Consider the following 54592-nt stretch of genomic DNA (forward strand, 5'->3'; position numbering starts at 1 on the left):
TAGATATTAATACTGATCAAGATTTAGGACATGGAAGAATTGAAACTAGAACTTGTAGTGTTATTACTGATTTTAAGTTTATTGAAAATCAAAATCCTTGGAAAAACTTAACGAGCATCATAAGAATAGAAAGTATTAGGGAATTTAAAAATAGTGAGAAAGCAACAGAGAAAGCAACACGTTATTACATCTCAAATTTAAAGGATAGCGCAAGCATATTTCAAACTTCAATCCGTTCTCATTGGGCTATTGAGAATAAGTTACATTGGACTCTTGATGTTGCTTTCTCTGAAGATGCTTCTAGAAAAAGAAATAAAAATGCAGCACAAAATTATTCCGTATTGCTAAAAATAGCCTTGAACCTCCTGAAAAATGAACAAACTAAAAAACTGTCGGTTAAAAGCAAAAGACTCAAAGCGGCTTGGGATGAAGACTATTTATTAAGGATATTGAAAATAAAAGTGTGAGTTTGCCCTGTTGCTGTCCAAATAAGATAAATACTTCATTGAATAATTGTTATATTAACTCATTTTATTAAAAAAAATTTGAAAAATAATTTCTTTAAAAAAATGATTTTCAGATTGATTCATCACTTTTAAATTTATTAAAATTGACATCTATTTTACTAAATTGTATTTAAAAAAAGTAGTACTTTAGAGTAAAATATAACAGAAAGTTGAAAAAGATTTCAACAATATATAATTGTTTATTTAGAACATATTTTTTGATTAAATTTTTTGAAAAATCAATTCATAAAATGAGAAACTTTATAGGTTTGATTTTCTTGATTTTAGGTTTGCTAAATTCAAAACAATCATTATTTGCACAACACTCAAATCCTAGTAAAATAAAGGCTATAAAAATTAAAGGAACCATAAAATTTGATGGAGAGCTGAATGAAGCTATCTGGCAAAAAGCACCTCATATTAGTAATTTTACGCAAAGAGAACTTAATTTTGGATTTTTAGCAACTGAAAAAACAGAAACCGCCATAGTTTATAATCAACATACGCTTTATGTCGGTGTTTGGTGTTACCAAAAAGATGTCAGTAAAATTGTGGCTAAAAATATGAGTACCGATTTTGATTACCAAACGGATGATAACTTTCAGATAATGATAAGTCCTTTTGATGATAATAGAAATGGTTATTTATTTGTTATAAATCCTAATGGTGCAAGGGCAGATATTCAAATTTTTGGAGGTGGAGATGGTAATGAAGATTGGAACGGGGTTTGGGATGTTAAAACTACAGTTACAGACAAAGGATGGTTTGCCGAAGTGGAAATACCATTTAGTACGCTTCAGTTTAAAAAAGGAAGTATTTTAAATTGGGCGGTTAATTTTGAACGAGATATTGTTTCAAAAAACGAACAGGATTTGTGGCAAGGTTGGTCTAGAGATAACTCTATATATGCAGTGGTAAAAGCGGGAAAACTTACAGGTATTTCAGATATTTCATACGCTAAAAAATTTGAATTTAAACCTTATGGTTTAATAGGCTGGCAAAAAAATGGGAATGACAAAAAAAATTTACATAAAATAGGAGGAGATTTAAATGTAAGTATTTCTCCTACACTAAAATTTAATTTAACAACTTCTACTGATTTTGCACAGGTTGAATCAGATAAAATCCCTGTTAATTTATCACGATTTAATGTTTTTTATCCTGAGAAAAGACAATTTTTTTTAGAAGGTTTTAATTATTATAGTTACTATTTAGGAGATCGTAATAATGCTTTTTATTCTAGAACATTAGGTGCTAAAAATGGAAAACAAGTTGACATTATAGCCGGAGCAAGATTGTTTGGTAAAATAGGAAAAAATAATATTGGATTTTTAAATATTCAAGAATCAAAAATTGATTCAATACCAACAACAAATAATACGGTTTTAAGATATAAAAGAGATCTTGGAACGCAATCATATATTGGCGGAATTTTAACCAATGTAATTAATGGCAAACACTCAAATCAGGTAATTGGTTTAGATGCCTTATATCAAACTTCAAAATTTTTAAAGAATAAAAATCTATCAATTTCAGGTAAAATTACTACAAGTTTAGAAAATTTTAATAACCAAAATGATGCACTTACTTATCGAATAGCTATAGATTACCCAAATGACTTAATTGATAATTTTATGGCTATTGGTAGTATGCAACCAAATTTTAATCCTGAGTTAGGCTATATTAGAAGGACAAATTATAATTCATATACTTGGAATTTAAGAATATCACCAAGGTGGTTCTCAAACCTAGGCGTAAAACGAATGTTATTTAAACCTTGGGGGCTTACCATGTATAAAACCTTTACTACAGGAGAACTGGAAAGCTTATCAAATGAAACCAGACCGCTTGGAGCTGTATTTAAGTCTGGTGAGCGTTTTGAGATTAACTTTATTCAAAATTATGATCGGTTAGATAATAATTTTAATTTAACGGATGCCATTAGCATTCCAATAGGTAAATACTGGATGTATAATTATGAATTTCAGTTTGAAACCTATAAATCTCGTAAAATTTGGATTTCATTACTCTACAATTTTGGAGATTTTTATACTGGAAAAATTAAAACTTTTGAAATTGAATTTGGTTTAAACTTTAATAAACATTTAAATTTAAATACTAGCTATTCAATAAATAAGGTAGATTTACCACAAGGAGAAGTTATTACAAATGAAATAGATTCCTATATAAATTATTCCTTTACAACTAAACTAAACTTTTCTTTATTTGGTCAATATAATAGTTTAGACGAGGTTATGATTTATAATACCAGACTGCATTGGATACCAAAAGTAGGATCTGATTTTTATTTCGCTTATAATATTGGATACAATGAACCTATTAAAAAAATAAATTATTTAAAACCAGAAACTAGTAGTGCTGTTGTTAAGTTAGTTTATAGAATAACTTTTTAGAAGTGATTTAAAATAAAAAAGAAGAGAACTCAAGGTTCTCTTCTTTTTTTTACTACTAACTAAAAAAATCAAAAACATTACTTAAACGTGTTAAGTAAGTAATTATACAGCAAATTTAAGAAGTTCTAACCACTCAAACACTGACTTTTATCATTAAATGGGAAAATAAATAAAAAATAAATAAATTATCCTAACCAACCTTCTCTATCTAAGCTTCTATATTGGATTGCTTCAGAAATATGATTTGATGATATAGTTGCAGAACCTTCTAAATCTGCTATGGTACGTGATACTTTTAAAATTCTATCATAAGCTCTAGCAGATAAATTTAAACGCTCCATCGCATTTTTAAGTAAGTTTTTACTTTCATCACTTAATTTACAATACTTTTTAATTTGTTTAACATTCATTTGGGCATTATAATGAATGTTTTTATAATCTGTAAATCGTTCTGATTGAATGTCTCTTGCTTTGGTAACTCTTTCTCTGATTGTTGAACTTGATTCGCTTGGTCGGTCTTCAGATAATTTTTCAAAAGGAACAGGGTTTACTTCAATATGAATATCAATTCTATCTAATAGCGGTCCCGAAATTTTACTTAAATAGCGTTGCATTTCTGATGGGGAGGAAGTAACTGGTGCATCAGGATCGTTAAAATAACCACTTGGACTAGGATTCATACTAGCCACCAACATAAAACTGCTTGGGTAGGTAACGGTGAATTTCGCTCTTGAAATGGTAACTTCTCTATCTTCTAAAGGCTGCCTCATCACTTCTAAAACGGTTCGCTTAAATTCGGGTAATTCATCTAAAAATAAAACACCATTATGAGCTAAAGATATTTCCCCTGGCTGAGGATATTGTCCACCACCTACTAAAGCAACATCAGATATAGTATGATGTGGAGACCTAAAAGGACGTTGTCCCATTAAGCCTGCTTCCTTAACTTTTCCTACTACAGAATGTATTTTTGTGGTTTCTAGTGCTTCTTGTAAAGTCATTGGTGGTAAAATGGAAGGCAATCGTTTGCTTAACATGGTTTTTCCACTTCCTGGAGGTCCAATTAATATGATGTTATGCCCGCCGGCTGCAGCAATTTCCATAGATCTTTTTACCGATTCTTGTCCTTTTACATCTGAAAAATCAAATTCTGGATGTTCTAAGTTGTTATAAAATTCTTTTCGAGTATCAACAATGGTTTTTTCCAGAATTTTTTTCCCATCAAAAAATTGGGTTACTTCGGTAATATTTTCAACGCCATAAACATCTAAAGTATCAACAATACCAGCTTCTTTTGCATTTTGTTTTGGCAATATAAATCCTTTAAAACCTTCTTCACGTGCTTTAATTGCAATAGGTAATGCCCCTCTAATGGGTTGTAAACTTCCATCTAAAGATAATTCACCCATAATTAAATAATCACCAATTTTAGTGGATTTAATTTGGTTTGAAGCTGCCAATATTCCAATGGCTAAAGTTAAATCGTATGCTGAACCTTCTTTACGTAAATCAGCAGGTGCCATATTTATGGTAATTTTTTTACCGGGTAATTTATAACCATTATTATTTAAAGCTGCGGAAATTCGATAACTACTTTCTTTAATAGCATTGTCAGGCAAGCCAACTAGGTGATAACCAATACCTTTATCAATATTTACTTCAACAGTAATAGTGGTGGCTTCCACGCCGAAAACGGCGCTTCCATAAATTTTCACTAGCATATTTTTTATTTTAAAATTTAGAACTTTATATACAATTTTTTTGTTGAATCTCTTTCAATTAACTCTGTTCTTATAATTTCGGTGCGTATATCATCAAAATCTATTTTATCTTCTAATTTGTTTATTAATCTAATTGCTGCTTGTTCTCCAATTTTTACTCCAAATTGATTTACAGTAGTTAATGGAATTACGCTATGTTTTGATAAAATTCCGTTAGTAAAGCCAATAATAGAAATATCATCAGGAACTTTTATATTTCGGGCATTTAAAACTTGAGCGGCTATGGCTGCTGAAGTTTCGTCTATTGTAAAAATGCCATCTACTTTATGGTTATCTATCATTTTTTCAATACGTTCTTTTACTTGGTCATTGTTTTCTAGCCTAATTATTAAGTCTTTATTTGGTACAATACCATATTTAGTGAGTGCTTTCTCATATCCTTTTGCTCTGAATTTGCCAACGTTTAGTCCATCAATTGTAGAAATTAAAGCAATGTTTTGGCAGTTGGAACGCATTAAAAATCGTGTTGCTTTATAGGCGGTTTTTACATTATCAATAACTATTTTATCACAAACAATATCTTTGTGTACTCTATCGTATAAAACAATAGGAGTTCCTTCTGCAATTACATTATTAAAGTGATCAAATTTTCCAAGTTTTAAGGTTTCTTCAGAAATACAAGCTATAAATCCGTCAATTGTTCCGTTGGATAATGTTTCAATAGTATGTTTTTCTTTTTCATAAGATTCGTTGGTGATGCAGGTGATAATATTATAACCTTGTTTGGTTGCTACGGTTTCAATACCACTTAAAACTTTTGCAAAAAAGTGACTTAATATGTTTGGTATAATAATACCAATTGTTTTGGTTTTTTTATTTTGTAAACTAAGAGCTAGCGTATTTGGTTTGTAATGATGAAGTTTAGCATATTCTTTAATTTTTTTCTTAGTTTCATCACTAATTTCATAACTATCGTTAAGTGCTTTTGAAACGGTAGAAATAGAAACGCTTAACGCTTTTGCAATTTGTTTTATGGTGATTCTTTTATTCATTTTTTTGGTGAAAAAGTTAGTTTAGTAGCTACTGAAATAATTTCTTTTTTATTCATTTTCATTTTACGAAATTTTCCTTGATTATACATTAGGGCTTGATCTTTATAATGCTTACTTAAAAAATTACCAGACTCACCTGTTGGCGAAATACTTATGCTGTTTTCAACATCCGAAAAATCTATTATTCTTCTGGTGGAAGGCCCTGCAAATACATCATATAAACCAGAATCAGTATAATCAAAATCTCTATTATTGATTACAGCTTTAGCTCCATTTATTGGAAAAGGACCTACATTAAAATATTTTCTTAAATAGGAAATGGTTCCTAATGGGTGCTTATGCTCTAAAGTTTGAACATCTCCCCAATGCCATTCGTTTAAATTATCTCCTAATTGTTTTTTTAAGGTTAGGATAGCTTCTTTAAATGATTTTAAAAGGATATTTTCTTTAGTTTCAATGTTATTTTTAGTGGTAACATCATCCCACCAAACAGATTTGTCTTTATTAATTTGAGAAGCGATGGTTCTTTTGGATAAATGAGTTTTTAAAAATTGAGTAAACATTTTTGCTCCCATTTCATCTTTAAAAGTGTTTTTTAAATATTGATAAATAAATTTATTATAGATGGTTGGAGCAACCGATTTAATAGTGTTTGAACCATCCCATTTTTTAAGGATTGATAGTGCTTTTTGTTCGGTTTTAGACAGGGAATCATTTTGGATGCTGGTATATAATTCTTTAACAATGGTAGGTGAAACAGATGAAGTTACATCATTAATCATTTCTGCAAAATCTTGTTTTGACCAATCGTTTTTGGGTTTTAATAATTGTACAATACGTTTTGCTCGGTCTTCTGGAACGTAATACCCAGGATATAATATATTTGCAATGCTATCTGGTTGGTTATTAGCGGAATATACGTAGTTCCAAGATGGATTTTCAGCCATAGGATTTTCAGAAAAATCTAGGTATCTGGCAATATCATCTTTACCTGAAGCACCATCTAAAATGAATTTTCTACTAGCGTTTGATTTTAATTTATACAGTTTTGCCGATGCCCACCAAGCAATATTTCCTTTCGTATCACCATACATAATATTTAATCCAGGTGCGGTTATTAATGAAGCTCCTTTTTTTACATCACTCATTTTAGTTGCCCTTGAAATGGTGTAAAAAGCGTTTAATAATTCTATATCTAATTTTGTATAAACCCAACTCATAGCAATTGGACTATTTCCAGATAAATTATTATCAATAACAGCATTTATTATTAGACCATGACGTGTATTTTTAACTTCAATGGTAACATCTTTTGCGTTTTTTACTTTTATTGTTTTAGTAAAGGTTTTATAATCAGCATAGCCATTAGGAGTTTTATATTGATTTTTATTGGTAGGATTATTTTTTTCTTGATAAAAATCAAGATCATCATTTTCAAACATGGTAAGTCCGTATGCATAATTTCTATTGTGCCCTAACAATGGAAAAGGGATTCCGGCAATATAATAACCATACAATTTGAAATTGGGAGTTGAAATATGTGCTTCATACCAAACAGCCGGTTGTGAATATTTCATGTGTGGGTCGTTTGCAAATAATACCTTACCTGTACTCGTTTTTTTTGCAGAAACTACCCAACTATTGCTGCCAATAAAAGGAGAAACAAGAGTTTTCCCCATAATTTCATTAATGCCAGTAACCATTTCTTCATAGATTTTAATATCTTGTTTTGTAGTTTTAATTATTGTAGCATTTGGACTAGTATTAATCGGTAAATCTTTAATGTATTTTTCACCTAATTTTTCTTTTAAAACCGTTAATAATGGATCTGTTTTTTGAGCCATTGCAAAACTAAATGCCATAAAACCTGCAATATTGTAGATATCTTTAAGTGTATATTGCTCCTTTTCAATTCCAATTAAAGAAAATTCTATTGGAGTTGGTCCATTTTTAATATATTGATTTACGCCATTTAAATATGCAATACAAAGTTTATAGCTTTCGCTATTTTTATCAATATTTTTTACTGTTTTTTCGGATGTTTGTTCTATGCCTAAGCTGATAAAAAATTTATCATTTTTAAGCATTTTATCTCCAAATATTTCAGAAAGCCGTCCTGGAGCAATCCTTCTAATAAGTTCCATTTGAAATAAACGATCTTGTGCATGCACATAACCTAAAGCCGTCATTGCATCTTCTTGATTTTGTGCATAAATATGAGGTATGCCGTAATCATCAAAATAAACAGTAGTTTCATTTTGAATTCCACTTAAAGACAAATTGCCTTCATAGGTTGGTTTTAAGCTGTTTAAATACCACCAAATCCCTATAAAAAGAATGAAAATAACGAGTACTAAAGCAATAAAAATCTTTTTGAATAAACGCATTTGAAATAGTTGATTATTTAGCTACTTCAAATATAATTATTTTAAATGGGATTAAAACTAATTGTAAAAAATATTTGTCTAAAAGTAAAAAATACTTTACATTTAAAAAATAAAACTCGTTGTGTATTTTGATTCTCTAAACTTACTGGTTATGTCAGTTCGAGCCTGCCTGACGGCAAGGCAGGTAATTTTTGATAAAAAATTGTATTGAGAACGGCTGTTTTTAAATAAAAAACTATTCTCGATACTAATTTTAAGCCTAAAAAGGCTAAAATTCACTCGAATTGACGAAATTTTATCATAATGCACAATGGGTAAATAAAAATATAATTTATGAAATCAAAATATTTATTTTCGCATAAGCTTAAACCTTTTGGTTGGATTTTATTTAGTGTTGGAATTGTTTTGGGAATTATTTTATTGATAAATAATTTTGATTACCCAAATTGGAAAATAAACGTTTTTTCAATTTTTGGAAGACCTGCTATTTTTTCTTCGACAAAATCCTTTGCTTGGGGATTAAATAATGTTGCTGATGAAATTGCTTCAATTTTGATAATAGTTGGTGGTATTTTAGTTTCTTTTTCTGAAACTAAAGAGGAAGATGAATATATTTCTAAAATTAGAATGGAATCTTTAATTTGGGCAACTTATGTTAATTATATTGTTTTGTTGTTAGCGGTTATTTTTGTGTTTGATATGGCGTTTTTTAATGTGATGATTTTTAACATGTTTACCATTTTATTCTTTTTTATTATTCGTTTTCATTTTTTGTTATACAAAACTAAAAGTTTGATTAGCAATGAAGAATAATCTAAAAGTTGAACGAGCAAAGCTAAATTTAACTCAAGCTAAGTTAGCTGAAATGATAGGTGTGAGCAGACAAACCATTAACGCAATGGAGTTAAATAAATATGTGCCTTCAACAGTTTTGGCATTGAAAATTTCGCAGATTGTAAATAAAAATGTAAACGAGATTTTCTTTTTAGATAAAAAGGATTAAAGATATTTTTCTTGTATCACTTTTAAATGATGCATTTGATGCCCCGCAATTATAAATCCTAATGCTCTAACACTCATGTTACTTTTATTAGCAGTGCCAATATTAGTTAGCATCTCTTCAGAAAAACTTTTAAATAAAGCAATAGTAGCATTTCTAACTAAAGAAAATTCGTTTATTAAACTTTCTTTAGAACGTGTTTTGCCATTTGAATTTTCAACGTAAAAATCTTCATTATAACCAGGAAGATTTGTGTTATCATTTCTTGAAAATCGTAGAGCTCTATAACTTAAAATGCGTTCAGTATCAATTAAATGTTGTAAAATTTCTTTTATAGTCCATTTGCCTTTTGTATAGCTATAATTTAATTTTTCTTCAGGGATTTTAATTAGGGTTTCAATTAATAATGTATGAGATTTGGTCAAAATTTCCATTAAATCTACTTCGCCTAAAGTAACTATATAGCTTTCATAAAAAGGTGCATATTCAGAAGATGAAAGGTTGGATGTTTTCATAATTAGGCAGAATTTCTACTGGCATTAATATTTCCAAATAAAGAACGTGTTACCATTTTTTCATACACTTTAATAGCTTCAATATCTGGATTTTTCTCTTTTTGAAGTTCTTGAATTTTAAGTAAAGCGTATTGTTGAATAGTTAATAATGGCAAAACAATTTCTTCTCTCATATCAATAGATGCTTTACCAACTGGATTATTTTGCATTAATTTTGAGTAATCTGCAAGTTTAAGAATCAATCTTTTTGAAGTCTGATATTCTTTATAAATAAGTTTCCAAAACTCACCAAATTCTTCATCATTTTCCATGTATTTTGTTAGCTCAAAAAATGATTTAGAAAGTGCCATCATACTATTTCCTATTAAGGCTTTAAAAAAGTCGGAATTTTTATAAAATTCTTTTAGTTTTTCAAATTCTCCAGCGTCTTCATATTTTTTTAAGGCGGTTCCAACTCCAAAAAATCCAGGTACATTTTGTTTTAATTGACTCCATGAACCTACAAAAGGAATTGCTCTTAAATCAGAAAAATTTAAACTATCGCTTTTAGAGCGTTTTGATGGGCGACTTCCAATATTAGTTTTTGCATAATATTTTAAGGTGCTCATATGCTCTAAATAAGGTAAAAATTTTGGATGATTTTTAAAATCTACATAAGCTTGGTAGCTGGTTTTCGCCAAATTATTCATAATATTTATTTGGCTCTCAGTCATTTTATGACTTGAGTTACTGTACAAATTATTTGAAATTCCTGCACTTAATAGTTGTTCTATATTGTATTGCGAAGCTTCTAAAGTTCCAAATTTAGAGCTAATAGTTTGACCTTGAACGGTTAATTGAATTTCTTCATCTTCAATAGTTGGTCCTAAGGAAGCATAAAATTTATTTGTTTTACCACCACCACGGGCAGGTGGACCACCACGACCATCAAAAAACAGTACCGTAATACCAAATTCTCTTGAAATTTTTGTAAGGTTTTCTTTCGCTTTAAAAATACCCCAGTTTGCCATTAAATAGCCACCATCTTTTGTGCCGTCTGAAAAGCCGAGCATAATGGTTTGTTTATTTTTTCTATCTTTTAAATGTTTTTTATAGGCGGTATTACTGTAGAGTTGTTCCATTACGTTTGCGGCATTTTCTAAATCTTCAACGGTTTCAAAAAGAGGAACAATATCTACCGGAAGATTATTACCAAATCCAGATATTTTAAACATAGCAAAGGTTTCCATAACATTTAAAGCTGTTTGGTTATTGCTTATAATGTATCTATTTGCACCAAGTTCTCCGTTTTTTTGTTGAATTTTTTTAATGGCTTGAATTGAACCTAAGGTTTTCTGAACCATTTCATTTTTAAAAATAGAAATATCAACATTACTTGATACTTTTGATAATACGGTTAGTTGTTCTTTTTCAGGAAGATTCAAATAATTATTACTAAAAATAGTAGAACCATGTTGTTGTAATTCTTTAACTATTTGAGCAAAAACATTATGATGCACTCGGCTATCTTGTCTAATATCTAAACTAGCAAAATGGTACCCAAACAAATGAACCTTATTAATAAAATCTTCAATTTTATCTAAATAAATAGATTGGTAGTTGTCAACTAATAATTGTTTAATAGTTAACAGTTTTTTCTTAAAATCCGCAAGTGGCATTAAGGTGTTTAGCTTTGGATTTACACTATTTTTAAAAATATTATTTTCTAATTTTGTAATAATTTCTTCAATACCTTTAAAGGTTAAACGTCGTTTTAAATTTCGTAAATCCTTATAGTAATTTTTAAGTACGGCCTGTTTTAATCTTTCCGCAACTTTTAAGGTAATTTCTGTAGTTACAAAAGGATTTCCATCTCTATCGCCACCTGGCCAAAATCCTAAATTTATAATTTCGTTTGGGTTGGTTTTATTATCTAAAATATTACTTTGAATATAATTATAAACGGCTGATGCAGCGTGATAAAAAACATTTTCTAAATACCAAATTAAATTAACTGCTTCATCAAACGGAGAAGGTTTTTGATGCTTAAAAAATGGCGTTATTCCTAATTGTGCTAATAATTGATTTATTTGTAGCAAATTATTTTGCTTTATGGCTTCGGTTAAATCCGTAATAATTCCTAATACTGTGCCTGGGTAAAATTGTGTAGGATGTGCGGTTAACACCAATCTTATTTTAAATTTTTGTAAATGGATTTTAAGTGCTTCCCATTTGTTTTCAGTTGCTGCCATTTCTTTACTGTTTCGCAGCGTACCCACGCCATCCATATTATTTACAATGGGAAAAGCAGCATCTTCAATAGCATCAAAAAGTACAACTTGACGCTCAATATATTGTATAAATCTAAAAAATAATTTTATTTTCTTTTCTTCGGATGGGTTTTCTTGATAGATTTTAAAAAAGCTTTCTACAATTTCCTTCGGATTTTTTTTATTAGCAAATCCTTTTTTACAAACGGAATGGAATAATGGCAATAAAACACCAGTTTTAAAAATAGTATCAAAAGGTAAAGTCATAAAAATACCATTGTAAATTTGGTATTTAGCCATTACATTTTCATTAAATCGTGTTAATTTTGGTGCTTGATGCATAGTTTACTTTTTAAAAATGAAATATACTAAACCTAATTTAAATGGATAATAAGTTTAGTTAAAATTTAACGAAATCGATTTATTTGAAAGTAATGTGTTATTTGTGAAGCCGATATAGATCAGAAATTTTAAAAAAACTTTTTTTCAAATTTAAATCATTATAAATAGCTACATAGCTTTCGTATATAAACTTACTTGGTGTTCTATCTATATTTTGAGACCAAATTGAAAAATAACCGTCTTCAATATCTTGAATATCTAACGTTACAAATTTAAATGACTTTAAATTTAGTCGATTATTGGTTGTAAAAGAGCTATTAATTTCATTAGCGTTTATTATAGGAGTGTAAATGCTTTTTGGCAAAATTTGGTTATCAGTATTGTCAATTTTTTTTTGAGAAAAACATTTAGCCGTAAATAAAAATAATAGAAAAAGTAATAGATAAGATTTCATAAGGAATAAATTTAATAATTTTTTTTGTATATCCGTGTAGAATCTCATAAATTTATAATGTCCGTCATTCTGAACTTGTTTCAGAATCTCATGATGATTGTAAATCAACATAATAAAGTGAGACCCTGAAATAAACTTGCCTGCTGGCAAGCAGGTTTAGGGTGACGTGTTAACCAATGACTAAAAACAGATATACATTAAAATTTAAAAGAGAAAGCAAATTGCTAAATAATTCAGCTAATTATTTTTAGTATTTTATTTGTTGAATTTGTTACTTTAAATCGATCATCTAATCGGTAGCCAATTACCCAAATTATTTGATTATTTGAGCATAATAACCAAGTGTTTTCTTTTTCGGTAATAGATAATTTTTCATCCTTAAAAAACTTACTAATTTTCTTTTTTCCTTTTAATCCTATTGGAAAAAAATAATCGCCTTTTTGCCATTTCCTAATAATTAAGGGAAATGTAATTTTATCATAATCTAAAGAAACGGTGTTTTTATCATCAAATAAAACTTCTTCTAAAATTTTATTTTGATAATTTTTAGTATCAAAAGGAATGGTGATGGTTTCAAATTTTAAAGAAATAGGTTCTTTTATTTTTGAAGTATTTTCAGGGATTTTAAAACTATCTAAATTATTGTTTTTAGCAAGTTCAGTTAAAATTAAAGTTGCTCTATTTTTTAATAATCGATGTGTTTTACTAAAAACTTGTTTCCCACTTTGTGCAGTTAATAAAGCTGTTATATCTTCAAATTCTGTAAATCCGTATTGTTTTAAAAGTTCGTACAAATAAACTTTAGGATTGCTTAATTTTTTAATTTTGTTAATGTTAAAAATTAATTGATTATCCTTTTCTTCAGTTACTTTTTTATAAATTTTGTTAATATAATCTTGACTAATTTGTTGGCTTCCTTTTAAATGGTTTAATGTGTTTTCAAATGAATTTAACAAGTTAGGATTTAGTTCTTTTAAAACCGGAATTATTTTATGACGAATTTTATTCCGAACATATTTTGTGGATGAATTACTTTTATCTTCTCGCCATTGTAATTTATTTTTGGCTGCGTAAATTAAAATATCATTTCTGGAAAAAGGAAGCAAAGGGCGAACAATATTTCCATTAATTTCAGGAATACCAGTCAATCCGTTTAGTCCAGTTCCTCTAGTTAAATTAATTAAAAAAGTTTCTAAAACATCATCTAAATGATGTGCTGTTAACACATAATCAAAATGTTGTTCTTCACTAATTTTTTGAAACCAATGATAACGCAAATCTCGAGCAGCCATTTGAATAGAAATTTTATGCTTTTCAGCATATTTTTCAGTCTCAAATTCGATGGTAAAAAAAGGAATTTTTAAAGTTTTAGACAAATTTTTTACAAAAGCAGCATCTTTAAAACTATCTTTTCCTCTCAATTTAAAATTACAATGTGCCAATGCAATATTGAATTTTAACTTGTGAAGTAAATGGGTTAAAACTACACTGTCAATTCCTCCTGAAATGGTAATTAACAATTTTTTATCCTTTAAAAAAGGAAGGTTTGTAGTAATATGTTGTTGCAATTTTGTTAGCATTTTGTAAAGATAATTATTTGTTGTTTAATAAAACTTGTTTCATAGCTTTTGCTTTTAAAAGACATTCTTCGTATTCGTTTTCAGGAATCGATTTTGCAGTAATTGCTCCACCAACAGAATAAGAAACATATTGATTTTCAGAATTATACAAAATACTTCTAATAATTACATTAAAATCGAAATCGTTATTTGGAGTAATATAACCAACTGCTCCTGAATATAAACCTCGTTTAGTTTCTTCTAATTTTTCAATAATTTTCATAGTCGCAATTTTTGGAGCACCAGTCATACTTCCCATTGGGAATGTTTTTTTTAAAATAGTTACTGGATGGACATTTTCAACGGTACATGAAATAGTTGAAATTAATTGATGCACTTGTTTAAAAGTGTAAACTTTACATAGCTCATCTACTTTTACCGTTCCTTTTAAAGCAACTGTAGATAAATCATTTCGAACTAAATCTACAATCATAATATTTTCGGCTCTTTCTTTTGAATTTTGTGCTAATTCCTGTATTAAAATTTTATCTTTATTGGCAATTTTAGCTCTTTTTGCAGTTCCTTTTATGGGTTGAGAAATAACTAAATTGCCTTCTTTTTTAATATATCTTTCTGGTGATGCAGAAAGTAAATAGTTATTCTTAAATTTAAAAAAAGCAGCAAATGGAGGTTTTGAAATTTCATTTAAATTTTGAAACACTTTCAGCGGATTAATTACTGCATTTTCAGCATAAAATTCCTGACAAAAATTAACTTCATAAACATCTCCTCGGTGAATGTGATTTAAGATGGAATTCAATTTTTGAAAATAAGCATCTTCATGAATTCGAAGTTTAATTTTAATTTCATTTTCGCTTTTTGATTTTTTGTCTTTGAATGATTTTATAGCGTTTAAATCGCTTTTAATTTCTTCTTTATAATCTTTTAAGTAGCTTATTTTAAGTGTGTTATTTTTAATAAAAAAAATCTTTTTAGGCTGAAAAAAAAACAAATCTGGGAAATGTAATCCATCAAAATTGTTGGAAGTTAAATTTTCTGTATCATTTTTTAAATCGTATCCTAAATAACCAAAAATATAATCGTTACAATTAGATTGATAGGTTTTTAATTGTTGAAAAGCATTTTTATAATTTGTAGAAAGTTTGGTTTGTGCTCCAACCGCCAAAACGGCATCGTAATTACTGTGTTTTTGTGGATAATTATTGCCGTTTAACCAACAAATTATATCAAAATTTTGAGCCCAAGCCAATAACTTTGACTCAAACTCTGATATATTATTAATTTTGATGGTTTTTTCAACTCTTTGCATGAACACAAAAATAAATAAGTCCCATCAATTTGAAAGGACTTTTATATATAATTATATTTTACACTTCGACAAGCTCAGTGTGACATGATTTAAGTATATGTCAGCCTTGAGCTTGTCGAGGACTAAAAATCAACTATGAATAGCCCTGTTGGCAACATCTAAACAAGCTTCTTTAAAAGCTTCGGTATAAGTAGGATGTGCATGAGAGGAACGAGCAATATCTTCCGAAGAAGCTCTAAATTCCATCGCAATTACTGCTTCAGCAATCATGTCTGCAGCTCTAGCACCAATCATATGAACGCCTAATATTTCATCAGTTTTAGCATCAGCCAATACCTTTATTTGTCCGTCAATATCCATACTTGCTCTGGCTCTACCTAAAGCACGCATGGCAAAAGTGCCTGTGTTGTAATTAATTCCTTCAGTTTTTAATTGTTCTTCAGTTTTACCAACTGTAGCAACTTCTGGCCAAGTATAAACAACCCCAGGAATTAAATTGTAATCGATATGAGGTTTTTGACCTGCAATAATTTCAGCAACCATAATACCTTCTTCTTCTGCTTTATGAGCCAACATAGCTCCTTTTACAACATCTCCAATGGCATAAATGTTCGCAATGTTAGTTTGAAGATTTTGATTGGTTTTAATTTGACCTTTATCGGAAACCTGAATTTTGATATTTTCTAATCCTAATCCTTTAGTATAAGGTTTTCTTCCAACTGAAATTAAAGCATAATCACCTACAAATTCAAGAGGATTTCCTTTTTTGTCATCTGCAATTATTACAACCTCATCACCATTGTTTTTAACAGCAGTAACTTTATGACTAGTATAAAATTTGATGCCTTGTTTTTTTAAGGATTTTTGTAATTCTTTTGCTAACATAATATCCATTTCAGGAATTATAGTTGGCATATATTCAATTATAGATACTTTTGAGCCTAGCCGATTATACACCGAGCCTAATTCTAACCCAATAACACCACCACCAATTACCATTAAATGTTTAGGGATTTCTTTTAAATTCAAGGCTTCCGTTGAAGTAATAATTTTTTTTTTATCTAACTGAATAAATGGTAATGTAGCTGGTTTTGAGCCAGTTGCAATAATGGTATTTTTAGCTTCAATTTCTTCAATACTGTTATCATTTTTTTTAATGGAAATATGAGTAGCATCCTTAAATCTTCCAACTCCTTGAAAAACAGTTACTTTGTTTTTATCCATTAAATAATTGATTCCTCCAGAAGTTTGAGCAACAACTTCATTTTTACGAGTTATCATTTGCTCAAAATTTACTTTTAACTCAGAAATTTCAATGCCATGTGTTTTAAAATGCTTAACGGCATCAAAATAATGATGAGAAGAATCTAGCAAAGCTTTTGAAGGAATACAACCAACATTTAGACAAGTTCCGCCAAGTGTATTATATTTTTCAATAATAGAAGTTTTTAATCCAAGTTGTGCACATCTAATTGCGGCAACATATCCTCCAGGTCCTGAGCCAATAATGGCTATATCAAATGATTTCATTTTTAATAGTTAGTGTTTAAAAAGCAAAAATAGGATATTTTTTATCCTATTTCATTTTTAATAGTTAAATAAAAAATAAAAACTTATTTAATCGTATTAATAAAACTACTAATGTGGGGACGAAGTTTTATTAGATTAAATAAGCTTTTATTAAATGCTAAGAGGGGATTTGTATTTCACTTCTTAACTACAGCTGTGGGGTACAGATGTTTGTTTATAGCATGATGCATTTTTTTGGCTTTATTAATTTGCCTAATTTATCTAAATAGCTAAATTCTGGAGCCAAAGTATTTATGTATAATTTTTTAGACGCTTTTTGTTCAGCTTTAGCATTGTTTTTTATTACTGTCAAATGAAATTTTTCACTATTTTTAAGTGGGGATGAGGTTTTCATAATAGGAATGGTTTTTAGGGTTTAATTATTTTTTTATAAACATTTGGGTAAAAAAGTTTCTTCCATCGCTATTTGCTTCGGTTGAAATACCAAAATGAGTAAAGTTAGGGTTTTCAATTATTGCTTTGTGTTCAGGGCTGTTAAGCCATCCGTTTACAACACTTTCAGCTGTTGTATAACCATAAGCCACATTTTCACCAACAGATTTTGCACCTGCTTTATCCATTAATTCTTGGGCTCTTTCATCAAAATTATCATGGCTAATTTGTCCAGTTTCTATCATATATTCGGTATGACCATCTGCTACACCAGAAACAAGATTCATTTTTGTTAATGTTGAAAGTCCTATGCTTGTTCTATGTGCATTTACAAGATCTAAAATGTTACTCTCAATTTTAGAATAGGTAACATTTTTATTGATTACTTCAACTGTTTGATTAAGATAGATGCCATCATCTTCTTTTGAACAAGAAAATAAAACAAAACTTAAAAAAAACAACAAGGAAAGTTTTAAAGTTAGAGGTTTCATTTTTAGGGGTTTTGGGGTTAGTGTTATTTGTATTTTTAGGGGTTAGTAAATTCAGAGGTGATTACGTATAATTTATAACTAGCAAATAGGATTATTACGTAACCACAACTGAATCACCATTCTTACTAAAAATACTATTATTTAAAAAAATTATATAATTGGTTTTTGGGGTTTTTGAAGCAAAATAAAAATCATTAGGCTTATTTTTTATACAAAATATGCCTAATGATTTTTTAGGTTTATTAACCAGTGGGGTATTATAGGTTAATGTTGTGTTATGTCTAAAATTAAAATTCATACAATTTGTTATTGTTGGGGTTAATGATTTTTAACACTACTAAAGTATGATAAGAAATTGAATTGAACAAAAAAAAACAAAAAAAGATACCGTTTATTTATAAAAATACGCTGAATAATGGATAAAATAAGCTTTTTATATGTTATAAAATATAATTTATTATATAAAAACACACCATTTATCTATGGAAAAATGTATTTTATAATGTAAAAAGGACATGAAAAAAGCAGATTTTAACTTGAAATCTACTAAAATTGAATGGTTTATGAACTATTTTTTTAATCCAGCACGTTTTAATAAAGCATTAATAGTCGGTTTTTTACCTCTAAATTTTAAGTATAAATCCATCGGTTTTTCTGTTCCTCCTTTTTCTAAAATATTAATTTTAAATTTTTCTGCAATTTCAGTATTAAAAATGCCATTTTCTAAAAAATAAGAAAATGCATCAGCATCTAAAACTTCTGCCCATTTATAGGAATAATATCCTGAAGAATATCCACCTTGAAAAATATGTGAAAATGAGGTGCTCATACAATTTTCTTTTACATCTGGAAAAAGTTGTGTGTTTTTAAAGGCAATAGTTTCAAATTCTTTCACAGAAGTTATTTTAGTTGGGTTTTTGGAGTGCCATTGCATATCTAAAATCCCAAAACTTAGTTGACGAAGGGTTTGCATTCCTTCTAAAAAGTTTGAAGATTTCTTTATTTTTTTTACCAATTCCATTGGAATGAGTTCATTTGTTTGGTAATGTTTAGCAAATAACTGTAATGTTTCCTTTTCATAACACCAATTTTCAAGGATTTGACTTGGCAACTCAACAAAATCCCAATATACGCTAGTCCCTGATAAACTAGGATAAGTTGTGTTCGCTAACATGCCATGCAATGCATGACCAAACTCATGAAATAATGTGGTTACTTCGTTAAAAGTTAATAAAGAAGGTTTTGTTTTTGTTGGTTTCGTAAAATTACATACGATAGATATATGCGGTCTAGAATTTTCTCCATTTTTAATCCATTGATTTTTAAAGGAAGTCATCCAAGCTCCACCACGTTTTCCTTTTCTAGGGAAAAAATCGGCATAAAAAATTGCAATTAAATTATTGGATTTGTCGGTTACCTTAAAAGTTTTTACATCTTTATGATACGTATCAATGGTATTTATTTCTTCAAAATGTAAACCGTATAATTTTTGAGCAACTTTAAAAACACCATTTATGACGTTTTCTAATTTAAAATAAGGTTTTAATAGTTCTTGATCTAAATCAAATAATTGTTTTTTAAGTTTTTCAGCATAATAGGCACTGTCCCATTTTTCTAATTGATTAACACCAACTTTTTTAGCAATACTTTTTAAAAGATCAAAATCCTTATTAGCAGCTGGAGTTGCTTTTTCTAATAAATCATTTAAAAAGGTCTTTACATTATTAGGGCTTTCAGCCATTCGTTCTTCTAAAACAAAATCGGCGTGAGATTTATAACCCAATAAATTTGCTCTTTTATACCTAAGTTTTACAATTGATAATACATTTTTTTGATTGTCGTTTTTATTGTTTTGAAATGCTTTTGCTCCAAATGCAATAGCCATTTTTTTTCTTAAATTCCTGTTTTCAGCATAAGTCATAAAAGGAATGTAACTTGGATAATTTAAGGTGAAAACCCACCCTTTTTTGTTACGTTGTTTTGCGGTAATTTCAGCTAATTCTAGACTTGAATCAGGTAAACCTTTAAGTTTTTCTTTATTGGTAATATGAAGTTCAAAAGCATTGTTTTCAGCTAACACATTTTCACCAAAAGATAATTTTATTTTTGCTAATTTGGTATCAATTTTCCGTAATTCTTCTTTTTCTTTCGGTTTTAAATTAGCTCCGTTTCTAACAAAACTTTTATATTTATTAGTAAGTAAAGTGTTTTGTTCTTTTGTTAAATTTAATTCATCTTTTATATCATAAACTAGTTGAACTCGCTTAAATAATTCTTCATTTAATGTAATATCATTTGAAAATTTAGTTAATAAAGGAGATACTTCTTGTGCTATTTTTTGAATTTCATCAGAAGTTTCCGCACTGTTTATATTAAAAAAGATACTTGATATTCTAGTAAGAGTTTCTCCACTAAATTCTAAGGCTTCAATAGTATTTTCAAAAGAAGGAACTTTAGGGTTATTACAAATGGCATCAATTTCTACGGTAGCCAGTTTTATTGCTTCGGTAAAAGCGGGTTTATAATGCTCATTTTTAATTTTTGAAAAAGGAGCTGTATTAAATGGGGTATTGAAATTTTCTAAAAGAGGATTATTCATGGTTAAATTATATTCAAATTTGAATTAGCAAATATATTATTATGATGTGACTTTTATTGCTAAATGGAGTCATAAAATTAGTACTTCATTTTAGTGTTAAAATTTATAATAATTAAAACTGAGGTGCGTTAAATCAATACTTAAATTAAATAATGATGATGATGAAAACTCTAACAAAAGAAATCATAACCTCTAAAAGATTAAAAATAAACACCTTAGTTGAAGGGTTTAGTTTTAAAAATAAAAAAGGAGAAAAAGTTACTCCAAAAAAAACAGTGCGTTTATAAGCTGTTTTTTAGGTTAATATTTGCCTCAATAACTTTATTTCTTAAAGCTTCTTTAAACTCAATAACTTTATTTTGCATTTTTTTATCAGAACTGCCGATTATTTGTGCCGCTAAAATACCAGCATTTTTTGCACCATTTAATGCAACAGTTGCCACGGGTACGCCACTTGGCATTTGAAGTATAGATAAAATTGAATCCCAACCATCAATTGAATTTGACGATTTTATAGGAACTCCAATTACGGGTAACGGACTCAAACCAGCTACAACACCTGGTAAATGTGCTGCACCACCAGCACCAGCAATAATTACATTATAGCCATTTGTATGTGCATTTTTTGCGTAATTAAATAATTGCTCAGGAGCTCTATGAGCTGAAATTACATCAATTTCAGTTTCAATTCCAAAATCTTTTAAAATTTCAACGGCTTGTTTCATAATTGGAAAATCAGAAGTGCTTCCCATAATAATACCTACTTTATACATTTTTTTAGTTTTATGGTTAGTTGCGTTTAATGATTACAAAAATAGCAATCCTATTGATGTATTAAATTAATAATTGGTAATTATTAAAGTGTTTTCATTTATTTCATTTACTTTATACTCCCTTGCAAAATGAATGTTTCCAGTAGTTTGTGGAGAGCCGTCTATAATGCTATACTCACTATTATCACAAGAACATTTTAGTTTTAAACTACCATCAAAAGTCATAGGAACTGTACAATCATTATTAGGACAGGCTCGTTCAAATGCTTTATAATGTGGATTTCCAATTCCAGTATTTTGAACCACAATTCCTTGTAAACCACCTTGAACATATACCCAATCACTTGGTGTTTTTAGTTGTACATATTGGGGTAAGTTTAAATCTAAAACCACATTAACATCAATATTTGGTAAAATATCATTTGAGTTGTTTTTTTCGCAAGAAAAAAAAGAAGTTAATAAAAATAATAAAAGTAACTTTCGCATGGTTATATATTAGTATTATCGGATTAACGATTGCAATTTACAATTATTTTGTACATTTGTGTTAAATCTCATTCTGGTTTCAGTATTGAGATTTTTGTATTTTATTAAAATGATAAGTTATGAGTGAAATTTCATATTATTCTGAAGAAGGAATGAAAAAACTAAGGGCGGAATTGGAGCATTTAGAGCATGTGGAACGTCCTAGAATTAGTAATGCTATTGGTGAAGCACGTGATAAAGGAGATTTAAGTGAAAACGCAGAATACCATGCGGCTAAAGAAGAACAATCATTGTTAGAATTAAAAATAGCAAAACTAAAAGGAGTGGTTTCTAATGCACGTATTATTGATGAATCGTTATTAGATACTTCAAAAATATTAATCCATTCTATTGTTAAAATAAAAAATTTAGCTAATAAAATGGAGTTTACCTACACTTTGGTTGCTGATTCAGAAACTAATATAAAAGAAGGTAAGCTATCTGTAAATTCGCCTATTGGTAAAGGATTACTAGGTAAAAAAGTTGGAGATATTGCAGAAATACAAGTGCCTAGTGGTATTATGAAGTTTGAAGTTTTAGATATTTCAAGAGCATAAGCTAAGCTATAAAATGAATTAAACCCTTTTCAGTTTGATTATTGAAAAGGGTTTTTTAATTTTGATTAAAACTAAAGTTATGAGTACCATATTCACTAAAATAATTAAGGGAGAAATACCTTCTTATAAAATTGCCGAAAACGATGATTTTTTTGCTTTTTTAGATATTAATCCAAATGCAAAAGGGCATACTTTGGTGGTTCCAAAAAAAGAAGTAAATCGGTTATTTGATTTAGATGAAAGTTTATACAATAGCTTGATGAGCTTTTCAAGAAAAATAGCCATCGCTCAAAAAAAAGTTATGGATTGTGATAGAATTGGAATGGCTGTTATTGGATTAGAAGTACCACATGTTCACGTACATTTAATTCCTTTAAATAAAATGGAAGATATTCAATTTACAAAAAAAGTAAAACTAGAGCCAAAAGAATTTGAAGCAATTGCAAAGGCAATATCTGAAAAAGTATAATTATTTTTTTGTATGTCCGTAATTAGTAATAATAAAAAACAACGTCACCCTGAACCTGCCAGTAGCAGGCGGGCTTGTTTCATGGTGACGGACATTATGTAAGATTACGGACAATCAGTTATTTTTTTAAAGATATTTCAAAAGTAGTTCCTTTACCATTTTCTGAATTAAGCACGTAAATTTTACCATTATGGTAATCTTCAATAATGCGTTTAGCTAATGACAAGCCTAAACCCCAACCACGTTTTTTTGTTGTAAAACCAGGAGAAAATATTTTATGTTGTAGTTTTTTAGGAATTCCTTTGCCATTATCAGCTATAGTGATTAATATGTTTTTAGAAGTTTCCTTAATATTCAAATTAATTTCACCTTTGCCTTCCATAGCATCAATAGCATTTTTAACTAAATTTTCAATTACCCAACTAAATAATTGCTCGTTTACTTTGGCTTTAATTACAGAACCACTACTTTCAAAATTAAAATTAACTTGTTTTGAACTTCTTGCTTGCAAATAAGCAAATGAATTTTTAGTTATGGTTACAATATTTTGTTCCTTAACTTCCGGTACCGATCCAATTTTTGAAAATCGTTCGGCAATTGTATTTAAGCGTTCAACATCTTTTCCTATTTCCTCAACTGTTTTTTCATCTACATTTTCTAAACGTAAAATTTCAATCCAACCTAAAAGAGAAGACAATGGAGTGCCAATTTGATGAGCAGTTTCCTTAGCCATACCTGTCCAAAGTTTATTTTGCTCAGCAACTTTGGTCGATTTAAAAAATAGATAAATTGCACTGGTAAATAATACTAAAATTAAAATTAAAGCAATTGGATAGTATTTAAGCTTGGTAAGTAAATCTGAATTTCGGTAATAAATAAAAAGCCGAATGGTTTCATTTTTAACTTTATCTTTATAGCTTACTATTATTGGTATATTCTGACTTTTCATTAAAGCCAATTGTTTTTTTAAATAAGCTGTTTTTTTCGATTTTCTTTTATCTAAATTAGACCATTCTGTAATTTTCCCATTTTCAGAAGTTATAATCATTGGTATATTGCTGTTATTCCCAATAATTTTATATTCTAAAGAAATATCAGCATTTAAATCGGCAACGCTTAAATGTTTATAAGCCATGGCTAAAACTTCCATTTTTGAGCGTTCTTCCTTTTTAAATTTCTGGAAAAAAGAATAGGTGTTCCATAATATCAGAGAAACAATAATAAACGAAGTGCTAATTACCAATCCTCTAATTAATTTGATGTATTGTGTTGAAGCCATTAGTCAAATATAAAATCTGTTTGTATAACTAAAAAATATTAAGGTTATTATTTTAAGATGGATTTATTTACATTTGTTAAAAATGATAACATGATAAGTTTTAATCCTTCAGATATATCCACAAAAAAATTGCATGGTTACTTATTAAGTGCTGTTGCTCCACGTCCAATTGCATTTGCAAGTACTGTTGATGCTGAAGGAAATCCTAATTTATCGCCTTTTAGTTTTTTTAATGTTTTTAGTGCAAATCCGCCAATTCTAATTTTTTCACCAGCTCGCAGAGTAAGAGATAACACTACAAAACATACTTTAGAAAATATTTTAAAAACAAAAGAAGTTGTTATTAATGTAGTTAATTATAAAATGGTACATCAAATGTCGTTGGCGAGTACAGAATATGGCAAGGATGTAAATGAATTTAAAAAAGCGGGTTTTACCATGTTAAAATCAGATAAAGTGAAACCTTTTAGAGTAGCAGAATCTCCCGTTCAATTTGAATGTAAAGTAAATGAAGTTATTGCCTTGGGAAATGAAGGTGGAGCTGGAAACTTAGTTATTTGTGAAGTGATTAAACTTCATATTCATAAAGAATTTTTAAATGAAGATGAAACCATAAATCAACAAAAATTAGATTTAGTAGCTAGAGCTGGTGGAAGTTTGTATTCAAGAGCAAAAGAAGGTTTTTTTGAAATTCCGAAACCATTGACTTCTTTAGGTATTGGTGTAGATGCAATTCCTTTAGAAATTAAAGATAGTATAATTTTAACGGGGAATGATTTAGGAATGTTAGGAAATGTAGATAGTTTACCTAAACCAAAGGATGTTAATAAGTTTGCGAAAGAACATCCTGAATTATTAATTGAAAATAAGGTAAAAAAACATACATTTGCCAAAGCTTTTTTAGCGAAAAATGATGTAATAAGTGCTTGGAAAGTACTTTTAATGAAATAATTAAAAAAATGGAAGTTACAGGAAAAATTAAAAAAATTGAAGAAACTAAAACTTTTGGGACAAGTGGTTTTAGAAAAAGAGAAATGATTTTAACAACAAATGATCAATATCCACAAATGCTAAAAATTGAATTTGTTCAGGATAAATGTGATTTATTGAATAATTATAAAGTAGATCAAGACGTTAAAATATCCATTAATTTAACAGGAAGAGAATGGATAAACCCACAAGGTGAAGCGGTTTATTTTAATGCTATTCAAGGTTGGAGAATTGAAAATTTACAAGCTGAAAATTCAAACGAAGTTCCACCAATGGCACCTGTTGAAAATTTTGAAACAACTAATAATTTAGAAGAAAACGAACCAGACGATTTACCTTTTTAATTATTATAACTTAATAATATTTAAGAGAAAAGCTTACTGCTTTTCTCTTTTTTTGTTTTTAGAATTCATGTAAATTTAAACTATGTTTTTACTTTCAGATGAACTTGATTTTCCGCCTGTACATTTTGCAGATAAAAATGGTGCGTTAGCTATTGGAGGAGATTTATCTGTAGAAAGATTATTTTTAGCTTATAAAAGTGGAATTTTTCCTTGGTATAATCAAGGTGAACCAATTATTTGGTACAGTCCAAATCCAAGGATGGTGTTGTTTCCAAAAGACTTGAAAATTTCAAAAAGTATGAAGCAAGTTATTAACAAAGGAGATTTTAAAGTTACTTTTAATCAAAATTTTGAAGAGGTGATTTATAATTGCAAACACATTTTTAGAGCTGCAGACCAAGGTGAAACTTGGATTACTGATGAAATGGAACAAGCTTATATAAATTTGCACAAAAAAGGCATAGCAAAATCAGTGGAAGTTTGGCAGCATTTCGACTCCGCTCAATGTGACAAAAAATTAGTTGGCGGATTATACGGAATAGATTTAGGAACAATTTTTTGTGGAGAAAGTATGTTTAGTAAAGTAAGTAATGCTTCTAAATTGGCTTTTATTTATTTAGTTCAAAAATTAGAGAAAGAAAATTATAAACTTATTGATTGTCAAGTGTATAACCATCATTTGGCAAATTTAGGTGCCGATGAAATTTCAAGAGATGAATTTTTAAAGGTTTTGAAAAGCAACTAACTTAAGATAAGTTTCTATATTTGAAAATAAGTTTAAAAAAACCATTATGGATATAAAAAACTCACAACGTATAGTTGACAATTGGATTAAAGAACACGGAGTCCGTTATTTTAATGAGCTAACCAATATGGCACAATTAACTGAAGAAGTTGGTGAAGTTGCTCGTATTATTGCTAGGCGTTATGGTGAACAAAGTGAAAAAGAAAGTGATAAAAATAAAGATTTGGGTGAAGAACTTGCCGATGTGGTTTTTGTAGTTTTATGCTTAGCAAATCAAACGGGAATAGATTTGCAAAGTGCTTTTGATAAAAAAATGGATGTTAAAACAAAACGAGACCATAACCGCCATCATAATAACCCTAAATTAAAATAGATGAAAACCTACAAAAAAGAACCGTTCTTTAAATTAGTTTTACGCTTTGGAATCATTTTTTTAATATCTATTTTTTTTATTGAAATTATTTTTTCAATAATTATGAATCAAAGCTTTACAGCAATGCTACAACAATATTTTTTTAATAGTAACTGGATTCCTTTTTTGGAACGATTAATTATAATGTCGTTATTTTACGGACTTTTTATGGCGGTTTATTATAAGTTTATTAAAAAGTAAGTAGACTTTTATTTATAAGTTATGAAACTAAAAAAAATACCTAAAATAACAACTTTAATTTCTGGAAATATTCAAATTACAGGATCTAAAAGTGAAACTAACAGGTTATTAATTTTGCAACAATTATATCCTAATTTAAAAATACAAAATAGTTCTGTTTCAGATGATTCAATGGTTTTACAAAATGCTTTAAAAACCAATTTACCTGAGATTAACATTGGTCATGCAGGTACGGCAATGCGATTTTTAACGGCTTATTTTGCATCTAAAGAAAATAACGAAGTAATACTTACAGGTTCTGAAAGAATGAAAAACAGACCAATAAAAATTTTAGTAGATGCTTTAAACTTTTTAGGAGCCGATATTCAATATTTAGAAAAGGAAGGATTTCCGCCTTTAAAAATTTCAGGAAAAAAGTTAACAAAAACTTTGGTCGAAATTGAAGGAAATATAAGTAGCCAATATATTTCAGCTTTGTTGTTAATTGCTCCAAAATTACCAAACGGACTTAAGCTAAAATTTAAGAGTGAAGTTACTTCTATTCCTTATATTAAAATGACACTTGGTTTGTTGAATCAACTTAATATTAATTACCATTGGATTAAAAATGAAATTAAAGTTACTCCTCAATCTTCTATTGATAATAAAATGATTGTGGTAGAATCTGACTGGAGTTCGGCTTCCTATTTCTATAGTTTGGTTGCCTTATCTCCAAACGCTAAAATAAAACTAACATCTTATAAAAAAAACAGTTTACAAGGTGATGCTACTTTAGTTGATATTTATAAAAAATTAGGTGTTGAAACTGTTTTTGAAGAAAACACTATTGTTTTAAAGAACATAAATAAATTAACTCCTAAAAGTTTAATGCTAGATTTAATAAATACTCCAGATTTGGCTCAAACCATAGCCGTTACTTGCTTTGGTTTAGGTATTTCCTGTAATCTTACAGGGTTACACACGTTAAAAATAAAAGAAACCGATAGGTTAATTGCACTAAAAACGGAACTTGAAAAATTAGGTGGAAAAGTTAATATTACAAACCATTCAATTCATATACATTCTTCAACTAAAATTAAAGAGAATATTTCTATAGCTACGTATAATGATCATAGAATGGCTATGGCATTTGCACCGTTGGCATTAAAGGTATCTATACAAGTTGAAAATCATGAAGTTGTTTCAAAATCGTACCCTAATTTTTGGCATGATTTTGATAAAATTACACGCTAATTTTTAATAAAATAAATTTTAAATGCCTAAATACTTGACAACCCCTATGTTGAAGTTGTATATTTGCGCTCATTCTTTAAAAAAAATACATGAAGTTATCACGTTATAAATTTGAATTGCCAGAAGAGTTATTGGCAGAATATCCTGCTGAACATAGAGATGAAGCACGTTTAATGGTTTTAAACAGAAAAGAACAAACCATTGAACACAAAATGTTTAAAGATTTAATTGATTATTTTGATGAAGGTGACTTAATGGTATTAAATAATACTAAAGTTTTTCCTGCTCGAATGTTTGGCGTAAAAGAAAAAACTGGAGCAAGAATTGAAGTGTTTTTATTAAGAGAATTAAATGTTGAAAGTAGATTGTGGGATGTTTTAGTAGATCCAGCACGTAAAATTAGAATTGGCAATAAATTGTTTTTTGGAGAAGATGAAAGTCTTGTTGCTGAGGTTATTGATAACACTACGTCAAGAGGTAGAACATTACGTTTTTTATATGATGGTTCCTATGAAGAATTTAGAAAAAAATTGCAAGAATTAGGTGAAACTCCATTGCCTAAATATATTAAACGACCTGTAGAGGCTTCTGACGAAGAGCGATATCAAACTATTTATGCAAAACACGAAGGAGCCGTTGCTGCACCAACTGCGGGTTTGCATTTTTCTAAACATTTAATGAAACGTTTAGAAATTAAAGGAATTGATTTTGCTGAAGTTACACTTCACGTTGGTTTAGGAACTTTTAGCGGTGTAGAAGTTGAAGATTTATCCAAGCATAAAATGGATTCTGAAAAAGCATTAGTTTCTGAAGAAACCGCAAAAATTGTAAACGAAGCAATTGATTCTAAAAGACGAATTTGTGCAGTAGGTACAACGGTTATGAGATCACTAGAAAGTGCAGTGTCAACAAATCACCATTTAAATTCATATAATGGCTGGACCAATAAATTTATATTTACACCTTATGAATTTAGTATAGCAAATTGTATGATAACTAATTTTCATACTCCAAAATCAACATTAATGATGATGGCTGCTGCTTTTGCTGGCTACGACTTTTTAATAAAAGCATATAAAGAAGCTATTAAAGAAAAATATCAATTCTATTCTTATGGCGATGCGATGCTAATAATTTAATTAGCTTAACTATTTTCAAAAAAAATATATTCCCGCTTTGGCGGGAATAATTTTATAAACTAGATTTTAAAATGAATAAGAAAAAAGATATTCGTGCTTTAACTAAAGATCAGCTTCGTAACTTTTTTGTAGCGGAAGGCGATAAAGCTTTTAGAGGAAATCAAGTTTATGAATGGCTTTGGATTAAAAGTGCTTATACTTTTGAAGAGATGACCAACTTATCTCTTGAAACTCGAACGTTATTAGATAATCATTTTGTAATTAACCATATTGAAGTTGATAAAATGCAACGAAGTAAAGATGGCACGGTAAAAAATGCTATTAAATTACATGATGGATTAATTGTAGAATCAGTTTTAATTCCTACAGGTACACGAACAACCGCTTGCGTTTCAAGTCAGGTTGGTTGTACATTAGATTGTTTGTTTTGTGCTACAGCTCGCTTAAAAAAAATGCGAAATTTGAATCCTGATGAAATTTATGACCAAGTGGCTGCCATTAACAAAGAAAGTTTATTGTATCATCATCATAAATTATCAAATATTGTGTTTATGGGAATGGGTGAACCGTTAATGAACTACAATAATGTTTTAAAATCTATTGAAAAAATAACATCACCTGAAGGATTAGCAATGTCACCAACTAGAATTACGGTTTCTACTTCTGGAGTGCCAAAAATGATTAAAAAATTAGCAGATGATGAAGTAAAATTTAATTTAGCAGTTTCCTTACATTCAGCAATAGACGAAATTCGCTCTAAAATAATGCCATTTAGTGCAGCATTTCCTTTAAAAGATTTAAAAGAATCTTTAGAATATTGGTATGCAAAAACAAAAAGAAGAATTACGTATGAATATGTAATTTGGGATGGAATAAATGATGATAAAGAATCTATTAATGCACTGGTTAAATTCTGTAAATACGTACCTTGTAAAGTGAATTTAATTGAGTACAACCCAATTGATGATAGTGATTTTAAGCAAGCAAAACCCCAAGTAATTAATGACTACGTTAGTAATTTAGAAATGAATGATATTATTGTTAATGTTAGAAGAAGTAGAGGGAAAGATATTGATGCAGCGTGTGGGCAATTAGCAAACAAAAGTTAATTAAACTATCTTTTTTTTAGTATTTTTGAAATCTTAATGAAGCCAATAGAACAAATAAAACAACCCATTTTAACTGAAATGGAACTCTTTGAAAGTAAATTCAGAGAGGCAATGACTACCAAAGTTCCATTACTTAATAGAATTGCACATTATATTGTTAGAAGAAAAGGAAAACAAATGCGACCTATGTTTGTTTTTTTGGTAGCAAAAATGGTTTCTGATGGTAAATTTAATGAACGAACTTATCGAGGAGCATCCATCATTGAGTTAATACATACCGCAACTTTAGTGCATGATGATGTTGTGGATGATAGCAATATGCGAAGAGGATTTTTCTCAATAAATGCTTTATGGAAAAATAAAATTGCCGTATTGGTAGGTGATTTTCTGTTATCAAAAGGCTTATTGCTTTCAATTGATAATGGTGATTTTGATATTTTAAAACTGATATCCGTTGCCGTTAGGGAAATGAGTGAAGGCGAATTATTGCAAATTGAAAAAGCCCGGAAATTAGATATTACGGAAGAAGTTTATTTTGAAATTATTCGTCAAAAAACAGCAACATTAATTGCTGCTTGTTGTGGAATTGGTGCCGCTTCTGTGGGATGCAATACGGAAGAAGTAGAAAAAATGAGAACATTTGGAGAACAAATTGGCATTGCGTTTCAAATAAAAGATGACCTATTTGATTACACCAATGATAAAATAGGAAAACCTACTGGAATTGATATTAAAGAACAAAAAATGACACTTCCTTTAATTTACGCCTTAAATAATTGTGAGCCAAAAGAACAAAAATGGTTAATTAATTCAGTTAAAAATCACAACAGAGATAAAAAACGAGTTAAAGAAGTAATTGCTTTTGTGAAAGAAAAAGGAGGTATTGAATATACTACATCAAAAATGAAAGAATATCAATTAAAAGCTATGGAAATACTTAATTCTTATCCAGATTCACCTTATAAAAACTCTTTAATAACTATGGTAAGTTATGTTATTGACCGTAAAAAATAAATTAATTTACACGACTCATTTCTAAAAGTTCTTCCATAAATTCTCTTGAATTTGATAAACGAGGTATTTTATGTTGACCTCCAAGTTTTCCTCTATTTTTTAACCAATCGTAGAATAATCCAGATTTTGCAATATTTATTTTAGGCATGGCTAAGGTTAAATTATGATATCTTTTTGCTTCGTAATCTGAGTTTACAGCTTTTAATGCATTATCTAATAATTCAGTAAAATATTCCAAATTTTCAGGCTGTTTTTTAAATTCAATCATCCATTCATGACCACCTTTTGCTTTTGAATTCATAAAAATAGGAGCAACCGTATAATCTAAAACTAAAGCACCAGTTAGTAAACAAGCATGTTGCAATGCTTTCTCAACATTATCAACCATCAATTCTTCACCAAAAACATTAATAAAATGTTTGGTTCTTCCTGTAATTCTAATTCTATATGGTTTTAGGCAAGTGAATTTTATGGTATCACCAATTAAATAACGCCATAAACCGCCATTGGTGGTAATAACCATAGCATAGTTTTTATGCAATTTAACTTTGGATAGCGGAATGGCAATAGAATTTTCGCCATCATATTTATCCATAGGAATAAATTCATAAAAAATTCCATAATCTAACATGAGTAATAAATCTAAGGAATCATTTTTATCTTGAATGGCAAAAAAACCTTCCGAAGCATTATAGGTTTCGTAATATTTAAAATCCTTTTTAGGAATTAGTTGTTTAAATTGCTCACGATATGGATTAAAATTTACGCCTCCGTGAAAATAAACTTCTAAATTTGGCCAAACTTCTAAAATATTATTTTTACCAGTTTTTTCAAGCACCTTATTTAATAATACTAACATCCAAGAAGGCACACCAACTAAACTTGTAATATCTTCATTAACGGTTTCATCAATAATGGCTTTTATTTTACTTTCCCATTCACTTATTAATGCAGTTTCTTGTTTTGGTGCACTGCTATAATCAGCCCAAAAAGGTAAATTTTCAATAATTATTGCCGATAAATCACCAAAATAAGAGTTGTTGTCTTCATAAACAGCACTACTTCCTCCTAATCGCAATCCTTTACCGGTAAATAATTGAGCTTCTTCATTATTATTAAAATACAAACAGAGCATATCTTTTCCTGCTTTTAAATGACAATCTTCCAAAGCTTCATCGCTAACAGGAATAAATTTACTTTTTGCATTAGTAGTTCCGCTAGATTTTGCAAACCATTTAATTGGAGTTGGCCAAAAAATATTTTGTTCCCCTTTTCTAGATCGTTCAATTAAGGGCTCAATAGTTTCGTATTGTTGAAGGGGAACTTTTTCTGCAAAATCTTTATAAAATTTGATAGAAGAAAAATTATATTTTTTTCCAATTTCAGTATCTTGAGCATACTCAAGTAAATTATTTAATAATTCTTTTTGAACATCATTTGGATATTTTAAAAATAATTCCATTTGAAGTTTTCTTTTTTTTAAAAACCATGAAATAATTGAATTTACTATTGGATATGCCATTTTTTTATAATGTATCTTTATCACGTTAAATTTAAGAAAAACTTTTATGCAATATCCATTAGTTTTAAAAAAAATGATAACCGAAATCTCGGAAAAGGTTCAATATTATGAAATAACTGAAAATCATATATTAAATATGAACCAATTATTAGATCGTGAAATTGAAATTAGTTTTGAAGGAACTCAATGTTTATGCTGTGGAAAAGAAAAAAAAATATATAGACAAGGATTTTGTTATGATTGTTTTTATAAAAGTGCACAAGTTGGGGATTGGATTATGAGACCTGAGTTAAGTAAAGCACATTTAAATATTGAAGATAGAGATTTAGCTTATGAAAAAGAAGTGCAATTGCAACCTCATATTGTGTATTTAGCATTATCAAGTAATGTAAAAGTTGGAGTAACCAGAAAAACCCAAGTACCCACAAGATGGATTGATCAAGGAGCAACTAAAGCTATTGAAATTGTGGAGGTTCCTAATAGATATTTGGCTGGTATAACAGAAATTGCTTTAAAAGAGTTTGTTGCGGATAAAACAAATTGGCAAAAAATGTTGAAAAATGAAATTGCTGTTGCTGATTTAGAAGTTGAAAGAGAAAAATTAAAAAAATACATACCTGCAGAAGCTAAACCTTACTTTTTAGAAAATGGTCATATTACGGAAATTAATTATCCAGTTTTACAATATCCAACTAAAATTAAATCTTTAAATATTGAAAAACAAGGCGTTTACAAAGGAAAATTAAAAGGGATTAAAGGTCAATATTTAATTTTTGAAGATGGCACAGTGTTTAATGTGAGAAATAATGAAGGATTTAAGGTTATTTTATCCGTTAATTAATTTTTTAGTTTCTTCAAAATTTGACTATCACAAATTATTTCTATTTTTGCGTTTTAATTAAGATAAGATAAATTACATGAAAGCATATATTTTTCCAGGTCAAGGAGCACAGTTTACAGGAATGGGATCGGATTTGTACGAAAAATCTTCTTTAGCACAAAAACTTTTTGAACAAGCTAATAAAATTTTAGGGTTTCCAATAACAGATATTATGTTTGAAGGAACTGCTGAAGCATTAAAACAAACCAAAGTAACACAACCTGCCATATTTTTACATTCTGTAATTTTAGCAAAAACTTTGGGTGATGATTTTAAACCAGAAATGGTAGCAGGTCATTCATTAGGTGAATTTTCTGCTTTGGTTGCTAATAAAGTTTTATCCTATGAAGATGGACTAAGTTTAGTTTCAAAAAGAGCATTGGCAATGCAAAAAGCTTGTGAAATGCAAGAATCCACTATGGCAGCTGTTTTAGGATTGGACGATAAAGTTGTTGAAGACGTTTGTAAAAGTATTGACGGTATTGTGGTTGCTGCAAATTATAATTGCCCTGGGCAATTGGTTATTTCAGGTGAAATAAATGCTATTGATAAAGCCTGCGAATTGCTAATTGAAAAAGGAGCAAGACGTGCATTAAAATTACCTGTTGGTGGTGCTTTTCATTCTCCTTTAATGGAACCAGCTAGAGAAGAATTAGCTAATGCTATTGAAAATACGACTTTTAGCGAACCAATTTGTCCTATTTATCAAAATGTAGTTGCAAAAGCAGTTAGTAATCCTATTGAAATTAAAGAAAATTTAATAGCTCAATTAACCACTCCAGTACGCTGGACTCAAACCATTCAACAAATGATTGCTGATGGAGGAACTGAATTTATTGAAGTTGGACCAGGAAAGGTTTTACAAGGTTTAATGCGAAAAATAGATAGAAGCGTTTCAGCAAGTGGAATATAGAACCTAATTTTTTTTAAAAATAAAATTTAGTCTATATTTTATTTTAAGAAGCAACAAATTTATTTTTATTTTCAAGTTTTGACGCGGTTTCTAATAAATTATTAAAAAATAAATCGATATCGGCTTTGTTTATTTCTCCATTGGCTGTAATTAATCTAATGGCTAAAGTTTTACCAATATAACCATAGTTTACAATAGATTTTCCATTTTTACGCATGGCTTCTCTAAGTTCTAGATTAAAAGAATTTAAGTTAATTTTATGTTTAGGAATAAATCTAAAACAAACCGCAAAAGATTGGCGATTTACCAACAATTCTAGATTAGGATTCTTATTTACAACTTCTTCTGCATAAGTTGCCATAACAATTAAGTTGTCAATTCGTTTTTGATAACCTTCTAATCCAAAATATTTCCAAGCAAACCAAAGTTTTACGGCATCCACTCTACGTCCACATTGAATGGATTTTTCACCTAAATCTTCAATTTTATCAATATCATGAAAAATGTAATCGGTATTTATATCTGTAATATTATGTTGTAATGTTCCTCTTTTTTTTACTAATAATACAGAACAAATTAAAGGAATGTTCATTAATTTATGGGGATTCCATGCAAAAGAATCTGTTTGTTCAATACCTTTCATTAAATAACGATGTTGGTCGCTTAAAATTAAAGAACCACCAAAAGAACCATCAGCGTGCAACCAACAATTGTATTTTTTACAAATTTCAGCCATTTCCTCTATTGGATCATAAGCTCCTAATAAAGTAGTTGCACAAGTTGCAGCCACAAAAAATGGAGTTTCACCGTTATCAATGCAATTCTTTATTTCTTTTTCTAATTCTGAAGGAAGTAGTATTCCGTTTGCATCTGATTTTATTTTAATCACATTATTTGAGCCAATTCCTAAAACATTGGCAGCAGTTTCAAAAGAATAATGAGCTTGTTCGCTCACAAAGGCTTTTAATTTTTTATTTCTATCATAACCTTCAAATCTACTTTCAGGTAAAATTTTATTTCGAGCAGAAAACATAGCTATTAAATTGGCATTGCTTCCTCCCGTCACAAAAATTCCATCACCATTTATATAACCTGTATATTGGTTCATTAAGCGAATCATCTCAGTTTCAATAGCCGTAGCAACAGGAGCAACCTCATAAGTGTACATAGATGTGTTTGCTAAAGCGGTAAATACTTCGCCAATAAATGCAGGGAAATTAAAACCAGAATATAATTGATTCATAAATTGTTTATTCCCTGTTTTAACGGAATATTCTAAATACTTATCAATTAACATTAAAAAATCTTGCTCGGTAACTCCTTTTTTTTCTATCTCAAAATTAATTACTTCTTTTAATTCTGATGGGGTTTTAAATTTAACTATAGGTAAGCTAGTATCTTTGTTACCCTCTAAATATTTTTTAATTTTATCGAAAGATTTTGTTAATATAGTTAACTCGTTCATATAATTTTTTATAACAGTACTTTAATTATTAGTTGAAAACAGCAAACTTCCCACTTCAGTATATGGAAATATATCATCATATTTTAAAACGGTATTCATATTAATTCTTCTGTTTATATGATGGCGTTTTAAATGAGATGGATTAGCAACTCCTGTAGCGGCAATTAATTCACTAAAACTGAGCAAAGTTTCCTGATGAAAATTAGCAACTCTTATAGATTTATCTTCAACATCTAGGCCTTTCATTAAAGATTTATTTTGGGTGGCAACACCAACTGGACAAGTATTATTATTGCACTCTCTTGCTTGAATGCAGCCGATAGCTAACATCATTGCTCTGGCACTATTTACCATATCAGCACCTAAAGCAATAATACGAGCAATATGAAATGCACTAAAAATTTTCCCAGATGCAATAATTTTGATATCTTTTTTTAAATCGAATCCCATAAGTGTATCGGTTACAAAAGCTAAACCGTCTCTTAATGGCATTCCTAATGAATTAGAAAATTCAACGGGAGCAGCTCCTGTTCCTCCTTCGCCACCATCAACGGTAATAAAATCGGGTTTAATTCCTGTGGAAACCATGGCTTTACACAAATCTATAAATTCTTCTTTTTTACCTACGCATAATTTAAATCCTATTGGTTTTCCTCCAGATTTATCTCGTAATAGCTTTATAAAATTCATTAATTCTGTTGGCGATGTAAATGCAGAATGAGAAGGGGGAGAATTAACATCGGTATGAGCAGGAACATCTCTAATTTCAGCAATTTCTTCGGTATTTTTAATAGCTGGTAAAATTCCACCATGTCCAGGTTTTGCTCCTTGAGATATTTTAATTTCAATCATTTTAACATTTGGTAAGGTTGCTTTTTTAGTAAAGGTATCTACGCAAAATTTTCCATCATGAGTTCTACAACCAAAATAACCTGTACCTATTTGCCAAATTAAATCTCCTCCATGTTTTAGATGATAAGGACTTATTCCTCCTTCACCTGTGTTGTGTGCGAAATTTCCTTCTTTGGCTCCTTTATTTAATGCTAAAACTGCATTTTTACTTAACGAACCAAAACTCATAGCTGAAATATTTAATAGGCTTGCGTTGTAAGGTTTTTTACAATCTGGATTGCCAACATTAACTCTGGGATGAGCATTTTTATCATTATCATTACAAGCATACATAGAATGATCTAACCATTCGTATCCTTCTCTATATACATCCATTTGAGTGCCGAATGGAACGGTATCATTTGCTTTTTTTGCACGTTGATATACTAAATTTCTAAACATTCTATTAATTGGTCTTCCTTCTATATCAGTTTCTACAAAATATTGCATGATTTCAGGACGAATTTTCTCTAGTAAATACCTTCCGCGACCTATAACAGGAAAATTTCTTTTTATAGTATGTTTTTTTTGTAGAATATCGGAAATACCTATAAAAATTAATGGTCCAAAAAGTACTAGGCTCCATAAGATTGGTTTCCAGCTTATTGAAATTAATCCGATAATCACTAAGGTAATTATAGAAATAGTGATAAATGTTTTTCTAACTTTCATTCTTTATAATTTATTAATTTTTAATATATTGTTTAGACCAAATAGCAACAATCATTTTTCCAACATATAAGGAATCTTCTATGTTGGTTAATAGATAATCTGTACCATCTAAAGATATAAATTTTTTTGGATGCCAAGCACATTTAAAAATTTGTGTTATTTTTTTATGATTTTATTTGTTTTACTTTGCCGTTTGGCATAAAACAGTGACAAACAGGAGGTGTTGTTTTAGCAAAATTATATCCTTTTTCCCACCAAGTTGTCATTTGCTTTGGATGAAAAAATAACGGATTGTTGGTAAGGTCTTCAGGACAATTATACATTCGGATATCAATTTTAGATTGTCTTCCTTTTAATTTGCCAATTAGTACATCATTTAAGCCTATTTGATTAGACATAAACTTAAACGCACTAACTAAGGTTTGAAATGGATTAGTTGCTAAACAGTTTTCAACAGTAGTTTTTGGACTATCTAAAATGATGACATCTACCTCACAAGCACCTAATTCAATGGCTTTTAAAACAGGAACATGACTTCCAAAACCTCCATCTGCATATTGACAATCATTTTTTTTAAGTAAACTCATAAAAGGCACAAAATTGGCAGAAGCCCACATCCAATCACAAAAATCTTCGTAATTATTTTCAAGTGCGGTTTTATATTCAACTTGTTGTTGTGTTAAATTTGAAACAGTAAAAATTACTTGTGCTTTAGTTTTAAGTTTTTCAAAATCATCTTTTGAAAGTACTCGTTTAATCAGTTTTCGTAAATTTTTACTTTCTCCAAACGTACTGCAACCTTTTAAAAATGCTCTAATAGTATTAAAATGATTTATTTTTAATTTATAATCGCCATCAACTTCTTTTACTTTAAACGGATATATATTAAAAACATCTTTATTGTTAATATTAGAAAAAATTGTTTTTAATTCCGTTACTTTTTGTAATGCTAAATGACTAATTAATAAACTTCCAACTGAGGTTCCAATAAAAATATCGTATTTATTTCTCTTCACATTTATTAAGTATTCGGCAACTCCACCTGCAAAAGCACCTTTGCTACCACCACCAGAAATTACTAAAGCTTTCATTTAACTATATTATAATTTGGTTAGGTTGGTCGTTAAATTTTTTAAGGCTTACTATTCTATTTTATAAAATTATTGTTAAATATTTTCCCATTTACGAGTTGTATTTTACGAGCTAAGAGTATTAGAAATTATTATTATGAGTTTTTTAGTTTAGATTGAAATTAGTTAATTAAGATTTTGTTTGGAGAAAAATCATTCAAAAAAAGTGTATAATTTGTTAAAAATCTGTAAATTAGAGGAGTTAATGTAAATTTTAATTAAAGTGTTAACCATAAATTTAACTGAAGTAAAAAGTAAAGAGCAAATTGCCAAGATAATTCTAAAAACCATGGAAGTTAATGGAATAAAAAAATCGGAATTAATAAATGGCACTCATTTAAGTAAAACGGCAATTAGAAGTGTAGTATCTCTTAATAATTCTGAAAAAGATTATCGTTTAAATACTTTGCTAAAAATATTGAAGTACTTAAAAATAACTATTTACATTGGTAAAAATGAAGAAAAAAGAACTGAAGTACTTTCTCTTTTTTAGAGGGTTTAAATACTAAAATACTTGTGTAAGAGTTTAATTATATAACCTTATCTTTGGTTTTTTAATTTTTTGGATGAAAAGTTTACGTGTAATTATAATTGTTTTCTTAGGCTTAAGCTCTTTTTTGGGGAGAGCTCAAGAAACGTTGCCAATATATTCAGATTATTTATCGGATAATGTGTATTTAGTGCATCCAGCCGCTGCAGGAATTGGTAATTGTGGTAAATTACGGGTTACGGCTCGTAGCCAATGGGGAGGCATTACGGATGCGCCATCATTACAAACCTTAAGTGTTCACAACAGAGTAGGAGATAATATTGGCGTCGGTTTTATTTTGTTTAATGATAAAAACGGATATCATTCTCAACAGGGTTTTCAAGGCACTTTTGCCTATCATATTAATTTGGGAAGGCCAGATGATGTTAATCAACTGTCATTTGCATTATCATTAATGGCGGTTAATAATTCCGTAGATGAAAGTACTTTTGTAATTCCAGATCCAGTAATTTCTCAAATTGTTAGAAGCGAAAGTTATTTTAATGCAGATTTTGGAATGGCATATCATAATAAAGGATTTTTCTCTTATTTCACGGCTAAAAATATTATGTTAAATGCTCGTAGTTTGTATAATCCCAAATATGAATCACTTAATTTACGTAGATATTTAGTTACACTTGGGTACTATTTTGGTAAAGGTAAAAACTTGCAATTTGAACCATCTATAATGATGCAAACCATTGAACGAACTGGTGAAAAATTTGCTGATTTTAATATGAAAGTTTATAAAAATGTTGCAAACGCTCAACTTTGGGCGGCATTTTCATACAGAAAAAGTTTTGATAATGCAGGTACAAAAGATCTGAATTATATTACTCCAATAATTGGTGTTAACTATAAAAATTATATGATTTCCTATACCTATACCAAACAAACTGGAGCTATATTATTTGACGATGCAGGTTATCATCAAATTTCTTTAGGATGGAATTTTTTATGCAAAGCACCTCGTAGCAGTGGTTGTCCAAATATAAATGCTGCATTTTAACTTCAATTAAAAAATATTAACATGATTATTAAAGAATTAAACGGAGTAAAACCTGTTTTTGGAACGGATTGTTTTATTGCAGAAAACGCTGTAATTATTGGTCAAGTTACTATGGGAAACCAATGCAGTATTTGGTACAATGCAGTAATTAGAGGCGATGTTCACTATATAAAAATTGGGAATAAAGTAAATGTGCAAGATGGTGCGGTGATTCATGCAACTTATAAAAAATCACCTACAAATATTGGAAATAATGTGTCTATTGGGCACAATGCAATGGTACATGGTTGTACTATTTATGATGATGTTTTAGTAGGAATGGGAGCTATAATTATGGATGATTGCATAGTAGAAAGCAATACCATAATTGCTGCTGGAGCTGTAGTAATCAAAGGAACTCACGTAAAATCTGGAAGTATTTATGCAGGTGTACCAGCTAAAAAAGTAAAGGATATTAGTCAGGAATTAGTTTCAGGTGAAATTTACAGAATTGCCGATAATTATATAAAATATGCCAGTTGGTATAAATAGTATTTGGGCGTTACCCTTTGGGTCGGGCTATCACTACTCGCTTTTTTTAGTTAAAAAAAACTAAAAAAGAGCTCAAACAAATAGTTCTATCCCTAACGCAAAATCACAATTAAAAATCTAAATTTTTAGTTGCCATTTCATCCTTTACATCACTTAAAATAGTTTTTAAAATTGCTAAAGAACCATTAGTGTAAAATTGAAAATTAATATTTATAGAAGAATCAGACAGTAAATTATATTTTTCCAATATTGCTTTAGTTTGTTTAGCAACTGCTTTACCTGAATCAATAATGGTAACATTTTTACCCACAATTTTTTGAATTTGAGGAATTAAATAAGGATAATGTGTACAACCTAAAACCAAATAATCTAAATTATGTGGTAACATTGGCGTTAAATATTTAATTAATAACTTATTTGTTTCATTTGAATTAAGTTTTCCAGCCTCTATTAATGGAACTAATCCTTCCCCATCTTGTTCTATGGTAATTGTATTTTTAGCAAATTCAGCAGCCGTTTTTTCAAATAATTTACTACTTAAAGTTCCTTTGGTTGCCAACACACCAACAGCTCCAGTTTTGCTATACAATGCTGCAGGTTTTATAGCAGGTTCAATGCCTATAAACGGAACAGAATAATTTTTTCGTAAGTAATCAATGGCATTGGTAGTTGCTGTATTACAAGCTACAATAATTAGTTTACAACCTTTTGAAAGTAATAGTTCGGTATTTTTTATACTTAATTGTAAAATTTCTTCTACTGATTTTTCACCATAAGGAGCATTTTTACTATCTGATAGGTAAATAGTACTTTCGTTTGGTAAAAGGTGATGTACTTCTTTCCAAATAGAGGTACCGCCAATACCAGAGTCAAATAATCCTATAGGTTGTTTTTCGTTCAAATTAGAGATGCTTTAAAATCAATAAATAAAAGTAAAAAAAAATCCTGCAATTGCAGGATTTTTACTTATTGAAATTTATTTTTTTATTTAATTCCTAATTTTGCTTTTACTGCAGGTAATAAATCAGGTCCGTTAGCAACAATTAAAGTAGAAGCTTCTAAAACATAAGTATATCCTTGTTCTTTTGCTACTTCATCAATTGCTTTTTTTGCTTTATCTAAAATTGGTTTTAGTTTTTCATTTCTTTGTTTAGATAAATCATCTCTAGCAACTTGTGATGATTGATACAATTTTTGTTGATCTTGTTGTACTTCAACACCTCTTTGTTTATTTACATCATCAGTTTGTGTTTTAGCTTCTGCGTCATATTTTTTTAACTTAGCTTGTAACTTAGCTTGTTCAGCTTTAAGTTCTGTTTCGTAAGTTTTGCTTAATTTTTCTAATTCAGCATTCATTACTTTTGTTTCAGGCATAAGGCTCAATAATTTGTCGGTGCTTATGTGTCCTATTTTTTGTTGTGCATTTGCTGCAGAAAACCCTAAGGTAATTATTGCAATTAATACTAAGTTTTTAAATTTTCTCATTTTTAGTGATTGTTTAAATTAATTATCTTCTTTTTTTTGTTCTTTTGCTTTTTTAGTGTCTTCTATTTTTTTTATTCTTGCTTGTCTTTTAGCTTCTATAGACTTTTTTAATGCTTCTCTTTTTTTTATGTTTCTCATTTTAAGCTGAGCAGCTTTTTTTTCTTTTATTTTTTTCTGTAGAGCTGCTTTTTTTTGTGCTCTAGTATCTAATTTTTGTTTAGCTTCTTCACTTACTACAGAAGTTTTACTTACTGCTTTTTTTCCTTTTTTAGCTTGTCTATTATTAGCTTCAATTACTTTTTTTGCTCGAGTTATGCTTTTAATAACTAAATCGCTTATGTTATATTTTTTATTGGTATATAGCATAATTAGGTTACTAGAGTTATCAAAAATTAAATCGTAACGCCTTTTGGTTGCAATATCTTGTATGGCATTATATACCAAATCTTGAATTGGCTTAACCAACTGTTGACGTAAAAAATACAAATCTCCTTTTGTACCAAAATAAGCGGCTTGTAATTTTTTTAAATCTAACTCTTTAATTTCAATATCTTCTTCTTTGTCTGCAATCAATTCTTTAGTTAACAATTCTTTTTCATTATTAAGGTCGGCTTTTAAATCGTCAATTTCTTTTTGTTGTTTTTCAATTTTATTTTGCCAAGTAATTGCTTTTGCATTTATTTTAGCTTGAGCTGTTGTATATTCGGGAATGTTTTCTAGAACATATTCCATATCAATAAAACCTATTCTTTGAGGCTTTTGTGCAAATGAATTTAAGCTAAAAGTTAGAACTAGAATTAAAAGAACTTTCTTTATCATATTTTATTAGTATTAAGAAAAAATCGTGCCAATTTAAAAAATCATTTACAAATATAACTCAATTATATTAAAATTGTTGTCCTATAATAAAGTGTGTTTGCCAACCAGATTTTTGTGTTTGACCCGGTAAAGGATCAAATCCGTTTGCAAAATCAATTCCCAGCATACCAAAGGCTGGCATAAATATTCTAATTCCAAAACCAGCAGATCGTTTAAGTTCAAAAGGATTGAAGTTTTTAAATCCATTATATGAATTTCCTGCTTCTAAAAATCCTAAAACATAAATTGATGCGGAAGGTTTTAAGGTAATTGGATAACGAAGTTCCATTTGAAATTTATTATAAATAGTTCCTCCATCAATTTGAGAAAGTCTTCCATTTTCATAACCTCTTAATCCAATAGTTTCTCTACCGTCTAATTGAAAAGTTGCCATTCCATCACCACCAACAAAATAACGTTCAAAAGGAGAATCGCCTAGTTTTTTATTATAATTACCTAAAATACCAAATTCAGTATTGGTCATTACTACTAAATCTTTGGTTAATGCAGTGTACCATTTGGCTTTAAAACTGGTTTTATAATATTCAAGCCATTTGTATTTTTCTAAATCAGGTAAATTGGTATAGTCTTTTTTATTCACTAAAGAATAAGGGAAAGTTACTTTAGCACTAATACTTATATCTGAACCCGTTTTAGGAAATACTGGATTTGGTCCTGATGAGTTTCTTCCAAAAGTGATGCTATATGCTAAGTTATTAGAAGTTCCTGTAGAGAATGAGAAAGTAGAAATAGGATAATCTTTTAAATCATACAATTGGTAACTAATACTTTGTGATAAGGTAAAATAATTATCTGGCCATTGTAATCGTTTGCCCAACCCAACAGTTACACCAATAATATTTAAACGTTGGTTTTTATCTACTCGATTAGTTGTATAATCGTATCTAAATTGTTTGGAATTATAGATAGAAACAGACAATGATTGTGGTTTTTTACCCCCTAACCAAGGTTCCGTAAATGAAAAACTAGAGGTAGTATAATACCTACTTTTTTGTAAACGAAGCGATAATTTTTGTCCGTCACCCATTGGTAATGGTGTATATGCTTCTTTTTTAAGAATATTTCTAATAGAAAAGTTATTGAAAGATAATCCTAAAGTTCCAATAAAAGAACCACCACCATAACCACCTTGCAGCTCAATTTGACTAGAACCTTTTTCGGCTACAGTATAACCAATATCTACTGTTTTATCTTGGTAATTTGGTTTAATGTCTGGTGTAATTGCTTCTGCATCAAAAAAGCCAAGTTGTCCAATTTCACGAATGGTTCTAATAACTGCACTTTTACTATACAAGTAGCCAGGATTACTTCTAATTTCTCTATAAATTACATGATCGTTCGTTTTGTCGTTCCCTTGAACGGTAACTCTTTTTATTTTTGTTGGCTCATCTTCGTGAATTCTAATTTCAACATTAATAGAGTCCTTATTTACTCCAGTTTCAACAGGTATAACTCTTGAAAATAAATAACCATTATCTTGATATAAAGTTGAAATATCTTCAGAATCAGGTTTTCCATTACCCGTAACTCTATCTTTTAGTACTTTACCATTATAGGTGTCGCCTTTTTCAATTCTAAGAATTCGTTGTAATTGGTCATCGGTGTATTTACTATTTCCTAAAAAACTAATATTACCAAAAACATATTTTTTACCTTCTTCAATTTTAATATTTAAATTAAGAGTATTATCAGGATTCCAAGATAAAGTATGATCTATTATTCTAGCATCTCTATATCCTTTTTCGCTATAAGTAGTAACAATATTTTCTAAATCAGTTTTAAAATCGGCATCAATAAATTTTGATTTTTTCCAAAATCTACCTAATAAGGCTTGTTTGGTTTTTTTCATTGCTTTACGCAATTTTTTCTTACTAAAAGCTTTGTTTCCTGTAAAAGTGATGTTTTTAATTTTAACTTTGTCACCTTTATCAATACGGATAAGCATATCTACACTGTTTGTAATAGCTGTATCTTTTTTGGTAGTTAAAAGGACTTTAGTTTTTAAAAATCCTTTTTCTTGATATTTCTTTTTAAAGTAATTTTTAGTAGTTACAATAAGGTTATCCGTAACCATTGCTCCTTTTTTAAGCTCAGCATCTTTTTGTAAATCTTTGGCTTTATTTTTTTTAACTCCTTGTATAGTTACTTTGTTAAGTTGCGGTAATTCATCCACGTCAAATTCTAAATAAGCGGTATTTCCATCAATTTTTGCTATATAAACTTCAATGTCACTAAACTGTTTGGTGTCATACAATTTTTTAATAGCACTTGTTAATTTATCGCCAGGTAATTTAATTTTTTGACCAACAGTTAATCCAGTATAAACTCTAACGGTTTGTTCTTCAAATTTATGAAGCCCTTTTACAGAAATTCCACCAAGTTCATATTTGTGGTCTTTTATAAATTTGGTTGGTAAAGTTTTAATGGGAGCTATCGAATCATTAACGATAGTATCTGATTTAACTTGAAGTGTTTCTGTTTTACTTTTTTTTGCGGGTTCTTGAGAAAATCCTGCATTTGCAAAAGTTATTACTATTAAAAATAGTAAGGTACTAGTAAATTTATTCATTGATGTTCTTTTCAATTTGTTCACTTGTTTTTCCAAAACGACGTTCTCTTTTTTGATATTCTAAAATAGACTTGTAATAGTTTTCCTCTTTAAAATCTGGCCATAATACAGTGGTAAAATAAAACTCGGCATAAGCTACTTGCCAAAGTAAAAAATTGCTAATTCGTTTTTCACCACTGGTACGAATCAAAAAATCAACATCGGGCAAAGAAAACGTATATAAATGATTATTAATAATTTTTTCGTTAATTTCTTCTATGGAAAGTTGATTATTAACAACTTTTTTTGAAATTTTTTTGATAACATTAACAATTTCATCTCTTGCTCCATAATTTAAGGCTAAAGTTAAGGTTAGCGTTTTATTATTTTTAGTTTTTTCAATGACTTCTGTAAGCTCTTTTTGCACTTTTTTTGGTAAATGACTTAAATCGCCAATAGTTAGTAATTTAATATCATTATCCACAAAGGTTTTTAATTCTTTTCTTAAGGAAGAAACTAGTAATGACATTAAGGTTCTCACTTCTAATTTTGGGCGATTCCAATTTTCTGTAGAAAAAGCGTAAAGTGTTAAATAATTTACTCCAATTTCAACACTAGCCTCAATAATTGCTCTAACCGAATCTACTCCTTTTTTATGCCCAAAGGTTCTTGGTTTACCTTGCTGTTTTGCCCATCTTCCATTGCCATCCATAATAATAGCCACATGGTTTGGTATTGTATTTTGTAATATAGTTTTTTTAAGGTTTTCCATTAATAAGCGGGTGCGTAACATGCTGGTCTTCCAAATGTGTAAACTAAGGATATGCCTGTTAGCATATACCAATCATTACTATTAGGATTTCCAAAGTTTAAATTATTTATGTCTGGATTATTGTAATCTAAATTGTCATTAAACGTATATCTAGCTCTAATTTCAACTGCTATGGCAAAATCTTGAAATAATTTTGTTTTATAACCAATCCCAAAGGGGATTGCAAAGGAAGTTTTATTACCGTATTTATATTGGTTTGGAGCAACTTCATTAGTAACAATATTGTAATTATAAGCCGCTATTTCTAATAATATATACGGAGTTTGTGTGTATTTATAATCGTCTAAATTATATTCAAAAAAATTAAATTCTAATCCTAAGGCTAATTCTTTTATAGTGTTTGTAAAACGTAAACCTCTATTAAGTCGTTCAGGGTTAGTGGCTTTTGCATCATTGGCAGATAGCACAGCGTATGTAAACGTACCTCTAAAAGCTATTCTAGGGTTTTTATTCCATTTATAAATTAAGCTACCCATAAAATTATTAGGGTTTATATAGTATTCAGAGCCAATATCACCAATATAATTGCTACCGCCAACCATAATGCCAATTTCATTAATTTGAGCGGTTAAAGTGCTTGTTAACCAACTAAATGCAATAAGTAAAATTATTTTTTTCATATATAAAATAGCGTGCAAATATAATAATTTCTATTTGCTTTTTGAAGTTTCAATACTTCTTTTTTGAATAACTATTTAGATATGAAATTATTGTAAAATTAATAGGATACTTTTTAAGAGGTTTAATTTCTAAGATCTTTTCCCCAAAGCAGTTTTTCTCGTAAGGTTTTAATAAAAGTTTGCTTATTAATTTGAATCATTTTTAAATTAAAGGATGCTTTTTCTACAAATATTTCAGTTTTACTATTAATGGTGGTAACCCTAGAATCAAGCGAAAGGAGAAATTCATTTTCACGACCTTTTACTGTGAATTTTATATTAGTTTCATCAGGAATTACTAACGGGCGTGCGTTTAAATTATGTGGTGCTATGGGTGTTAAAGCAAAACTTTTTGCTCGTGGAGTAATTATTGGACCGCCACAACTTAACGAATAACCTGTTGATCCTGTGGGCGTTGCAATAATTAATCCGTCTGCCCAATAAGAGTTTAAATATTCATTATCTAAATAGGTTTCAATGGTAATCATAGATGCCGTGTTTTTTCGGCTAACGGAAACCTCATTTAAAGCAAAATTAAGAGGAAGCATGTCTTTTTTATTAGAAGAGGTTGAAACACTCAACAAGGTTCGTTCTTTTACTTCAAAATCATTTTTTAAAATGGCAGTAATTGCATTTTCAATTTCTTCTTTTTGAACGGTTGCTAAAAAACCTAATCTACCCGTATTTATGCCAATAATTGGGATATTGGAATCCCTAACTAAAGTTACCGCACGTAAAATGGTTCCATCGCCTCCCATGGTTATCATAAAATCGAAAGAGTTTTTTAAATCATTATAGGTTGAAAAAGTAGCTATATTTTTAGTATCAATGTTTTTTTGAATAGTGTTAAAATAGCTTTGTTCTACTAAAAATTTAATATTATTTTTGGTAAGAACATTGAAAAGTTCTTTGATATAAATAATATCATTGGTTTTAAAAAACTGTCCGTAAATGGCGACTTTCATATTTAAATATTTAAATATTTTTGTAAGTAATCTGTTCTTTCTTTCAATTCTTCTAATAAAAAATCTTCCTTATGTTTTGATAAAACATGATAATCAAATCGTCTAAATGATTGTATGATTTCATTTACTTCTGAAGCATTAAATTTTAGTGTGATTGTAACGGTTGAAGGTGTTGTTTTGGAAATGAAAATTCCTAAAACTTTTCCATTATTAGATTCTACAATTTGGCAAATTTCACTGAATGAATAATCTCTAATTTCTTTTTCTAAAATAATTATGGTGCCTTCATTACTTAAAAAAGGAGAATTGTTATAAATATGTAAAATATCGATCAAATCATAATAGCCAATATAAATTTGTTCCTTAGTAATTACTGGGGCCAAATTGGTTTCATTAATTGCAAAGGCATTTAAAATTTCTAAAAAATTAGTGTGTTCTTCAATAAAAAAGAATTTAAACAAATCTTTGTATTCTGTTAATGTATTTTCATCTTCATAAATTCCTTGAATATCTGTTTCAGAAATTAATCCAACTAACTTTTCATTATTTACAATTGGAAAATGAGAATATGTATTTTCTTTGAAAAACGATTTTACTTCAGCAATTTTAGTTTGTAAAGTAAATGCTTTAAATTCTGTTAATATGTTAGGAGTAGCTTTCATTACGTTTCTAATTATAGTACAAATTAATCAAAAATAAAACCAAATTTATATAGTTAGTTGTAAATTTGCATCATCATTTCAAAATAAAGGTTAAAAGTATGACAAAATTAAGTGTAAATGTAAACAAAATAGCCACTTTACGAAATGCAAGAGGAGCAAATTATCCTAATGTTGTTAAAGTGGCGAGTGATATACAAGAGTTTGGTGCAGAGGGAATTACCATTCATCCACGTCCAGATGAACGTCATATTAGATATCAAGATGCTTTTGATTTAAAAGAAATTATTACTACGGAATTTAATATTGAAGGAAATCCGATTCCGAAATTTATAGATTTAGTTTTAAAAGTAAAACCAACTCAGGTTACTTTAGTGCCTGATGCGGTAGATGCCATTACTTCAAATGCAGGTTGGGATACCATTACAAATCAATCTTTTTTAAAAGAAGTGATTGCAGAATTTAAACAAAACGGAATAAGAACTTCCATTTTTATTGATACTAATTTAAAACTAATGGAAGCTGCTGCAACCACAGGAGCTGATAGAATTGAATTATATACCGAAAATTTTGCATCACAATATAGTTTGGGGAATAAAAAAGTAGTAGAGCCTTATATAAAAAGTGCAAATTTGGCTACGGAATTGGGATTAGGAATAAATGCTGGTCACGATTTAAATTTGGAGAATATTCAATTTTTTGCAACTTCAATTCCTCATTTAAAAGAAGTTTCTATTGGACATGCTTTAATCACAGAATCACTGTATTTAGGTTTAGAGAATGTAATTAATATGTATAAGTATAAGTTGAAAGTAAAAAGTTGAAAAGTTGAAAGTGAGAATTAAGAAGTGTAAAAAGAAACGTCATTGCGATGGAGGAACGGAAGAAGCAATCTCATGATTAGTTGTGAGTGAAGAGTGAAGAGTAAAAAAGAATACACAAATCCAAAAACTAAAACCCAAAACTATTTTATGGAAACCTTACACTCAACAATATTAGGAAAAGGGCAACCATTGCTTATTTTACATGGATTTTTAGGAATGAGTGATAACTGGAAAACCTTAGGTGTAAAATTTGCTGAAAATTATCAAGTTCATTTAATTGACCAACGCAATCATGGACGTAGTTTTAAAACCGATGAGTTTGATTTAGAATTATTGGTTGAAGATTTACATTCGTATATTAAAAATCATAAGTTGCATAATGTTAATTTGTTAGGGCATTCTATGGGAGGAAAAGTAGCGATGTTATTTGCTATAACATATCCTAATTTAGTACATAAATTAATAATAGCCGATATAAGTCCGAGAGCTTATAAACCACATCATCAACAAATATTAGAAGCTTTAAATGCCGTTAATTTCCAAATACAAAATACACGTAAAAAAGTAGGAGAAGTGTTACGAATTTACATTAAAGATGAAGGTATTTTACAATTTTTATTGAAAAATGTGTATTGGAAAAATAAAGAAGAATTAGCATATCGATTTAATTTGAGTAGTTTAACAGAAAATTATCCAGAAGTTGGGGAAGCGTTGCCATCTTTTACTGAATTTACAGGAGAAACCTTGTTTTTGAAAGGAGAAAAATCTGATTACATTACTGAAAATGACGAGCCTTTAATAAAAGCTCATTTTGAAAATGCACAAATTATAACTGTCAAAAATGCAGGTCATTGGCTGCATGCAGAGAATCCTACGCAGTTTTATAACGAAGTTGTCAGGTTTTTAAACAATTAACTACTTGGCATAATTATAGTTAGGAAAATTCATAAATAAATACTTATGAATTGGTTTTTTGGAATAGTTTTCATTTTAGTTTTACTTTATTTAATTAACAATTACTACGATAAAAAGCGGTTTAAAAAATTAAAAGAAAATCTTCTAGATAATTGGGGAAAACCTAAGCAAAATGAATATTACAATTTTTATAAAATAAAGCAATATTTTAAAAATAATATTCATAAAAATAAGGCTTATCATTTTATTTCTGATAGAACTAATATTGATTTAGATCTTGATGCCTTATTCAAGTTTTTGGATAGAACTTCTTCTAAAATTGGACAACAATATCTTTATTGCAAAATAAGAACGATTGGTAGTCTTGAAAAATTATATAAGTTTGACGCCTTAAGTAAACTGTTTAAAAATAATGAAGCGTTAAGAATTAAAAGTCAGCTAGTTTTAACTACTTTAAATTCAGAAAGTTCTTATGATTTAGAAAAATTAATAAATGATAAACCTATTGAAAAGCCTAAGTATTTAAAATTTATTTATGCATCTTCTATTAGTGCTGTTTTATGTATCATTCTTTCCTTTTTTAGTCCAATATTTTTACTTTTTTTAATTCCTCTTTTTTTAATAAACACCGTTTTTCATTATAAAAACAAAGAAAATATAACCTATTATGTTAGTGCGGTTAACCAACTTGGTAAAGCTTTAAATGTTGCCAAAAACTTATCGTTATTTAAAGAAATTAAAGCGAATTTTAGCGATTTATCTTTTATAAAAAAAGTAAATTCCATTAAAACTAAAACAAAATTTATTGGTTTTGAGCAGCAGCTAAGCAATGAATTTGCAGTGTTAATTTGGTCAATAACTGAGCTTATAAAAATTCAGTTTAACTTAGAATATATTATCTTTTACAGTTTTGTAGATTCCATTACAAAAGAAAAGGAGAGTATTGATAAGTTATATCAATTTATTGGAGAAATAGATGCAGCTATTTCTGTAGCATCGTTAAAATCGAGCGGTTTAAAAATGTGTACACCAAAATTTATAACCGAAAAACAAATTTATACTACAGAAATAGTTCATCCATTAATTGAAAATTGTATTGAAAACAATTTAAATTTAGAGAATAAAAGTTTATTGCTAACAGGTTCAAATATGTCTGGTAAAACTACTTTTATTAGAACTATTGCCATTAATAGTATTTTAGCACAAACTATAAATACTTGTTTTGCAAAGGAATATTCAGCTCCATTTTTTAAAGTATTTTCATCCATTAGAATTTCAGATGATTTAATGGAAGACACAAGCTATTATTTAAAAGAAGTGTTAATAATTAAAGAACTTATTGAAGCTTCAAAAGACGAAAATCCTAGTTTGTTTGTTTTAGACGAAATTTTTAAAGGAACAAATACCATAGAACGAATATCAGCAGGAAAAGGAATTTTATCTTTTTTAAACAAGAAAAATCATATCGTTTTAGTGTCAACACACGATATTGAATTGACAGAATTATTAGAAAATGACAATTATGAGTTGTATCATTTTAATGAAAAGATAGAAGGCGGAGAAATGCATTTTGATCATAAATTAAAATCAGGAAAATTAAAGACTAGAAATGCAATTAAAATTTTGGAACTGTACAATTATCCTGATGAAATTATTAAAGATGCAAAAATTACGGAAATAAATAACTTTGTATAAATTAGTGCTTTTGCTATAATTTAAAATTTAATTATGTATAATTAGTAATAAAAAAAAACAACACTTATGAAAACAATATTTAAAATATTACTAACCGCAGTTGCAGTGGTTTTAATTGCCAATTTATTACCAGGCGTACAAATACAAAATTTCACCAACGCCATTTTAGTCGCTATAGTTTTGGGTATTTTGCGTGTTACCGTCAAACCAATACTTATATTTTTCACTTTACCAGCAACCATTGTAACTTTTGGTTTGTTTTTATTGGTAATAAATGCTTGTATTATTTTGCTAGCAAGTTATTTTGTTAGCGGATTTGCAGTAGCTGGTTTTTGGACTGCTTTGTTGTTTAGTTTGCTATTATCACTTTTTCAATCCATTTTATTTTCATTGTTGAAAGAAAATAAACGAAAGGATTGAATTTGAATGAATTAAATACTTTGACAAGTGCATAAAAAGTAGTAATTTTGCACCCGATTTTTTAATGATATAAGATAAATTTAGAATACAATGAATATTACAAAAGAAAATATTGATGAGTTAAATGCAGTGGTAAAAGTTGAAATTGCAGCTGCAGATTATCAAGATAAAGTGAGCGAAATTTTAAAAGATTACCGTAAAAAAGCAGACATACCGGGTTTTAGAAAAGGACAAGTACCAATGGGAATGGTAAAAAAACAATACGGTAAATCTGTAATGATTGATGAAGTAAATAAATTATTGCAAGATTCATTGAATAAATTTTTAACCGAAGAAAAAATTGACATTTTAGGGAATCCTTTACCAAAAATGCAAGACGATTTTAATTGGGAAACCGCAGATTATGCTTTTGAATTTGAATTAGGTTTAGCTCCAAAAATTGAACTTGATTTAAAAGCTAAAAATAAAATAAAACAATATAAAATTGTTGCTGATAAAAAAATAATTGATGAAGAAGTTGAAAAAATCAGAAAACAATTCGGAAAATTAGTTTCTAAATCTGAAGTTGAAGAAGGCGTTTCACTTACAGGTACTTTTGTAAATGAAGAAAAAGAAATCAATAAAAAATCAACTATTGAATTAGCTACCATTAAAGGAAAAACGAACCAAAAGAAATTTATTGGCAAAAAAGTGGGTGATGTTGTAGCCTTAAAAACCAAAGGTTTATTTACTGATGATCATCAATTAATGGGTGCTTTAGGATTGTCTCATGATGATATTCATGATTTAGATATTACATTAACTTTTACCATTGAAGAAATTAATGTTACTGAATTCGCAGAAATGAATCAAGAGTTATTTGATAAAGTTTTTGGTAAAGATGTAGTTAAAACTGAAGAAGAGTTAAGAGCTAAAATTAAAGAAGAAATTGAAAAACAATTTCAAGGGCAAGCAGATCAACAAATTATTAATGATGTTAATGATTATTTAGTGGCAAATACTAAATTTGATTTACCAGCTGAATTTTTGAAAAAATGGATTGTAGTTTCTGGTGAAAAACCATTAACTCCAGAACAAGCTGCGGAAGAATATGAACGATCTGAAAAAGGATTGCGTTTTCAATTAATTCAAGATAAAATATTTAAGGACAATAACTTACAAATTACTTTAGATGAGTTAAAAGAATACACTAAAGGTTTTGTAGTGGCTCAAATGGCACAATACGGACAATTAAATCCTGAAGAAAAACAATTGGATGAAATTGTACAACGAGTGTTAACAAATGAAGATGAAGTAAAACGTTTACAAGACCAATTAATGGGACAAAAATTATTAGATTTTTATAAAGCTAATGTTCCATTTGAAGAAAAAGAAGTTACCTACGAAGAATTTGTAAAAGAAGTTTACAAATAATATAATTTAGTGTCATTTCTGCGAAGGCAGGAATCTATCTTCTTATAAAACTAAAAAACTCCTTAATAATTTTTTATTAAGGAGTTTTTTTTATTTCGTCATCCTATGTTTGTAAAATGAAAATAAATACCAGATTGAAAATCAGCAAGCTACGTCATTGCGTATTCTATGACTCCACCAAATATATTTCAAATATTTTCAGGCAGCATATTTTAGTATATCTACATAAGGTGTTTGTCGTTTTATAGTTGCAAAAATTCTAGCTAATAATTTACATCTGATTATATTAATTGTACTCATTTTATTTTTGCCTTGTTCGACTCTACGCTTATAATATATTTTCATTTCAGGATTGTTTTGTATCGCAGATTTAGCACACAAATCA

General features: G+C 28.8%; 53 protein-coding genes and 1 pseudogene. 26 read left to right on the forward strand and 28 right to left on the reverse strand.

Annotation, left to right across the window (positions count from 1 at the left end; genetic code table 11):
* Both L3J60_RS04965 and L3J60_RS04970 read left to right on the forward strand, forming a co-directional pair.
* Window positions 1-467, forward strand: a 467-nt coding sequence (locus L3J60_RS04965; protein WP_291974386.1) for an ISAs1 family transposase, incomplete at its 5' end; no start/stop codon positions are given.
* 290 nt (window positions 468-757) lie between these two features.
* Entirely contained in the window at window positions 758-2920 is a 2163-nt protein-coding gene (locus L3J60_RS04970; RefSeq protein WP_291974387.1) for a DUF5916 domain-containing protein, read from the forward strand.
* Between the two features lie 185 nt (window positions 2921-3105).
* Here the strand turns inward: L3J60_RS04970 and L3J60_RS04975 are convergent, their stop codons facing one another.
* From L3J60_RS04975 to L3J60_RS04985, 3 genes are read right to left on the reverse strand one after another with little or no spacing between them, the layout of a single operon-like run.
* Window positions 3106-4641, reverse strand: coding sequence for a YifB family Mg chelatase-like AAA ATPase (locus L3J60_RS04975; protein ID WP_291974388.1), 1536 nt, complete (start codon window positions 4639-4641; stop codon window positions 3106-3108).
* 17 nt (window positions 4642-4658) lie between these two features.
* Complete coding sequence (locus L3J60_RS04980; protein ID WP_291974389.1) at window positions 4659-5693, reverse strand: LacI family DNA-binding transcriptional regulator; 1035 nt, start codon at window positions 5691-5693, stop codon at window positions 4659-4661.
* Window positions 5690-8080 (reverse strand): penicillin acylase family protein, encoded by a 2391-nt coding sequence (locus L3J60_RS04985; RefSeq protein WP_291974390.1) that lies wholly within the window; start codon window positions 8078-8080, stop codon window positions 5690-5692. Before L3J60_RS04985 ends, L3J60_RS04980 begins: the two co-directional genes overlap by 4 nt.
* Window positions 8081-8413: 333 nt before the next feature.
* Between L3J60_RS04985 and L3J60_RS04990 the strand changes: the two genes are divergently transcribed.
* Both L3J60_RS04990 and L3J60_RS04995 read left to right on the forward strand, forming a co-directional pair.
* Window positions 8414-8893 (forward strand): hypothetical protein, encoded by a 480-nt coding sequence (locus L3J60_RS04990; protein WP_291974391.1) that lies wholly within the window; start codon window positions 8414-8416, stop codon window positions 8891-8893.
* The gene (locus L3J60_RS04995) at window positions 8883-9083 is read left to right on the forward strand and encodes a helix-turn-helix transcriptional regulator (RefSeq protein WP_291974392.1); all 201 of its coding nucleotides are present in this window, start codon (window positions 8883-8885) and stop codon (window positions 9081-9083) included. The genes L3J60_RS04990 and L3J60_RS04995 overlap by 11 nt, the downstream gene beginning before the upstream one ends.
* Here L3J60_RS04995 and L3J60_RS05000 read toward each other — a convergent pair.
* The 9 genes from L3J60_RS05000 to L3J60_RS05040 form a co-directional block, all read right to left on the reverse strand.
* Window positions 9080-9595, reverse strand: a complete 516-nt coding sequence (locus tag L3J60_RS05000; protein ID WP_291974393.1) for a DinB family protein — start codon at window positions 9593-9595, stop codon at window positions 9080-9082. The genes L3J60_RS04995 and L3J60_RS05000 overlap by 4 nt on opposite strands.
* 2 nt (window positions 9596-9597) lie before the next feature.
* A complete protein-coding gene (locus tag L3J60_RS05005; protein WP_291974394.1) occupies window positions 9598-12186 on the reverse strand; it encodes a phosphoenolpyruvate carboxylase in 2589 nt (862 codons plus the stop codon).
* Window positions 12187-12283: 97 nt separating this feature from the next.
* Window positions 12284-12640, reverse strand: coding sequence for a hypothetical protein (locus tag L3J60_RS05010; RefSeq protein ID WP_291974395.1), 357 nt, complete (start codon window positions 12638-12640; stop codon window positions 12284-12286).
* 233 nt (window positions 12641-12873) lie between these two features.
* Window positions 12874-14220 carry a tRNA lysidine(34) synthetase TilS gene (tilS, locus tag L3J60_RS05015; RefSeq protein ID WP_291974396.1) on the reverse strand — a complete coding sequence of 449 codons (1347 nt, stop codon included), beginning with the start codon at window positions 14218-14220 and terminating at the stop codon, window positions 12874-12876.
* A 13-nt stretch (window positions 14221-14233) separates the two neighbouring features.
* Complete coding sequence (locus L3J60_RS05020) at window positions 14234-15529, reverse strand: anthranilate synthase component I family protein (protein WP_291974397.1); 1296 nt, start codon at window positions 15527-15529, stop codon at window positions 14234-14236.
* 129 nt (window positions 15530-15658) lie between these two features.
* Window positions 15659-17059, reverse strand: coding sequence for a dihydrolipoyl dehydrogenase (gene lpdA / locus L3J60_RS05025; RefSeq protein ID WP_291974398.1), 1401 nt, complete (start codon window positions 17057-17059; stop codon window positions 15659-15661).
* A 214-nt stretch (window positions 17060-17273) separates the two neighbouring features.
* A complete protein-coding gene (locus tag L3J60_RS05030; RefSeq protein ID WP_291974399.1) occupies window positions 17274-17453 on the reverse strand; it encodes a hypothetical protein in 180 nt (59 codons plus the stop codon).
* A 25-nt stretch (window positions 17454-17478) separates the two neighbouring features.
* Entirely contained in the window at window positions 17479-17982 is a 504-nt protein-coding gene (locus tag L3J60_RS05035) for a CAP domain-containing protein (RefSeq protein ID WP_291974400.1), read from the reverse strand.
* Window positions 17983-18550: 568 nt separating this feature from the next.
* On the reverse strand, window positions 18551-20581 hold the full coding sequence (locus L3J60_RS05040) for a M3 family metallopeptidase (RefSeq protein WP_291974401.1): 2031 nt from the start codon (window positions 20579-20581) through the stop codon (window positions 18551-18553).
* A 161-nt stretch (window positions 20582-20742) separates the two neighbouring features.
* Between L3J60_RS05040 and L3J60_RS05045 the strand changes: the two genes are divergently transcribed.
* Entirely contained in the window at window positions 20743-20868 is a 126-nt protein-coding gene (locus L3J60_RS05045) for a hypothetical protein (RefSeq protein WP_291974402.1), read from the forward strand.
* On the opposite strand, the gene purE is transcribed toward L3J60_RS05045, so the two are convergent.
* Complete coding sequence (purE, locus tag L3J60_RS05050; protein WP_291974403.1) at window positions 20863-21354, reverse strand: 5-(carboxyamino)imidazole ribonucleotide mutase; 492 nt, start codon at window positions 21352-21354, stop codon at window positions 20863-20865. The two genes, L3J60_RS05045 and purE, sit on opposite strands and share 6 nt — an antisense overlap.
* Before the next feature lie 66 nt (window positions 21355-21420).
* On the reverse strand, window positions 21421-21840 hold the full coding sequence (locus L3J60_RS05055) for a hypothetical protein (RefSeq protein WP_291974404.1): 420 nt from the start codon (window positions 21838-21840) through the stop codon (window positions 21421-21423).
* Window positions 21841-21959: 119 nt separating this feature from the next.
* Here L3J60_RS05055 and greA point away from each other — a divergent pair, with 119 nt between their 5' ends.
* Window positions 21960-22436, forward strand: coding sequence for a transcription elongation factor GreA (gene greA / locus L3J60_RS05060; protein ID WP_291974405.1), 477 nt, complete (start codon window positions 21960-21962; stop codon window positions 22434-22436).
* A gap of 79 nt (window positions 22437-22515) precedes the next feature.
* Window positions 22516-22905: an HIT family protein gene (locus L3J60_RS05065; RefSeq protein ID WP_291974406.1), complete on the forward strand. Its 390-nt coding sequence runs from the start codon at window positions 22516-22518 to the stop codon at window positions 22903-22905.
* Window positions 22906-23023: 118 nt separating this feature from the next.
* Here the strand turns inward: L3J60_RS05065 and L3J60_RS05070 are convergent, their stop codons facing one another.
* Entirely contained in the window at window positions 23024-24184 is a 1161-nt protein-coding gene (locus L3J60_RS05070; protein ID WP_291974407.1) for a HAMP domain-containing sensor histidine kinase, read from the reverse strand.
* 90 nt (window positions 24185-24274) lie between these two features.
* Here L3J60_RS05070 and L3J60_RS05075 point away from each other — a divergent pair, with 90 nt between their 5' ends.
* From L3J60_RS05075 to L3J60_RS05115, 9 genes are all read left to right on the forward strand, one after another.
* Window positions 24275-25135 carry a flavin reductase family protein gene (locus L3J60_RS05075; RefSeq protein ID WP_291974408.1) on the forward strand — a complete coding sequence of 287 codons (861 nt, stop codon included), beginning with the start codon at window positions 24275-24277 and terminating at the stop codon, window positions 25133-25135.
* A gap of 8 nt (window positions 25136-25143) precedes the next feature.
* Window positions 25144-25518 (forward strand): DUF3127 domain-containing protein, encoded by a 375-nt coding sequence (locus tag L3J60_RS05080; RefSeq protein ID WP_291974409.1) that lies wholly within the window; start codon window positions 25144-25146, stop codon window positions 25516-25518.
* An 82-nt stretch (window positions 25519-25600) separates the two neighbouring features.
* Window positions 25601-26263 (forward strand): leucyl/phenylalanyl-tRNA--protein transferase, encoded by a 663-nt coding sequence (gene aat, locus L3J60_RS05085; RefSeq protein WP_291974410.1) that lies wholly within the window; start codon window positions 25601-25603, stop codon window positions 26261-26263.
* A gap of 46 nt (window positions 26264-26309) precedes the next feature.
* The gene (locus tag L3J60_RS05090) at window positions 26310-26636 is read left to right on the forward strand and encodes a nucleotide pyrophosphohydrolase (protein WP_291974411.1); all 327 of its coding nucleotides are present in this window, start codon (window positions 26310-26312) and stop codon (window positions 26634-26636) included.
* Window positions 26637-26876 (forward strand): hypothetical protein, encoded by a 240-nt coding sequence (locus tag L3J60_RS05095; RefSeq protein WP_291974412.1) that lies wholly within the window; start codon window positions 26637-26639, stop codon window positions 26874-26876.
* A gap of 21 nt (window positions 26877-26897) precedes the next feature.
* On the forward strand, window positions 26898-28109 hold the full coding sequence (locus L3J60_RS05100; protein WP_291974413.1) for a 3-phosphoshikimate 1-carboxyvinyltransferase: 1212 nt from the start codon (window positions 26898-26900) through the stop codon (window positions 28107-28109).
* A gap of 89 nt (window positions 28110-28198) precedes the next feature.
* Window positions 28199-29248 (forward strand): tRNA preQ1(34) S-adenosylmethionine ribosyltransferase-isomerase QueA, encoded by a 1050-nt coding sequence (queA, locus tag L3J60_RS05105; RefSeq protein ID WP_291974414.1) that lies wholly within the window; start codon window positions 28199-28201, stop codon window positions 29246-29248.
* A gap of 71 nt (window positions 29249-29319) precedes the next feature.
* The gene (gene rlmN, locus L3J60_RS05110) at window positions 29320-30357 is read left to right on the forward strand and encodes a 23S rRNA (adenine(2503)-C(2))-methyltransferase RlmN (protein ID WP_291974415.1); all 1038 of its coding nucleotides are present in this window, start codon (window positions 29320-29322) and stop codon (window positions 30355-30357) included.
* 36 nt (window positions 30358-30393) lie between these two features.
* On the forward strand, window positions 30394-31371 hold the full coding sequence (locus L3J60_RS05115) for a polyprenyl synthetase family protein (protein WP_291974416.1): 978 nt from the start codon (window positions 30394-30396) through the stop codon (window positions 31369-31371).
* 1 nt (window position 31372) lies between these two features.
* Here the strand turns inward: L3J60_RS05115 and L3J60_RS05120 are convergent, their stop codons facing one another.
* A complete protein-coding gene (locus L3J60_RS05120) occupies window positions 31373-32893 on the reverse strand; it encodes a GH3 auxin-responsive promoter family protein (RefSeq protein ID WP_291974417.1) in 1521 nt (506 codons plus the stop codon).
* A 46-nt stretch (window positions 32894-32939) separates the two neighbouring features.
* Between L3J60_RS05120 and L3J60_RS05125 the strand changes: the two genes are divergently transcribed.
* Together L3J60_RS05125 and fabD are read left to right on the forward strand one after the other, a co-directional pair.
* Window positions 32940-33734: a DUF2797 domain-containing protein gene (locus L3J60_RS05125; protein WP_291974418.1), complete on the forward strand. Its 795-nt coding sequence runs from the start codon at window positions 32940-32942 to the stop codon at window positions 33732-33734.
* Window positions 33735-33810: 76 nt separating this feature from the next.
* Complete coding sequence (fabD, locus tag L3J60_RS05130) at window positions 33811-34686, forward strand: ACP S-malonyltransferase (RefSeq protein WP_291974419.1); 876 nt, start codon at window positions 33811-33813, stop codon at window positions 34684-34686.
* Window positions 34687-34729: 43 nt separating this feature from the next.
* On the opposite strand, the gene L3J60_RS05135 is transcribed toward fabD, so the two are convergent.
* The 3 genes from L3J60_RS05135 to L3J60_RS05145 form a co-directional block, all read right to left on the reverse strand.
* Window positions 34730-36151 carry a pyridoxal-dependent decarboxylase gene (locus L3J60_RS05135; protein WP_291974420.1) on the reverse strand — a complete coding sequence of 474 codons (1422 nt, stop codon included), beginning with the start codon at window positions 36149-36151 and terminating at the stop codon, window positions 34730-34732.
* Between the two features lie 21 nt (window positions 36152-36172).
* The gene (locus L3J60_RS05140; RefSeq protein WP_291974421.1) at window positions 36173-37714 is read right to left on the reverse strand and encodes an FMN-binding glutamate synthase family protein; all 1542 of its coding nucleotides are present in this window, start codon (window positions 37712-37714) and stop codon (window positions 36173-36175) included.
* 164 nt (window positions 37715-37878) lie between these two features.
* Window positions 37879-38805 (reverse strand): patatin-like phospholipase family protein, encoded by a 927-nt coding sequence (locus L3J60_RS05145; protein WP_291974422.1) that lies wholly within the window; start codon window positions 38803-38805, stop codon window positions 37879-37881.
* Window positions 38806-39067: 262 nt separating this feature from the next.
* On the opposite strand from L3J60_RS05145, the gene L3J60_RS05150 reads away from it, so the two are divergent.
* The 3 genes from L3J60_RS05150 (at window position 39068) to L3J60_RS05160 (ending at window position 40913) form a co-directional block, all read left to right on the forward strand.
* Entirely contained in the window at window positions 39068-39337 is a 270-nt protein-coding gene (locus L3J60_RS05150; RefSeq protein ID WP_291974423.1) for a hypothetical protein, read from the forward strand.
* Between the two features lie 73 nt (window positions 39338-39410).
* Window positions 39411-40382, forward strand: coding sequence for a type IX secretion system membrane protein PorP/SprF (locus L3J60_RS05155; RefSeq protein ID WP_291974424.1), 972 nt, complete (start codon window positions 39411-39413; stop codon window positions 40380-40382).
* A 21-nt stretch (window positions 40383-40403) separates the two neighbouring features.
* The gene (locus L3J60_RS05160; protein WP_291974425.1) at window positions 40404-40913 is read left to right on the forward strand and encodes a gamma carbonic anhydrase family protein; all 510 of its coding nucleotides are present in this window, start codon (window positions 40404-40406) and stop codon (window positions 40911-40913) included.
* Window positions 40914-41022: 109 nt separating this feature from the next.
* Here L3J60_RS05160 and murI read toward each other — a convergent pair whose 3' ends face one another.
* The 8 genes from murI to L3J60_RS05200 form a co-directional block, all read right to left on the reverse strand.
* Window positions 41023-41814 carry a glutamate racemase gene (gene murI, locus L3J60_RS05165; RefSeq protein ID WP_291974426.1) on the reverse strand — a complete coding sequence of 264 codons (792 nt, stop codon included), beginning with the start codon at window positions 41812-41814 and terminating at the stop codon, window positions 41023-41025.
* Between the two features lie 83 nt (window positions 41815-41897).
* The gene (locus L3J60_RS05170) at window positions 41898-42398 is read right to left on the reverse strand and encodes an OmpH family outer membrane protein (RefSeq protein WP_291974427.1); all 501 of its coding nucleotides are present in this window, start codon (window positions 42396-42398) and stop codon (window positions 41898-41900) included.
* 18 nt (window positions 42399-42416) lie between these two features.
* The gene (locus tag L3J60_RS05175) at window positions 42417-43217 is read right to left on the reverse strand and encodes an OmpH family outer membrane protein (protein ID WP_291974428.1); all 801 of its coding nucleotides are present in this window, start codon (window positions 43215-43217) and stop codon (window positions 42417-42419) included.
* A 67-nt stretch (window positions 43218-43284) separates the two neighbouring features.
* Window positions 43285-45846 carry an outer membrane protein assembly factor BamA gene (gene bamA / locus L3J60_RS05180; protein ID WP_291974429.1) on the reverse strand — a complete coding sequence of 854 codons (2562 nt, stop codon included), beginning with the start codon at window positions 45844-45846 and terminating at the stop codon, window positions 43285-43287.
* Window positions 45839-46597, reverse strand: a complete 759-nt coding sequence (locus L3J60_RS05185; protein ID WP_291974430.1) for an isoprenyl transferase — start codon at window positions 46595-46597, stop codon at window positions 45839-45841. Before L3J60_RS05185 ends, bamA begins: the two co-directional genes overlap by 8 nt.
* Entirely contained in the window at window positions 46597-47277 is a 681-nt protein-coding gene (locus L3J60_RS05190; protein WP_291974431.1) for a DUF6089 family protein, read from the reverse strand. The genes L3J60_RS05185 and L3J60_RS05190 overlap by 1 nt, the downstream gene beginning before the upstream one ends.
* A gap of 122 nt (window positions 47278-47399) precedes the next feature.
* Window positions 47400-48281, reverse strand: coding sequence for an NAD kinase (locus tag L3J60_RS05195; RefSeq protein ID WP_291974432.1), 882 nt, complete (start codon window positions 48279-48281; stop codon window positions 47400-47402).
* Window positions 48282-48283: 2 nt separating this feature from the next.
* Window positions 48284-48943 carry a CBS domain-containing protein gene (locus L3J60_RS05200; RefSeq protein WP_291974433.1) on the reverse strand — a complete coding sequence of 220 codons (660 nt, stop codon included), beginning with the start codon at window positions 48941-48943 and terminating at the stop codon, window positions 48284-48286.
* Between the two features lie 98 nt (window positions 48944-49041).
* Between L3J60_RS05200 and L3J60_RS05205 the strand changes: the two genes are divergently transcribed.
* The 5 genes from L3J60_RS05205 to tig all read left to right on the forward strand — a co-directional run bounded on the left by L3J60_RS05205 (window position 49042) and on the right by tig (window position 54207).
* A complete protein-coding gene (locus L3J60_RS05205) occupies window positions 49042-49764 on the forward strand; it encodes a pyridoxine 5'-phosphate synthase (RefSeq protein ID WP_291974434.1) in 723 nt (240 codons plus the stop codon).
* A gap of 147 nt (window positions 49765-49911) precedes the next feature.
* Window positions 49912-50679, forward strand: a complete 768-nt coding sequence (locus tag L3J60_RS05210) for an alpha/beta fold hydrolase (RefSeq protein WP_291974435.1) — start codon at window positions 49912-49914, stop codon at window positions 50677-50679.
* 45 nt (window positions 50680-50724) lie between these two features.
* A complete protein-coding gene (locus L3J60_RS05215) occupies window positions 50725-52374 on the forward strand; it encodes a DNA mismatch repair protein MutS (RefSeq protein WP_291974436.1) in 1650 nt (549 codons plus the stop codon).
* Between the two features lie 66 nt (window positions 52375-52440).
* Window positions 52441-52794 carry a phage holin family protein gene (locus L3J60_RS05220; RefSeq protein WP_291974437.1) on the forward strand — a complete coding sequence of 118 codons (354 nt, stop codon included), beginning with the start codon at window positions 52441-52443 and terminating at the stop codon, window positions 52792-52794.
* Between the two features lie 90 nt (window positions 52795-52884).
* On the forward strand, window positions 52885-54207 hold the full coding sequence (gene tig, locus L3J60_RS05225; protein ID WP_291974438.1) for a trigger factor: 1323 nt from the start codon (window positions 52885-52887) through the stop codon (window positions 54205-54207).
* A gap of 198 nt (window positions 54208-54405) precedes the next feature.
* On the opposite strand, the pseudogene L3J60_RS05230 reads toward tig, so the two are convergent.
* Window positions 54406-54592: pseudogene (locus L3J60_RS05230) on the reverse strand (IS110 family transposase); the annotation flags it as partial.

Source organism: Lutibacter sp. (assembly GCF_021647475.1).
Lineage (GTDB): Bacteria > Bacteroidota > Bacteroidia > Flavobacteriales > Flavobacteriaceae > Lutibacter.

What these genes read in the sequence shown, in the direction of transcription:
- L3J60_RS04970 (WP_291974387.1), top strand. Translation starts at nt 758, where the DNA reads ATGAGAAACTTTATAGGTTTGATTTTCTTGATTTTAGGTTTGCTAAAT.
- L3J60_RS04975 (WP_291974388.1), bottom strand. Translation starts at nt 4,641, where the DNA reads ATGCTAGTGAAAATTTATGGAAGCGCCGTTTTCGGCGTGGAAGCCACC.
- L3J60_RS04980 (WP_291974389.1), bottom strand. Translation starts at nt 5,693, where the DNA reads ATGAATAAAAGAATCACCATAAAACAAATTGCAAAAGCGTTAAGCGTT.
- L3J60_RS04985 (WP_291974390.1), bottom strand. Translation starts at nt 8,080, where the DNA reads ATGCGTTTATTCAAAAAGATTTTTATTGCTTTAGTACTCGTTATTTTC.
- L3J60_RS04990 (WP_291974391.1), top strand. Translation starts at nt 8,414, where the DNA reads ATGAAATCAAAATATTTATTTTCGCATAAGCTTAAACCTTTTGGTTGG.
- L3J60_RS04995 (WP_291974392.1), top strand. Translation starts at nt 8,883, where the DNA reads ATGAAGAATAATCTAAAAGTTGAACGAGCAAAGCTAAATTTAACTCAA.
- L3J60_RS05000 (WP_291974393.1), bottom strand. Translation starts at nt 9,595, where the DNA reads ATGAAAACATCCAACCTTTCATCTTCTGAATATGCACCTTTTTATGAA.
- L3J60_RS05005 (WP_291974394.1), bottom strand. Translation starts at nt 12,186, where the DNA reads ATGCATCAAGCACCAAAATTAACACGATTTAATGAAAATGTAATGGCT.
- L3J60_RS05010 (WP_291974395.1), bottom strand. Translation starts at nt 12,640, where the DNA reads ATGAAATCTTATCTATTACTTTTTCTATTATTTTTATTTACGGCTAAA.
- tilS (WP_291974396.1), bottom strand. Translation starts at nt 14,220, where the DNA reads ATGCTAACAAAATTGCAACAACATATTACTACAAACCTTCCTTTTTTA.
- L3J60_RS05020 (WP_291974397.1), bottom strand. Translation starts at nt 15,529, where the DNA reads ATGCAAAGAGTTGAAAAAACCATCAAAATTAATAATATATCAGAGTTT.
- lpdA (WP_291974398.1), bottom strand. Translation starts at nt 17,059, where the DNA reads ATGAAATCATTTGATATAGCCATTATTGGCTCAGGACCTGGAGGATAT.
- L3J60_RS05030 (WP_291974399.1), bottom strand. Translation starts at nt 17,453, where the DNA reads ATGAAAACCTCATCCCCACTTAAAAATAGTGAAAAATTTCATTTGACA.
- L3J60_RS05035 (WP_291974400.1), bottom strand. Translation starts at nt 17,982, where the DNA reads ATGAAACCTCTAACTTTAAAACTTTCCTTGTTGTTTTTTTTAAGTTTT.
- L3J60_RS05040 (WP_291974401.1), bottom strand. Translation starts at nt 20,581, where the DNA reads ATGAATAATCCTCTTTTAGAAAATTTCAATACCCCATTTAATACAGCT.
- L3J60_RS05045 (WP_291974402.1), top strand. Translation starts at nt 20,743, where the DNA reads ATGAAAACTCTAACAAAAGAAATCATAACCTCTAAAAGATTAAAAATA.
- purE (WP_291974403.1), bottom strand. Translation starts at nt 21,354, where the DNA reads ATGTATAAAGTAGGTATTATTATGGGAAGCACTTCTGATTTTCCAATT.
- L3J60_RS05055 (WP_291974404.1), bottom strand. Translation starts at nt 21,840, where the DNA reads ATGCGAAAGTTACTTTTATTATTTTTATTAACTTCTTTTTTTTCTTGC.
- greA (WP_291974405.1), top strand. Translation starts at nt 21,960, where the DNA reads ATGAGTGAAATTTCATATTATTCTGAAGAAGGAATGAAAAAACTAAGG.
- L3J60_RS05065 (WP_291974406.1), top strand. Translation starts at nt 22,516, where the DNA reads ATGAGTACCATATTCACTAAAATAATTAAGGGAGAAATACCTTCTTAT.
- L3J60_RS05070 (WP_291974407.1), bottom strand. Translation starts at nt 24,184, where the DNA reads ATGGCTTCAACACAATACATCAAATTAATTAGAGGATTGGTAATTAGC.
- L3J60_RS05075 (WP_291974408.1), top strand. Translation starts at nt 24,275, where the DNA reads ATGATAAGTTTTAATCCTTCAGATATATCCACAAAAAAATTGCATGGT.
- L3J60_RS05080 (WP_291974409.1), top strand. Translation starts at nt 25,144, where the DNA reads ATGGAAGTTACAGGAAAAATTAAAAAAATTGAAGAAACTAAAACTTTT.
- aat (WP_291974410.1), top strand. Translation starts at nt 25,601, where the DNA reads ATGTTTTTACTTTCAGATGAACTTGATTTTCCGCCTGTACATTTTGCA.
- L3J60_RS05090 (WP_291974411.1), top strand. Translation starts at nt 26,310, where the DNA reads ATGGATATAAAAAACTCACAACGTATAGTTGACAATTGGATTAAAGAA.
- L3J60_RS05095 (WP_291974412.1), top strand. Translation starts at nt 26,637, where the DNA reads ATGAAAACCTACAAAAAAGAACCGTTCTTTAAATTAGTTTTACGCTTT.
- L3J60_RS05100 (WP_291974413.1), top strand. Translation starts at nt 26,898, where the DNA reads ATGAAACTAAAAAAAATACCTAAAATAACAACTTTAATTTCTGGAAAT.
- queA (WP_291974414.1), top strand. Translation starts at nt 28,199, where the DNA reads ATGAAGTTATCACGTTATAAATTTGAATTGCCAGAAGAGTTATTGGCA.
- rlmN (WP_291974415.1), top strand. Translation starts at nt 29,320, where the DNA reads ATGAATAAGAAAAAAGATATTCGTGCTTTAACTAAAGATCAGCTTCGT.
- L3J60_RS05115 (WP_291974416.1), top strand. Translation starts at nt 30,394, where the DNA reads ATGAAGCCAATAGAACAAATAAAACAACCCATTTTAACTGAAATGGAA.
- L3J60_RS05120 (WP_291974417.1), bottom strand. Translation starts at nt 32,893, where the DNA reads ATGGCATATCCAATAGTAAATTCAATTATTTCATGGTTTTTAAAAAAA.
- L3J60_RS05125 (WP_291974418.1), top strand. Translation starts at nt 32,940, where the DNA reads ATGCAATATCCATTAGTTTTAAAAAAAATGATAACCGAAATCTCGGAA.
- fabD (WP_291974419.1), top strand. Translation starts at nt 33,811, where the DNA reads ATGAAAGCATATATTTTTCCAGGTCAAGGAGCACAGTTTACAGGAATG.
- L3J60_RS05135 (WP_291974420.1), bottom strand. Translation starts at nt 36,151, where the DNA reads ATGAACGAGTTAACTATATTAACAAAATCTTTCGATAAAATTAAAAAA.
- L3J60_RS05140 (WP_291974421.1), bottom strand. Translation starts at nt 37,714, where the DNA reads ATGAAAGTTAGAAAAACATTTATCACTATTTCTATAATTACCTTAGTG.
- L3J60_RS05145 (WP_291974422.1), bottom strand. Translation starts at nt 38,805, where the DNA reads ATGAAAGCTTTAGTAATTTCTGGTGGTGGTAGCAAAGGTGCTTTTGCA.
- L3J60_RS05155 (WP_291974424.1), top strand. Translation starts at nt 39,411, where the DNA reads ATGAAAAGTTTACGTGTAATTATAATTGTTTTCTTAGGCTTAAGCTCT.
- L3J60_RS05160 (WP_291974425.1), top strand. Translation starts at nt 40,404, where the DNA reads ATGATTATTAAAGAATTAAACGGAGTAAAACCTGTTTTTGGAACGGAT.
- L3J60_RS05170 (WP_291974427.1), bottom strand. Translation starts at nt 42,398, where the DNA reads ATGAGAAAATTTAAAAACTTAGTATTAATTGCAATAATTACCTTAGGG.
- L3J60_RS05175 (WP_291974428.1), bottom strand. Translation starts at nt 43,217, where the DNA reads ATGATAAAGAAAGTTCTTTTAATTCTAGTTCTAACTTTTAGCTTAAAT.
- bamA (WP_291974429.1), bottom strand. Translation starts at nt 45,846, where the DNA reads ATGAATAAATTTACTAGTACCTTACTATTTTTAATAGTAATAACTTTT.
- L3J60_RS05185 (WP_291974430.1), bottom strand. Translation starts at nt 46,597, where the DNA reads ATGGAAAACCTTAAAAAAACTATATTACAAAATACAATACCAAACCAT.
- L3J60_RS05190 (WP_291974431.1), bottom strand. Translation starts at nt 47,277, where the DNA reads ATGAAAAAAATAATTTTACTTATTGCATTTAGTTGGTTAACAAGCACT.
- L3J60_RS05195 (WP_291974432.1), bottom strand. Translation starts at nt 48,281, where the DNA reads ATGAAAGTCGCCATTTACGGACAGTTTTTTAAAACCAATGATATTATT.
- L3J60_RS05200 (WP_291974433.1), bottom strand. Translation starts at nt 48,943, where the DNA reads ATGAAAGCTACTCCTAACATATTAACAGAATTTAAAGCATTTACTTTA.
- L3J60_RS05205 (WP_291974434.1), top strand. Translation starts at nt 49,042, where the DNA reads ATGACAAAATTAAGTGTAAATGTAAACAAAATAGCCACTTTACGAAAT.
- L3J60_RS05210 (WP_291974435.1), top strand. Translation starts at nt 49,912, where the DNA reads ATGGAAACCTTACACTCAACAATATTAGGAAAAGGGCAACCATTGCTT.
- L3J60_RS05215 (WP_291974436.1), top strand. Translation starts at nt 50,725, where the DNA reads ATGAATTGGTTTTTTGGAATAGTTTTCATTTTAGTTTTACTTTATTTA.
- L3J60_RS05220 (WP_291974437.1), top strand. Translation starts at nt 52,441, where the DNA reads ATGAAAACAATATTTAAAATATTACTAACCGCAGTTGCAGTGGTTTTA.
- tig (WP_291974438.1), top strand. Translation starts at nt 52,885, where the DNA reads ATGAATATTACAAAAGAAAATATTGATGAGTTAAATGCAGTGGTAAAA.